This is a genomic window from Pollutimonas bauzanensis, from assembly GCF_900129885.1.
Taxonomy (GTDB): domain Bacteria; phylum Pseudomonadota; class Gammaproteobacteria; order Burkholderiales; family Burkholderiaceae_B; genus Pollutimonas; species Pollutimonas bauzanensis.
Genome location: NZ_FQXE01000017.1, coordinates 57,672 through 111,557 on the forward strand (window position 1 = coordinate 57,672; position 53,886 = coordinate 111,557).

Consider the following 53,886-nt stretch of genomic DNA (forward strand, 5'->3'; position numbering starts at 1 on the left):
GGATAATAAAATTCGACAATATTCACGGTTTCCTGGGGGCTTACCGGATGCAGCGTCGACAGCACCACCACATGGGGGTAGAGTTCTATCATGTGCGTGGGAAAGTAGGTCACCCACACCGCGCCGAAGTCCGGCGCCGCGCCGGCGCGGTAGTCCATCAGGCGGTCGTGCCATTGCCGGTAGGTTTCGGTGCCGGGCTGGCCCAGGGCATTGTGCACCCCTACGCGCTGCGAGCTGTAGCTGTCGGAAAATTCCCAGCTCAGGTCATCGCAGGTGACGAATTTTCCGAGGCCGGGGTGGAAGGGCCCGACGTGGTAGTCTTCAAGATAGACTTCAATAAAGGTTTTCCAGTTGTAGCGGCACTGGTGCACCTCGACATGGTCCAGCACATATTCCGAAAAGTCGAATTCGGGCCGCTGGAACAGCGCCGCCATATCGTGGGCGGGGTCGCGCGGGCCCTCGAACAGCAGGCCGTGGCAGTTTTTCAGCGTAAACTTTTGCAAATTCATGCAAGGGGTTTCCGGGAACTGCGGCGCGCCCAGCAGTTTTCCCTGCTGGCTGTAGGTCCAGCGGTGCACCGGGCAAACGATATTGCCGCCCGTGCTGCGCAGGTTGCCGTTCGAGCGCAAGGGGTTGCCGACATCGCCGGCGTCGCCGCCCAGCATGATGGCCTGCCGATGGCGGCAGACATTGGATATCAGTTCCACGCCGTGGGGGTTGCGCACCAGCACACGGCCGGCATTTTCCTGCGGCAGCGTGCGCCAATCGCCGACTTCGGGCACCAGCTTCTCATGCCCCACATACAAGGCTGAGTTCTTGAAAATGAGTTCTTGCTCTTGGACAAAAATCGCTTCGTCAAAGTAGCTGCTGACTGACAGTTGAGTTTGCGCCGGCGCAATATGCGCTTCCCGACCGATGTCGGTCATAGTTCGCCCCCCGCGGTAACAAAACCAGGAGGATGGTGGTCCTGGTGCGAAGAAAAAAAGGCCTGGCCGATGTAATTTGAAAGAGGGGGGATTGTACCCCAAATCAATTCTTCGAAAACAAGGCCGATCGGCGCGGTTTCGGCAAATTTCCGGGCTTCTCGTACAATTTGGACAGGATCAAAACCGCTGCGGCGTTACGGCGCATTTATCTTCTGGAATAGAATCATGGTTGAAAAGAACACGGGCGGACAGTCCCAGGCCGACACACCGGCTGACAGCAAAACGGCATTGCCCCAGGATTTCGAGACGGCCCTGGCCCAGCTCGAGGCGCTGGTGGCGCAGATGGAAAACGGCTCGCTGGCGCTGGACCAGTCCCTGGCGGCATACGAGCAGGGCGTCGAACTGGCCAAGATCTGCCAAAAGCGGCTCGACCTGGCCGAGCAGCAGGTCAAGGTATTGCAGGGCAATCTGCTCAAGCCCTTGGCCGATACGCCTGCCGGCGACGAGGAATAAGCATGGGGCGTAAACCAGTCGATTTTCCTGAATGGCTGAGCGAGCGGGTGGAGCATATCGAAAGCGTGCTCGATCAGCTATTGCCGCCGGCCCCGACCGCGCCGCGGAGCCTGCATGAAGCCATGCGCTATGCGGTGCTGGGCGGCGGCAAGCGGGTGCGCGCCGCCCTGGTCTACGCGGCGGGCGAGGCCTCATTGCAGTCCGGCAGCGAAGCTTTGGCCCAAAGGATAGCCCTGGACCACGCCGCCGCGGCGGTCGAGCTGATCCACGCCTATTCGCTGGTCCACGACGACCTGCCTTGCATGGATGACGACTCCCTGCGCCGCGGCCGGCCCACGGTGCACGTGCAGTTCAATGAAGCCACCGCCATGCTGGCCGGCGACGCATTGCAGCCGCTGGCCTTCGAACTGCTGGGCCTGATGCCCATCGCGCCGGCCCTGACGGTCCAGGCCACCCAGTTGCTGGCCCGTTCGGCGGGCAGCCTGGGGATGGTGGGCGGACAGGCCATAGACTGCGACAGCGTGGGCCAGGCCCTTACCGGCGAGCAATTGCAGCAAATGCACAGCATGAAAACCGGCGCGCTGCTGGAAGCCAGCGTGCTGCTCGGGGGCATCGTCGCCGGCGCCGGCTCGGCCACGCGCGCCGGGCTGGAAAGCTATGCGGCGGCCATAGGCCTGGCCTTCCAGGTGGTCGACGACATCCTCGATGTCACTTCCGACACCGCCACCCTGGGCAAGACCGCCGGCAAGGACGCCGCGGGCAACAAGCCGACCTATGTATCCATCATGGGCCTGGACGGGTCGCGCGACCTGCTGCAGGCGCTGCGCGAGCAGGCCCATGCCGCCTTGCTGCCTTTGGGGCCATCGGCGGCCCACCTGGCCAGCATTGCCGACTATATCGTGGGGCGCGACCGTTGACCACGAGCCCAAGCGCAAGCCTCGCCCATCAGGGCGAGGTCAAGCGAGGCAAGGCCAATGCGGCGCCGAAGGCGCCCCCGCATTGTGGCGAAGAAGCGCCGGCCGACAGGCCGGAGTTCTTCACCGGCTTTCGTCCCGCCGCGCTTGCTGTTATCGTTCACAGTCTAAAATGCTGTCTGGACACAACTCTATAACTTGTATGACCAACGTCTCTCTTGAACAAATTCAATCTCCAGCCGATCTGCGCCTGCTGGATCGACGCGAACTCAAAGAGATCGCGGCGCAACTGCGCGAGTTTGTCCTGCAGTCCGTCTCGAAAACCGGCGGCCACCTGTCGTCCAACCTGGGCACGGTGGAGCTTACCATCGCCCTGCACAGCGTGTTCGATACGCCCGACGACCGCATAGTCTGGGATGTGGGGCACCAGTCCTACCCTCACAAAATCCTTACCGGCAGGCGCGAGCAGATGGCCCATTTGCGCCAGAAGGGCGGCATTTCCGGCTTCCCGAAACGCAGCGAATCCGAATACGACGCCTTCGGCACCGCGCATTCATCGACCTCCATTTCGGCCGTCCTCGGCATGGCGGTGGCCTCGCGCAACGCCGGGCTGGCCCATCGCCAGCATATCGCCGTCATCGGCGATGGCGCCATGACCGCCGGCATGGCCTTCGAAGCCCTGAACAACGCCGGCGTGACGCCGGACGTCAATGTGCTGGTCGTGCTCAATGACAACGATATGTCGATCTCGCCGCCCGTCGGGGCGCTGAACCATTATCTGGCGCGCCTGCTGTCGGGCCGTTTCTATGCCACGGCCAAGAATGTCGGGCGCGCGGTGCTGCAGCATGTGCCGCCCGTGCTCGAACTGGCGCGGCGCTTCGAGGGGCATGCCAAGGGCATGGTGTCGCCGGCCACCCTGTTCGAAGAATTGGGCTTCAACTATGTCGGGCCTATCGACGGCCACGACCTGGATGCCCTGATCCCCACTCTGGAAAACCTGCGCGCCCTGGGCGGCTTGCAATTCCTGCATGTCGTGACCAAAAAAGGCCAGGGCTACAAGCTGGCCGAAGCCGATCCGGTGCTGTATCACGGCCCCGGCAAATTCGATCCCGACGTCGGCATTCTGAAGCCCAAGGCGCCGGCCAGGCAGACCTTCACGCAGGTGTTCGGGCGCTGGCTGTGCGACATGGCCGAGGCCGACAGCCGCCTGTACGGCATCACTCCCGCCATGCGCGAAGGCAGCGGCATGGTCGAGTTCGAACAGCGTTTCCCGCTGCGCTATATCGACGCCGGCATCGCCGAGCAGCACGCCGTGACTTTCGCCGCCGGATTGGCGTGCGAAGGCGAAAAACCCGTCGTGGCGATATATTCCACCTTCCTGCAGCGCGGCTACGATCAGCTGATCCATGACGTCGCCCTGCAGAATCTCGACGTGACTTTCGCCCTGGACAGGGCGGGGATAGTCGGCGCCGACGGCGCGACCCATGCGGGCAATTACGATATCGCGTTCCTGCGCTGCGTGCCCAATATGGTGGTGGCCGCCCCGTCCGACGAAAACGAAGCCCGGCTGCTGCTGAGCACCTGTTACCAGCATCCCGGCCCGGCATCGGTGCGCTATCCGCGCGGCGCGGGCTGCGGCGCCGAGGTTCAGGCCGGCCTGGACACCGTGGAAATCGGCAAGGCGGTGGTCAGGCGGCAGGGCAAGAAGATCGCCATCCTGGCGTTCGGCACCTTGCTGGGCGCGGCGCTGCAGGCCGCCGACGCCATCGATGCCACCGTGGTCGACATGCGCTTCGTAAAGCCGCTGGACGGCGCGCTGCTGCAGAGCCTGGCCGACACCCACGCCGCCTTTGTGACCGTCGAAGAAGCGGCCATCATGGGGGGCGCCGGCAGCGCCGTGCTGGAATTCCTCAGCCAGCAGGGCATAGAGCGGCCTGTGCTTCAATTGGGGCTGCCCGACCGGTTCATCGACCACGGCGAACAGGCGGCTATACTGAGCGAGCTGGGGCTGGACGGGCCGGGCCTGGCCCATTCCATCCGGCAACGATACGCGGCCTTGCTGCCGCCGCGCCTTGCGGCGGTCGTCAAGCAGAGCACCTAGGGTCATTCCCTAATACCATTATGGTTATGGGGTTATGCGCGCCATATGTGTCGCATAATGAATGGTTCTGCGAACTGGCGCCCGCCTCCGGCGGGTGTTCTATAGGTTTTTATCATGAATATACTGATTGATTCTGCTGTTGCCATGCCTGACGTGCAGAGCAGCGTCGATACCCGCCACATTGCCATCGAACGCGTCGGCGTGCGCGGCGTGCGCCATCCCATGCTGATCGCCGCGGCCGATGGCGCGGCGCCGCTGCCGACCGTCGCCACCTGGGAACTCACGGTTGCGCTGCCGGCCCGGGAAAAGGGCACGCACATGTCGCGTTTCGTCGCCCTGCTCGAGGAACATCGCCGGATCCCCATGACGCCTGTGCTGTTTTGCGGGATGGCGGACGCCATGCTGGCTCTGCTGAACGCGGAAAAGGGCGATATCGCCGCCTCGTTTCCCTATTTCATGAGCAAGGTGGCGCCGGTTTCCGGGGTGACCAGCCTGATGGACTACGAAGTCAAGTGGATAGCGCGGGCGCAAAGCGATGCGGCCGAATTCGAGCTTTCCGTGCTGGTGCCGGTTACCAGCCTGTGCCCATGCTCCAAGGCCATCTCCGACTATGGCGCCCATAACCAGCGCTCGCATATCACGGTCAATGCGGTATTCAGCAACCCGGCCAGCGTCGATATCGATGCGCTGATCCGCGCCATCGAACAGCAGGCGTCCTGCGAACTGTGGGGCCTGCTCAAGCGCGGCGACGAAAAATTCGTCACCGAGCGCGCCTATGAAAACCCGAAATTCGTCGAAGACCTGGTGCGCGACGTGGCCGTGCAGCTCAAGAGCCTGGCCGGTGTGCGGCGCTTCCGGGTCGAGGCCGAAAACTTCGAATCCATACACAATCATTCCGCCTACGCCGTCGTCGAGGGCTGACGCCGCCGTCCCGCGCCACATCCGGTCCGATGGCGGCGCGGCGATGGTTACAGCCCTGGCCTTGCCGGATTGGCTACAGTAATGGTAGAATGCTTGGTTGTTTCTTGCTCGACTCATCTTGCCAGGCGGATGGTGTTTCATCCATCGCGGCCTTGGTTCATGGGCGGGCTGTCCCTTTCGGCGGCGGCCATGTTTTTGGCTGGCATCGAAAGATATCCACAAGGAGTGTAGTTTATGCGTCACTACGAAGTAGTGTTTATCGTGCATCCCGATCAAAGCGAGCAAGTGCCCGCCATGATCGAGCGTTATTCGGCGGTGGTTACCAGCAACGGTGGCCAGATTCATCGCCTCGAAGACTGGGGGCGCCGCCAGTTGGCCTATCCCATCCAGAAGCTGGTCAAGGCTCACTACGTTTGCTTCAACATCGAATGCGGCCAGACCGTGCTCGACGAACTGGACCATTCGTTCCGTTACAACGACGCCATTCTGCGTCATTTGCTCATCAAGACCAAGAAAGCGCACACCGCGCCGTCACTGATGATGAAGTCGGTCGAACGCGAAGAGGCCCGCAAGGCCAGCGCTGAAGTCGCTGCTCCGGCAACGCAATCGGAATAAGGGCCTGTGTCTCGAGCCACAGCGTGAATCAGCTTCTTTTGACTGCCACAGCCCTGGAGGTCCAGCCGTTGCGGTATACCCCGGCAGGCTTGCCGGCAGTCGAAATGATGTTGAGCCACGAATCGGAAGTCCAGGAAGCCGGCCATATGCGCCGGATCGAATTGGTTCTTTCCGCCGTTGCTCTGGGAGACATTGCCTTGTTGTTGGCGGACACCCCTTTGGGCGCGTCTTTGTCGATAGAGGGTTTTCTGGCCCCCGCGCGCAAAGGCTCGAATAAAGTAGTCTTGCACATACAGCAGGCAAATCGGGTTTTTGCCGGCGGCGCAAGCGCCGTTGTGTAGCAGGAATTCATGGCAAATCGCTGCGCGAGCGAATAAACGCTCGATGCATGAAACATACAGCTTGGGCTAAGCCCAAACATTGAGATTGAGGCACATTATGGCTTTCTTCAAAAAAGGCAAAGAAAAACGCAAATTCACGCAACAAAATCCGCTGTTCAAACGTCGCAAGTTCTGCCGTTTCACAGCCGCCAATGTTGACGAGATCGATTACAAGGATCTGGATACCCTGCGTGATTTCATCCAGGAAAACGGCAAGATCATTCCTGCGCGTTTGACCGGCACCAAGGCACACTACCAGCGCCAGCTGGACACCGCCATCAAGCGCTCGCGCTTCCTGGCCTTGTTGCCTTACACCGATAACCACAATTAATCCGGGGCCTATCGTCATGCAAATCATCCTGCTCGAAAAAGTCGTCAACCTGGGCAACCTCGGCGAAGTCGTCCGCGTACGCGACGGTTATGCCCGCAATTATCTGATTCCCCAGAAAATCGCCCGCCGCGCCACCGAATCCGCCCTGAAAGAATTCGAAGCGCGCCGCGCCGAACTCGAAAAAGTCCAGGCGGAAAAACATGCCGCCGCGCAAGCCACTGGCGAGAAACTGGCCAATCTGACTATCGTCATTTCGCAAAAGGCCGGCGTCGACGGCCGTTTGTTCGGCTCGGTCACCAGCATGGACATCGCTGCCGCGCTGGTCAAGGAAGGTTTTTCCTCGGTCGAGAAATCGCAAGTGCGCTTGCCCGACGGCGCGCTCAAGGCTGTCGGCGAGTTTCCCGTCACGGTCGCCCTGCACGCCGATGTGGTAGTCGAAATCACGGTTCGCGTACAAGGCGAAATGGCCTGATCCCGCATCAGCCGCGTGGTACATTCCTTTCTTCTGGAATGTACACTTCGCCCGCATGAAGCAAAAAGCCGGTGTACACCGGCTTTTTGTATTTTTAGATCCAATTTGTTCCGGAGTTTCGATTTGGACAGCAAGAAAAAAAACAGCGACCCGCAGTTGGACTATCTGCGCGTGCCCCCGCATTCGGTCGAGGCCGAACAGTCTGTGCTGGGCGGCTTGTTGCTGGATAACGCTGCCTGGGACCGGATCACCGATGTATTGAACGAAGACGATTTCTATCGCTTCGACCATAAAATCATCTGGCAGCACATGACGCGCCTCATCGGCCTGGCACGGCCGGCCGACGTGGTGACGGTCAACGAGTCGCTGGCCAGCGCGGGCAAGTCCGACGAAGTCGGCGGCCTGGCCTATTTGAACGCCCTGGCGCACAACACGCCCTCGGCGGCCAACATCCGGCGCTATGCCGAGATCGTCCGCGAGCGCTCCATGCTGCGCAAGCTGGTTTCCGTGGCCGACGAAATCGCCGCGGCCGCATTCAACCCGCAAGGCAAGGAAGCGCGGCAATTGCTCGACGAGGCCGAGTCCCGGGTATTCCAGATCGCCCAGGAGGGTTCGCGCGGCACGACCGGCTTCCAGGAAATCCAGCCGCTGCTCACGCAGGTGGTCGAACGCATCGACGAGCTCTACCACCGCGAAGGCGATTCCGACATCACGGGCGTGCCTACCGGCTTTACCGATCTGGATCGCATGACTTCCGGTTTGCAGGCGGGCGACCTGGTCATCGTGGCGGGTCGTCCTTCCATGGGCAAGACCTCGTTCTCGATGAATATCGGCGAACATGTGGCGATCGAGCAGGGGCTGCCGGTGGCGGTGTTCTCGATGGAAATGGGCGCCGTGCAACTGGCCATGCGGATGGTGGGTTCGGTGGGGATGCTGGACCAGCACCGCATGCGCACCGGCAAGCTGACGGCCGACGACTGGCCCAGGCTGACTCACGCGGTGCAGCAGGTGCAGGAGGCGCAGATATATATCGACGAGACGCCGGCCTTGACGTCGATGGAGGTCCGCGCGCGCTCGCGCCGCCTGGCGCGCCAGTGCGGGCAGCTCGGCTTGATCATTATCGATTATATGCAGTTGATGTCGGCCAATTCTTCGGGCGAAAACCGCGCCACCGAGATTTCCGAAATCAGCCGGTCGCTGAAGGGGCTGGCCAAGGAGCTGCAGTGCCCGCTGATCGCTTTGTCGCAGTTGAACCGCAGCCTTGAGCAGCGCCCCAACAAGCGCCCCGTGATGAGCGATTTGCGCGAATCCGGCGCTATCGAGCAGGACGCCGATTTGATTCTGTTCATTTACCGCGATGAAGTCTACAACCCGGATTCGCCCGACAAGGGCACGGCGGAAATCATCGTGGGCAAGCAGCGTAACGGCCCTATCGGCAGCGTGCGCCTGACGTTCCAGGGCGCCAGCACCCGGTTCCTGAACTTTACGTCCGGAATGGGCTAGGCGCCTGCCCGTCCGGGCCTGCGCGCTCCCCGACGAAAACGCTAGCGGCGGCGCGCGTAGGCGCCGGCTATCATCGCGCAGACGATCAACTGTATCTGGTGGAAAATCATCAAAGGCAGAACCACCGCCCCCACCGAACCGCCGGCAAACAGAATATTCGCGATCGGAATGCCGCTGGTCAGGCTTTTCTTCGAGCCGCAAAACAGCAGCGTGATGCGGTCCGCCACATCGAACTTCAGCAGGCGCCCCAGCAGCAGCGCTATGCCCAGCACCGCTCCCAGCAATACCAGCGAAACAATCACCAGCGCCACCAGCGCCGACAAAGGCGTGTTCGCCCACAGCCCGCCGATGACCGCCTCCGAAAACGCCGTATATACCACCAGCAATATCGAACCCTGATCCACCACCTTCAGCATGCGATTGCGCTTGATCACCCAGGCGCCTATCCAAGGCCTGGCGACCTGTCCCAGCACAAAAGGCAGCAGCAATTGCAGCATGATCTTGCCTACCGCATCGAACGACAGCGGCATGCTGCCCGCGCTGCTTCCCGCCAGGACCAGGCCCACCAGCACCGGTGTGAGGAACACCCCCAGCAGGCTCGACGCCGAAGCGCTGCAAACCGCGGCCGGCACATTGCCGCGGGCGATCGAAGTAAAGGCGATCGCCGATTGCACCGTTGCCGGCAGGCAGCAAAGAAACAGCACCCCGGTATGCAGGTCGGGCGTGAGAAAGGGATCGAGCAAAGGCCCCGACAGCAGCCCGAGTATCGGAAAGACGATGAAAGTCACCGCGAAAATGCAGCCATGCAGGCGCCAGTGCGATGCGCCGGCGACTATCGCCTCGCGCGACAGGCGCGCGCCGTGCAGGAAGAACAGCAGCGCAATGGCCAGGTTGGTGATCCAGCCGAAAACAGGCGCGCCTATGCCGCGCGCCGGTATAAAGCTGGCCAATAAGATGGCCAGGAACAGTTTGATCAGGAAGGGATCGATGGAAAAGCGCAGCTTCATCAGGGGAATAATTACAGAAAGAAAATTAGGAGAAAGGCAATGGGGATGAAGGGCCGGAGACGGCCCTGGATGGCAAGCCGGTTGGATGGTTTGATCGTTGCCGCCAGGAAAAAATCAGCGGCATGATGCCCGGGCGGTTGCGGCGCGGCGCATCGGGCGGCCGCGCTCACGCGGCATCGCCGCCGGCGGTCATCGCCAGCGCCAGGTCGTAGGCGGCGCGCAGGGAGGAAGGGTCGGCGATGCCCTGGCCGGCAATGTCGAAGGCGGTGCCGTGGTCGACGCTGGTGCGCACGAAGGGCAGCCCCACCGTTACGTTCACCCCCTGGTCCACGCCCAGGTACTTGACCGGTATCAGCCCCTGGTCATGGTATTGCGCCACGACGATATCGAATTCGCCCTGGCGCGCGCGCATGAAGACCGTGTCGCCAGGCCATGGCCCGCTGGCGTCTATGCCTTCGGCCCGGGCCTGCTCGATGGCCGGAGCTATCGCCTGGATTTCTTCCTGCCCGAAACGGCCGTCTTCGCCGGCATGAGGATTCAGGCCGGCGACGGCGACGCGCGGCCGTTCGATGCCGGCCTGCAGACAGGCCCGCTGCGCCAGGCGTATGGTGTCCAGTTCGGCGTCGTAGCTGATGAGCGGGCTCACCTGGCTCAAGGGGACATGTATCGTCACCAGGATGACGCGCAGCTCGGGGTTCGCGAGCATCATGGCGTAGCGCGGCGTCCCGGTCCTTTCGGCCAGGATCTCGGTGTGGCCGGGATAATCGATGCCGCCGGCCTGCATGGCTTTTTTATTGAGCGGGGCAGTCACTATCGCGCGCAGATGGCCGGCCTGCGCGTCATCGATGGCATGGCAGAGGTATTCATAGGCGCCGCGGCCGGCGGCGGCGCTGAGCTGCCCGGCGGGCAGGTCGGCGGGCAGGGCCTGCCAGCGATTGAGCACCGGGATTATCCCCGCGCCGCCGGGCGCCAGCCCGGCTTCGCTGATGATCTCCACGCGCAGGGCATCGGCCAGTTCCAGCTGGTCTATCGTAGCCTGCATAATCCCCGCGTCGCCATACACCAGCGCGGCGTGAGGCAAACCGGCAGCGAACAGTTTGACGATGATTTCGGGGCCGATGCCGGCGGCATCCCCCATGGTGAATCCTACCGGCAGCGGCGTAGTCTGGCTCATGGACGCTACAGGGCTTCGCTGGCGTAATCGGCCAGGCGCGAGCGTTCGCCGCGCTGCAGCGTAATATGCCCGGCATGCGGCCAGCCCTTGAAGCGGTCCACCACATAAGTCAGGCCGGAGCTGCCCTCGGTCAGGTAGGGGGTGTCGATCTGGGCGATATTCCCCAGGCAGATGATTTTCGTTCCGGGCCCCGCCCGCGTGACCAGGGTTTTCATTTGCTTGGGCGTCAGGTTCTGGGCCTCGTCTATGATCAGTATCTTGTTCAGGAAAGTGCGTCCCCGCATGAAATTCAGCGACTTGACCTTGATGCGCGAGCGTATCAGTTCCATGGTCGAGCTCTTGGTCCAGTCCTGGCCGCTGGCGCTGGGCGCGATGTCGCCATTGCCCGGGCCCAGGTGCAGCACTTCGAGGTTGTCTTCCAGGGCGCCCATCCAGGGCAGCATTTTCTCTTCCTCGGTGCCGGGCAGGAAGCCGATGTCGTCGCCCACGGGAACCGTTGCCCGGGTGATGATGATCTCGTTGTAGCGCTTGGTTTCGAGCGTTTGCGTCAGGGCGGCGGCCAGGGCCAGCAGCGTCTTGCCGGTTCCCGCCTGTCCGAGCAGCGAAACGAAATCGCAGTCGGGGTTCATCAGCAGGTTCAGGGCGAAGTTCTGTTCGCGGTTGCGCGCGGTAATGCCCCACACATTGTTCTTGCCATGGCTGTAGTCGCGCAGCGTCGCCAGCACGGCGCTTTTGCCGCTGACCTCCTTGACCTGCGCCTGCAGCGGAAGCTCGCCATCGAAATACACGAATTCATTGACGATGAATTCCGAACACAAGGGCCCCTTGATGCGGTAGTAGGTGGTGCCGCCTTGCTGCCAGGATTCGACATCCTTGCCGTGCTTGAGCCAGAAATTTTCCGGCAGGGGCATGACGCCGTCGTACAGCAGATCGGAATCGTCCAGGACATGGTCGTTCAGGTAGTCCTCGGCGGGCAGCCCCAGCGAACGCGCCTTCAGGCGCATGTTGATATCCTTGGATACCAGCACCACGGCGCGCTTGGGGTACACGGCCTGCAAGGCATGCACCACATTCAGGATGACATTGTCGGCCTTGCCTATGGGCAATTCGATAGGCAGTTCGGAATGCATGGCCGTGGTCTGGAAATGCAGCTTGCCCAGGGCCTCCACATTGCCCAGGGCGTCCAGTTCGACGCCTTTGTCGAGCTCGGTCGAACTGCCCACCAGGCCGTCGAGGAAGCGGCTGACCTGGCGGGCGTTGCGCGCCACCTCGGACATGCCTTTTTTCTGGTGATCGAGCTCTTCGAGCACGATCATGGGCAGGAAGATATCGTGTTCCTCGAACTTGAACAGGGAATTCGAATCGTGCAGCAGCACATTGGTGTCGAGCACGAACAATTTGCGCTTGGCCACGGGCAGGCGGGTTTTTTTGGCGGGACGCGATGCCACCACCGCCAAGGCCGGCGCCTCGGGCGCGGGCAACACGAGGGGGGCGCCTGACGGCTTGGCCGGCGCCTGGCGCCTTGCCTGCGGGGCGGGGGCCTCGGTGGTGACTGGAGCTTCTGCAAGCGCTGGCGCAGCGGTCGCCTCACGGTAAGCAACAGGGGAAATCATGGCTCCCATGCGGGTCGGCAACTTTGGTAGCGGCATAAGGTGTGTGCTCCTGGGCGTTCTGGAATGTAAAGGGCTTGCGGGATCGTTTAAGAAGTATGGGGGCCGGCGCCGCGTCAGGCCTGCTCCTGGACGGCCTGCAAGACCTCGTCGACATGGCCCGCAACCCGCAAGCCACGCCATTCGCGGATCAGCACGCCTTGTCCGTCGAGCAGGAATGTGCTGCGTTCGACCCCCCTTACCTGTTTACCGTACATGTTTTTCATTTTCATGACGCCGAACAATTGACACATGGTTTCATCGGGGTCCGCAATCAGGGGAAACGGCAGGTTCTGCTTTTCGGCGAAGCTGGCATGCGATTTCAGGGAGTCGCGCGATATGCCCACGATCTGGCAGCCGGCGTCGATGAAGTCTTGGTAGCGGTCGCGGAAGCCCTGGGCTTCGGTGGTGCAGCCGGGCGTGCTGTCCTTGGGGTAGAAGTACAGCACGGCGCAATGGCCGCGCAGGCTGTCCAGGCTTATTTCGCCCTGGGTGCTGGCGGCGGTGAAGGGCGGAACGGCCAGTCCAACTGCTATGTCGCTCATGCGGCTTCCTCGAGGGGTAACAGGGCGGCGATAACGCGGCGCCCTTCGGACATCAGGATATTGTAGGTGCGCGCGGCGGCCTGGGTGCTCATGGCCTCTATGCCTATGCCTATTTCGAGCAGAGGGCGCGTGACATGGGCAGGCAGCAGATGCTGCCTGAGCCCGGTGCCTATCAGCAGGACCTCCGGGGCATCCGCCGGCTTTTGCGGCGCGCCGCCATCCAGGAAGGCCATGGGGTCGGCCTTGACGTCGCCCAGCCCGGCGACGGCGCGCAGCGCATCGGCGGTGATGTCGCCCACGACTTTCACCTGCCAGGTATTGATGTCGCCTTCGGGCCCGAAATACACGGCGTGCCCGTACGACACTTCATTGATTTCTATGTAGTCATGCCCGTACGCGGTCACCGTGTTGAGCGCCGGGTTGGATTCGCTTTGCAATTGCACGAAAAAACTCCCAAAGTCTTGAAGATCATAGCGCAAAGCGGCGCCCCGGATGACGATTCCCGGTTTTTTTTGGATCGTTTAAACTACTGGACCGTCCCGTAACCATTTGCCCTGCGCGCCGGCTTAGGCTAGATTATCGAAGTTGTTGCGCTGCACCCATCGATACGTTTTCCCTCCCGTTTTGTCACCCAAGGACCATCATGACCAGCTTTCCGCGTATAGAGCGTTTACCGCCCTATGTTTTCAACATTACCGGCGAATTGAAAATGGCGGCGCGACGACGGGGGGAAGACATCATCGACATGTCCATGGGCAATCCCGATGGCCCCACACCCAAGCATATCGTGGACAAGCTGGTCGAGGCCGCCTCGCGGCCCGACACCCACGGCTATTCGGTGTCCAAAGGGATACCGCGCCTGCGCAAGGCGATTTCCGGCTGGTACGAGCGCCGCTACGGCGTGCAGATCGACCCTGACACCGAAGCGATCGTCACCATAGGCTCCAAGGAAGGCCTGGCCCATTTGATGCTGGCCACGCTGGACCGCGGCGATACCGTGCTGGTGCCCAATCCCAGCTATCCCATACATATCTACGGCGCCGTCATCGCCGGGGCCAATATCCGCTCGGTGCCCATGACGCCGGGCCTGGATTTCTTCGAGGAAATCGACAGGGCCGTGCGCGAAAGCATACCCAAGCCCAAGATGATGATACTGGGTTTCCCCAGCAATCCCACCGCCCAGTGCGTGGACCTGTCGTTCTTCGAGCGGGTGATCGCCCTGGCCAAGGAGCACAATATCCTGGTGGTTCACGACCTGGCCTACGCGGACATCACCTTCGACGGCTATGTGGCGCCGTCCATCATGCAGGTCGAAGGCGCGCGCGATGTGGCCGTCGAGTTCTTCACCATGAGCAAAAGCTACAACATGGCCGGCTGGCGCGTGGGCTTCATGGTGGGCAACCAGGAACTGGTCAATGCCCTGGCGCGCATCAAAAGCTATCACGACTACGGCACTTTCACCCCTATCCAGGTGGCTTCGATCGCCGCGCTCGAAGGGCCCCAGGAGGGCGTGGCGCAGGTGGTCGAGCAATACCGCAACCGCCGCGACGTGCTGGCCAAAGGCCTGCACGAGGCCGGCTGGATGGTCGATATCCCCAAGGCTTCCATGTATATCTGGGCCAAGATTCCCGATTTCTACCAGAAGCTCGGCTCGCTCGAATTCGCCAAGCGCCTGCTGGCCGACGCCAAGGTGGCGGTGTCGCCCGGCATAGGGTTTGGCGAATACGGCGATGAATATGTGCGTTTCGCCCTGATCGAAAACGAGCAGCGCACCCGCCAGGCGGTGCGCGGCATTAAAGAAATGTTCCGCAAGGACGGATTAGGCAAGTAAATGAGTCCTATCAAAGTTGGTTTATTGGGCCTGGGCGTCGTTGGCGGCGGCACCTGGAAAGTATTGACGCGCAACGCGGAAGAAATCGCCCGCCGCGCGGGCCGGCGCATCGAAGTGGCCGCCGTGGCGGTGCGCGATACCGGCAAGGCCAGGCGCCTGGTGGGGAACGACGTCCTGGTCACGCAGGACGGCATGGACGTCGTGCGGCATCCCGATATCGACATCGTCGTCGAGCTGATCGGCGGCGATACGCTGGCGCGCGAACTCATCATGGAAGCCATCAGCCAGGGCAAGCACGTGGTTACCGCCAACAAGGCCCTGCTGGCCATGCATGGCAATGAAATCTTCGCCGCGGCGCACGCCAAGGGCGTCATGGTGGCCTTCGAAGCGGCCGTCGCCGGCGGCATACCCATCATCAAGGCGATACGCGAGGGCCTTACCGCCAATCGCATCCAGTGGCTGGCGGGCATTATCAACGGCACGACCAATTTCATCCTGTCGGAAATGCGCACGCGCGGCCTGCCTTTTCACGAGGTGCTGGCCGAGGCGCAGCGGCTGGGCTACGCCGAGACCGATCCGACTTTCGACATCGAAGGCGTGGATGCCGCGCACAAGCTGACGCTGCTGGCTTCGCTGGCTTTCGGCATACCGGTGCAGTTCGGCAAGGCGCATATCGAAGGGATATCCTCGCTGGCTCCGGAAGACATCGCCCATGCCGAACGCCTGGGTTACCGCATCAAGCTGCTGGGCATTACGCGCCGGCGCGACGACGGCATCGAACTGCGTGTGCACCCCACGCTGGTGCCCATGGAATGCCTGCTTGCCAATGTCGAGGGCGCCATGAATGCCGTGCTGGTGCATGGCGATGTGGTGGGCGCCACGCTCTATTACGGCCAGGGAGCCGGCGAGCAGCCCACCGCCTCGGCGGTGGTGGCCGACCTGGTCGATGTCACCCGGCTGCAGGCGGCCGACCCGGAGCACCGGGTGCCGCATCTGGCTTTTCAGCCCGACGCGATGGACGATATCGCCATCCTGCCGATTGCCGAGGTGCAGTCGTCCTACTACCTGCGCCTGCGCGTGGAGGATCGCCCCGGCGTGCTGGCCGACCTGGCGCGCATACTGTCGGACTCCGGCATTTCCATAGGCTCCATGTTCCAGGAACCGCATGGCGCCACCGAGGCCGATATCATTTTCCTGTCGCACTCGGCGCGCGAAGGCGATGTCGACGCGGCGCTGGAACGCATCCAGGGCCTGCCCTTTGTCCGGTCCGAAGTCACGCGTCTGCGTGTGGAGAGCCTGTTATGAAGTACCGCTCGACTCGCGGCGCCATGGCGCCCTTATCCTTTTCCGATATCCTGCTCGAGGGGCTGGCGCCCGACGGCGGCCTGGCCCTGCCGGAAAGCCTGCCGACGGTCGACGCGGCCACGCTGGAATCATGGCGCGGCCTGGGCTATGCCGATCTGGCCACTGAAATACTGAGCCTGTTCATTGATGACATACCCAAGGCGGACCTGGCCCGGCTGACCCGCGCGGCCTACGGCCCCGCGGTGTTTCCCGGGGAGCAAATGGTGCCGCTCAAGCCGCTGGAAAAGGGCGTGAGCCTGCTGGGCCTGTCCGAAGGGCCGACCCTGGCGTTCAAGGACATGGCCATGCAGTTCCTGGGCCAGGTCTTCGAGTACGTGCTGGCCAAGCGCGGCGCCACCCTGAACATTCTGGGCGCCACCTCGGGCGACACCGGCTCGGCGGCGGAATATGCCTTGCGCGGCAAGCGCGGCGTATCGGTCTTCATGCTGTCGCCGCATGGCCGCATGAGCGAGTTTCAGCGCGCGCAAATGTATTCCCTGCAAGACGCCAATATCCACAATATTGCGCTCAAGGGCGTGTTCGACGAATGCCAGGATATCGTCAAGGCGCTGGCCGGCGACCTGGAATTCAAGTCCAGCTATCACCTGGGCGCCGTCAACTCGATCAACTGGGCCCGCATCGCGGCCCAGATCGTGTATTACTTCTGGGGCTGGCTGCGCGCCACTTCGGCGCCGGGCCAGCAGGTTTCCTTCGCCGTGCCTTCGGGCAACTTTGGCAACATCCTGGCCGGCCACATTGCCCGCCAGATGGGCCTGCCGGTGCGCCGCCTGGTCCTGGCGACCAATGAAAACAATGTGCTGGAGGAATTCTTCCGCACCGGCATCTACCGGCCCCGCTCCGCGGCGCAAACCCATGCGACATCCAGCCCTTCCATGGATATTTCCCGCGCTTCGAATTTCGAACGGTTTGTATTCGATCTGCTCGACCAGGATGCCGCCCAGGTGAGCGCATGCTGGCGGCAACTCGAGCAAAAAGGCGAATTCGACCTGAGCCATCTTCTGCCCTTGTTCGAGTCGCGCTACGGTTTCGTGGCCGGCGTCAGCAGCCACCAGGATCGCCTGGACACGATCAAGGCGGTGTACGACAAGGCCGGCCTGCTGATAGACCCCCATACCGCCGACGCCGTCAAGGTGGCGGCGCCTTACGTCGAGGAAGGCATTCCCATGCTGGTGCTGGAGACCGCCTTGCCGGCCAAGTTCGGCGAGACCATACAGGAAGCCATCGGCAGGCCAGCGCCGGTGCCGGAGCACCTGCGTGAACTGGCCGCGCTTCCGCAGCGCGTGCATGTCATGGATTGCAAGGCCGATCTGGTGCGGGAATATATCAAGCAGCATGCGCCGGCGTGACGGCGCCGCCGCAAAATACCAGCATGCTGCAATGAACCGTTGCACTACTCTGGATTTCGGTTTGTTACACTGACTGGGCACCTTCTAAGGAGCTCGATATGCCAAATCAAAACCACGCAGAAACGCAAGTCCTTGAAATCCACCCTGACGGCCGCCGCGCGGTCGTCGTCATCAAGGGCAACGGTAAGTCGTATTACCATGCCTTCGGGCCCGACGGTTTATCGGTGGGCGTCTACGATGTCGGCGACGAAGCGAAGTCGGCGGCCCAATGGGCCTGGGACTTCCAGGAAGAAGATCCCGCGATCAGGCGGCTGACGCTCATGCAGCTTATCGTCGACAAGCTGGTCCTCCAATATCCGCTGGACGCGGCGGATGTGACTCTGGCGCCCAAGGCCTAGGGTCCGGCCGCCGCTCGAACCCATGCTGACATTCAGCCATTTTCTTGCAGTTGGAATCGGCGCCGCGGCGGGCGCGATAAGCCGCTGGCTGCTGGGATTATGGCTGAATCAGCCGCATGTGCTCCTGCCCTGGGGGACGCTGGCGGCCAATCTTTCCGGCGGCTATCTGGTGGGGCTGCTGCTGGGGGTTCTGGCCATGTATCCCGAGGCGCCGACCTGGCTCAGGCTGATGCTGATCACCGGCTTCCTGGGCGGCCTGACGACATTCTCGACGTTTTCGGGCGAAACCGTGGGCCTGCTCGAGCGCGGCGATTACCTGGCCGCGCTCGGTTATATCGGGCTGAGCCTGCTGGGCAGCCTGGCACTGACGGTCCTGGGCCTGGCCACCGTCAACCTTTGGCGTTGAATGCACGGCGCTGACGCCGGGCCGATGCCGGTCTCATGCCGGTCTCATGCCGGCGCGGGTTGGCGCGACGCCCGCTGTATCGCCCTTGCCGCGTCGCGGCCGCTGCGCACCGCGCCTTCCAGCACGGCGGGATAGCCGGTGTCGGTCCAGTCGCCCGCCGCCCAAACGCGCGGCCATGGCGTGCCGTTCGCGGGCCGCTGCAAGCCCGGCACCGCGGCGAAGGTGGCGCGCTTTTCCACGATGATGTCCTGGTTCAGCACGCGCGGCATGGCGCCCAGGCGCCGGCTTTGCTCGCGCGCTTGCGCTATCGTGGCGGCGATGGCGTCCTCCCGCGGCAGCGCCATCATGGCGCGCGCGTCGCTGATCACGATATGGACCAGGCAATCGGGCGCGCCGGGCGGCAAGGCGCTGCGGTCGAACAGCCATTGGCCGAATTGCATGCGCCCGGGATCGTCGCGCAATAACAGCATGGGCTGCGGCAGCCGCCAGGGCCGCTCCAGCTGCAAGGTAAGGGTGGCGATGGGCAGGTATTCGAACGCGGCCAGCATGGCCAGATAGCGCGCGCCGGCCTCGGACGGCGGCAATTGCCGCAGCAATCGGTGCGCGGCCGGAGCGTTGCCCGCCACGACGACGGCATCGAAGGCCTTGCCATCCAGTTCGACCCCCGACGATGTCGCAGCCAGATGCCTCACGGCGTGCCCGCGCCGCAAGCAAAGCCGGCCCGCCGCATGGGCCGGGGCGTAGCGCTCGACCTGGTCGGGCCACAGCTGCGACAAATCGACGCGCGGTATCAGCACATCGCAGGCGTCTCGCGGGCCGCCCAGGCTGTCCCGCAGGACGCCGGCGAACAGCTGGGCGCAGGCCTGGTCCGGGGGGGTATTCAGCGCGGCCAGGCACAGGGGCTGCCAGAACATCCGGACCGCCAGGGGCGATTGCCGGCCTTGCGCCAGCCATTGCGCCACCGTCAGCCCCGGCGCCGTCAGCCATTTGCGGCGCTTCAGGCCTTGGGTGATGGCGATCATCCGCAGCCGTTCGGCGATGCCCAGGCCGCGCGCGCCCACGATGGCGCCCAGCAGATGCAGGGGGGCGGGCAGGGCGCAGGCGCGCAGGTCAAAGCCGCCGTCGGCGGATTGCATGGCCAGGCGCTGCCGGTGCAGCAAGGCGGCCGTATCCAGGCCCAGTTCCCGCATCAGCGCCAGGGTTTCGGTATAGGCGCCCAGCAGAATGTGCTGGCCATTGTCCATGGCGGCGCCCAGCGCCGGCGACTCCACGCGCCGCGCGCGCCCGCCCAGCGTGCGCGCGGCTTCGAACACCGTGACCGAAAACCCGTATTGCCGCAAGCGGACCGCCGCGCTCAAGCCGGCCCAGCCGCCGCCTATGACGGCAATATTCATCGGCTCAGGCGCTTGACCAGGCCGCGGCCGCCGCCGACCCAGATTTTCCAGGCCAGCCAGAATTTCCGTATCGGGGTCAGGGAAATGCGCTGATCCAGCACCTGCCAATTGTCGCGTTCGATTTCATGCAGCAGGGCGTGGTAGATGGCGGCCATCATCAGGCCGGGCCGCTGGGCGCGGCGGTCCGCCTCGGGCAGGGCCTGCATGGCCTCGCGGTAGCACTGCCTCGCCCTTTCCGTCTGGAAGCGCATCAGCGCGACGAAGCGATCCGAATGCTGCCTGTCGATGATTTCCGAAGCCTTGACGTTGAATTGCTGCATGTCGTCGACGGGCAGGTAGATGCGGCCCCGCCGGGCATCGTCGCCCACGTCGCGGATGATATTGGTCAGCTGGAAGGCCAGGCCGAGCTTTTCCGCATAGACCAGCGTCTCCGGCCGGGTATAGCCGAAGATGCTGGCCGACAGCTCGCCCACCACGCCGGCGGCGTGCCAGCAGTACTTGCGCAGTCCGGGCCAGTCCAGGTAGCGGGTCTGGTCCAGGTCCATTTCCATGCCCTGCACCACGGCATGCAGGCGATCGGACCCGAGGTTGTAGGTGTGGATATGGGGCGCCAGCGCCTGCATGACGGGATGTTCGGCATGCCCTTCGTACAGGCGCTCTATTTGAGTGCGCCACCATGCCAGCTTCATGCGCGCGACCGATGGTTCGTTGCACTCGTCGACGACATCGTCGACTTCGCGGCAAAAGGCGTACAGGGCGGTAATGGCCTTGCGGCGCTCCGGCGGCAAAAACAGGAAGGCGTAGTAGAAGCTGGAGCCGCTTTGGGCGGCTTTGTTCTGGCAGTATTCGTCGGGGCTCATGCGTCAGGGTAGCGGGGCTCGGGTAAGGCGTTGGGGGGGAGCGGTCTTGCGCGGGCTGCGTCAGCCCAGCGCGCGCCAGAACAGCAGCATCCAATCGCGTTTCTGCAGCGTTGGGCGTTGAAAGAACATGTCATAGTGTAATTGGTCGAGGCGCTCAAGGATACGCAATCCCCCTTGGACTACAAGCTTTAATTCGAAGCCGATGCGCCCGGGCAGCCGCCGCGTCAATGGCAGGCCCGCCGCCAGCAGCCCGCGCGCCTGCTGCACTTGGGCCTGCATGAGCGCCTGCCACGCCGCGTCAGCGTGCAGCCGCTGGCTGATATGCCGTTCATCGACGCCATACTGCGCCAGCTTGCTTTGCGGCAGGTAGATGCGTTCTTTTTGCCAATCGACGGCGATGTCCTGCCAGAAATTGGTCAGTTGCAGGCCAGTGCAGATGGCGTCGGCATCGGCCAGATTGCGCGGCGTCGCGGCCTGGTACAAGTGCAGCATCAGCCGGCCCACCGGGTTGGCCGAGCGCCGGCAATAATCCAGCAGTTCGGCGTCGCTGCCGTAGCGGGTGGTCGTCACGTCCTGCTCGAAGGCCGAGATCAGGTCGAAGAAGGGCTCCATGGGCAGCGCGTGGCGCCCGATCGAGTCGGCCAGCGGCTCGAAAACCGGCTTGCGGGGATCGCCCGCCGGCAGGTCCAGCGCGCCCGCCTCGATCTGCCGCAAGGCGGCGCGATAGCCGGCCAACTGCTCCAGGCGCTGCGCCGCCGTGGCCGCGCCTTCATCGGCGATATCGTCGGCGCTGCGCGCATAGCGGTATATATTCCGCACGGGAATGCGCAAGCGGCGGGGCAGCAGCAAAGACGCCACAGGGAAATTTTCATAATGATCGACGGCCATAGGCGGTGAGTATAAGACATGGCCGCGGGCGATCTTGGCGCGGCGGCCGCAAGTGGTTTAGACTGCGCTATCTACTGGGGAGAGCCATGCCGCGTCCAATTTCGGCGACGATTTCGTTGCCGTCCTTAAGCCACAATTTGCGTACCGTTGCACAACAGCTGGACCGGGCCGGCGTAGCGGCCGGCCGGCCACGGCCGAATATCTGGGCGGTGATCAAGGCCGACGCCTACGGGCACGGAATAAACAATGCAGTGCGGGCCTTCGGCCAGGCCGAAGGCCTGGCCATGCTGGATCTCGATGAAGCCGTCCGTTGCCGCGAAGCCGGCTGGACGGGGCCCATCCTGTTGCTGGAGGGGTTTTTCGAGCCCGCCGATATCGCCATCCTCGACCGCTACCGCCTGACCACGACCCTGCACTGCCAGGAGCAGCTCGACATGCTGCGCTCGGCCCGCGTGGCCGACCCTATCGATGCTTTCGTAAAGCTCGATACCGGCATGAGCCGGCTGGGGTTTGGCGCCGCCGATTACCGCGCGGCCTATGAGCAGGCGCAGGCAGCCCAGGCGCGCGGGGTCCTGAATGCGCTGGGCAAGATGACGCACTTGGCGCGCGCCGATGACGATCCCCTTGCGACGCAGCATCAATTGCAGGTATTCAATCAGGTCACGCAGGGCCTGCCCGGCAAAGTCAGCCTGTGCAATTCGGCCGCCACCCTGACGCCGGGTTTATGGGCGTCCATCCCGGATTCCCAGGAGCAATGGGTCAGGCCAGGCATCTGCCTGTACGGCTCGTCGCCTTTCGCCGGCCTGTCGGCGAGCGAGCTGGGCCTGCGCCCGGCGATGACCCTGTCGGCCCGCCTGATCAGCGTGCGCAGCATACCGGCCGGGGCCGCCGTCGGATACGGCCACCTTTTCACGGCGGCGCAGCCCATGCGCATAGGCGTGGTGGCATGCGGCTATGCCGACGGCTATCCCCGCCACGCGGCGACCGGCACGCCGATTGCCGTGGGCGGGGTGCGCACGCGCGTGCTGGGCCGCGTATCCATGGATATGCTGGTGGCTGACCTTACCCCGGTGCCGCAGGCGCAAGTGGGTACTCCCGTCGTGCTCTGGGGCGAGGGCGGCCCTTCGGTCGACGAGGTGGCCCTTGCGGCAGGCACGATAGGCTATGAGCTGCTTTGCGCCGTGGCCGCCCGCGTGCCCAAAATTGTCATTTGATCAAGGCAGGCAAACCCAAATTGGAGTTTAATCGCTGGATTCGGGTTGTCGCCCGATGCACGGGGAAGGCTGTTTCGACGAACCCTCAAAAGGAAATCGCGTGAAGAATAAATGTGTACTGGTGACCGGCGCCACGAAAGGAATAGGATGGGCGATCAGCCGGCGCCTGGCCGATCTGGGCTGTCATGTGGTGGGCTTGGCCCGCCATACCCAGGATATCGATTTTCCGGGCTATCTTTACTCCTGTGATTTGCACAATGCGGGCGAAACCGAGGACATGCTGCGCGTCATACGCGAAAAGTATCCGGTCGACGCCGTGGTGAACAATGTCGGCCTGGTCCTGCCCGAGCCGCTGGGGGAAATCGACCTGGCCTCGCTCTACCAGGTGTTCGACCTGAACGTGCGCGTCGCGGTGCAGGTGAGCCAGACCTTCATTCCCTCCATGAAGGCGCGCAAGGAAGGGCGCATCGTCAATATATGCAGCCGCGCGACGCACGGCGCGCTCAATCGCACCAGCTATTCCGCGGCCAAAAGCGCCCTGATAGGCTGCACCAGGACCTGGGCGCTGGAGCTCGCTCCCTACGGCATCACGGTCAACGCCGTATCCCCCGGGCCGGTGGAGACCGAATTATTCCGCGCTGGCCACCCCGCGGGCAGCGACAGCGAAAAGCGGGCCCTGGCATCCATACCGATGGGCCGCTTCGGCCAGCCGGCCGACGTAGCCGTGGCGGTGACCTTCCTGCTGAGCGACGAGGCGGGCTTCATTACCGGCCAGGTCCTGGGCGTGGACGGCGGCGGCAGCCTCGCCGGCCGCTAGAAAATCCGCGGCCGGTTAAACTTGCCGCATGGCCAAGTCAAAAACTTTATTCATCTGCAGCGAATGCGGGGGCAGCTGCCCCAAATGGGAGGGCAAGTGCCCTCATTGCAACGCCTGGAATACCCTGCAGGAGTCGCGCGATCCGGGCGTGGCGACGCACCGGTACGCGCCGCTGGCGGGCGCCAGCCCGATACGCAGCCTGGCCGAAATCGAGGCGCGCGAGCTGCCGCGCCAGCCTACGGGCATTGCCGAGTTCGACCGCGTTTTGGGCGGCGGGCTGGTTACCGGCGCGGTGGTGCTGATCGGCGGCGATCCGGGCATAGGCAAGTCGACCTTGCTGCTGCAGGCACTGGTGTCGCTGTCGCACGCGGTCAAAGTGCTGTATGTCACGGGCGAGGAATCGGCCGAGCAGGTCGCCTTGCGCGCCAGGCGCCTGGAACTGGCCAGCGGCGACGTCGACCTGCTGGCCGAGATCCGCCTTGAAGCCATCATGGACGCCCTGGTCCAGCAGCGCCCCAGCGTGGCGGTCATAGACTCGATACAAACGCTTTATTCCAGCGAACTGAGCGCCGCGCCCGGTTCAGTGTCGCAGGTGCGCGAGTGCGCGGCGCAGCTCACGCGCATGGCCAAGCAGACCGGCATCACCATAGTCCTGATCGGGCACGTCACCAAGGACGGCTCGCTGGCGGGGCCGCGGGTGCTGGAACATATCGTCGACACCGTGCTGTATTTCGAGGGCGACACGCATTCCTCCTTCCGGCTGGTGCGGGCTTTCAAGAATCGTTTCGGCGCGGTCAACGAGCTGGGCGTCTTCGCCATGACCGACCGCGGCCTGCGCGGCGTGGCCAATCCCTCGGCCTTGTTCCTGTCGCAGCACGCCCAGGATGTCGCGGGCTCCTGCGTGATGGCGACCCAGGAGGGCACGCGGCCGCTGCTGGTGGAGATCCAGGCCCTGGTCGACTGCGCCCACGTGCCCAACCCGCGCCGCCTGTCCGTCGGGCTGGAGGGCACCCGCCTGGCCATGCTGCTGGCGGTCCTGCACCGGCACGCCGGCGTGGTGACCTTCGACCAGGATGTGTTCGTCAATGCGGTCGGCGGCGTCAAGATCACCGAACCCGCCGCGGACCTGGCCGTTTTGCTGGCCATCATGTCCTCGCTGCGCGACAAGCCCTTGCCCAAGGGCCTGGTGGTGTTCGGCGAAGTCGGGCTGGCCGGGGAAATCCGTCCGGCTCCGCGCGGGCAGGAGCGCCTCAAGGAAGCGGCCAAGCTGGGCTTCAGCGTGGCCCTCATCCCGAAAGCCAATGCGCCGCGGCAGGCGATAGAAGGTCTGGAAATATGGGCCGTGGACCGCGTGGAAGCGGCCATAGAGCGTTTGCGCTAGGTAATCTGGGGATATGTGTTGGAATGGTTTGGAGTAATACTGGGGTGTTTGTTGTCGGGCGCCCTGATCGGCTTTGCGGGCGGCGTGCTGGGCATAGGGGGCGGATTGCTGGCCATACCCTTGCTGGGCCTGGTGCTGAACATGGACCAGCAGGCGGCGCAAGGCACGGCGCTGATCATGGTGCTTCCGGCCGTGCTCATGACGGTGCGCAAGTACAACCAGAAAGCCAGGATCAATTTCCGGGCGGCCGCCGCCGGGGCGGCGGGCTCCATCGTCTTCACCTGGATAGGCGCGCAGATCGCCCTGGGCATAGACCCCGCGCTGCTGCGGCGCGTCTACGCCATATTCGTCCTGTGCATCGCGCTGTTCTATTTCTATCAGAGCAGGCGTTCCGGGCAGGCGGGCAAGCCCCAGAAGCCCCGGCGCGCCGTCGAGGATTTCCATAAAGGCTGGTTTGCCCTCATAGGCACTATCGCGGGCCTGGCCGGCGGGATTTTCGGCGTGGGCGGCTCGGTGCTGGTGGTGCCCATCCTGACCACGGTTTTTCGCCTGACGCAAACCGGCGCGCAGGCGCTGGCCCTCACCATGGTCATACCCGGCACCTTCGTGGCCCTGTTTGCCTATGCCGCGCACGGCCAGGCCGACTGGGTGGTCGGCGTGCCCATGGCCCTGGGCAGCATCTTCTTCGTGCCTTACGGCGTCAGGCTGGCCTATGCCTTGCCCGAGCCGCGGCTAAAGCTGGCCTTTGCCTGTATGCTTCTGGTTATCATGGTTCTGTTGCTGATTAAGGCCTGACTTCATGCGCTCGAGCAGACTTTCTAATATCTGGCTGGGGGTGCGCGCGCTGCGGCGCGACTGGCATTCGGGGGAAATACGCCTGCTGGCGCTGGCGCTGGTCATCGCGGTGGCGGCGGTGACCAGCGTCGGCTTTCTGTCCGACCGGGTAGGGCGCGCCCTGGAGCGCGACTCCGCGCAAATGCTGGGCGGCGATCTCGCTTTGCAGGCCGACGAGCCCATTCCCGCCGACTTCATCGAGCGGGCCCGGGCCTTGCGCCTGGATACCGCGCGGACGCTGCAATTTCCCTCCATGGTGAGCAGCGGCGAGCAATCCCAGCTGGTGTCGCTCAAAGCCGTATCGGAAGGCTATCCGCTGCGCGGGGAATTGCGCCTGTCGGATACGGCGGCGGGCAAGGGGGAGCCGCTGCGGCTGCTGCCGCAGCCGGGAACGGTATGGGTCGACGCCCAGGTGCTGGGCCTGCTCGGCATCCCGGTGGGCGGCACGATGGCCGTGGGCGATGCGACCATGAAGGTGGCTCGCGTCATCGCCTATGAACCGGATCGCGGCATGCAGTTCGTCAATGTGGCGCCGCGCGTGATGCTGGCCCTCGACGACCTGCCCGCAACCGGGCTGCTGGCCCCGGGCAGCCGGGTGAGCTACCAGTTGCTGGTGGCGGGCGCCCCCGATGCCGTCGGCGCCTACAAACGCTGGCTCGATGCGCACATGAAGCGGGGCCAGAAGCTGAGTTCGCTGGAAACCAACCGGCCGGAAGTCCAGCGCGCGCTGGACCGCGCCCACCAGTTCCTGGTTCTGGTCGCCTTGCTGACCGTGATGATAGCCGCGGTGGCCGTCGCCCTGGCGGCGCGGCGCTTCAGCCTGCGCCATCAGGACGGCATCGCCATCATGCGCTGCCTCGGGGCCGGCAAGTCGCAGCTGACTATCATGCTATGGCTGGAATTCCTGCTGCTGGCGCTGATTGCTTCAGCGGCGGGTGCGCTGGCGGGCTTTGCGGTGCATCAGGGCCTGGTGGCCGTGGTGGCGGCCTGGCTGGACACCAGCCTGCCGGCGGCCTCCTGGCAGCCGGCATTGCAGGGCCTGGTCGCGGGTTTGCTGCTGCTGTTGGGGTTCGCCTTGCCGCCGCTGGCGGCTTTGCGCCAGGTTCCCCCCGCCCGCGTGTTGCGGCGCGACGCCTCCATGACGCTGGCGCGGCGCTGGCCCGCCTACGGCCTGGGCGTGGCCGCATTCTTCCTGCTCATCGTGTGGATTTCCGGCGATATGCGCCTGAGCCTCGTGATATCGGCGGGCTTTCTGGGCGCCTTTTTTATCTTTGCCGCCCTGGCCTATCTGCTGGTGAGGGCGCTGGGCTTCATGCGCTATCGGGTCAACGGCCATCCGGCCCTGCGTTTCGCCCTGGCGGGCATGGCGCGCCGCCGCGGCCTGACCGTGACCCAGCTCTGCTCACTGGCAATGGGGCTGATGATATTGCTGTTGCTGGCCATTACCCGCAGCGATCTGCTGCAGAGCTGGCAAAGCACTTTGCCGCCGGACGCGCCCAACACTTTCCTGATCAATATCCAGCCCGACCAGCGGCAGGCGGTCGCGGCGCGGCTCGAGCGGGCCGGCATCCGCGATCCCTTGCTCTCGCCCATGGTGCGCGGCCGCCTGCTGGCCATCAATCAGCAGGCGGTGAATCCGGACAGCTATACCGAGGACCGCGCCCGGCGGCTGGTCGACCGGGAATTCAATCTTTCCTATACGGACACCCTGCCGGCGAGCAATGAAATCGCCCAAGGGCGCTGGCTGGACCCGGCCAAGGCCGAGGTATCCCTGGAAAGCGGGCTGGCCAAGGCGCTGGGCATTCATTTGCGGGACCGGCTCACCTTCGATGTGGCGGGGCGCGCCGTCGAGGTCGTGGTAAGCAGTGTGCGCGCGGTAAAATGGGATTCCTTCCAGGCCAATTTCTTCGCCATCATGAGCCCCATAGCGCTGAAAGACGCGCCCGCGACATTCATCACCTCCATGCATGTGCCGGCGGCCGGCCATGCGCTTACCCAGGACCTGGTCCGGGCTTTTCCGAACCTGACGGTTTTCGACGTGGGGTCCATATTGGGCCAGGTGCAGCGCGTGCTGGATCAGGTCGTGCAGGCCGTGCAGCTGCTGTTTTTGTTTACGGTGGCGGCGGGCATCCTGGTGCTGGGCGCGGCCTTGTTCTCGACCCGCGACGAGCGCATGCACGAAGTCGCCGTCTTGCGCGCCCTGGGCGCCAGCGGCCGGCAGCTCGCGGCGGCCATGCGCATCGAACTGCTCGTTCTGGGCGCGATGGCCGGCCTGCTGGCGGCCTTCGGAGCGGTCGCCATCGCCTGGGTGCTGGCGGACCAGGTTTTCGATTTCACCCTGGCTCTATCCTGGTGGCCCTGGCTGGTGGGCGTGGCCGCCGGCATGCTGGCCTCGGCGGCCGGCGGCCACATGGCGCTGGCCGGGGTCTTGAAGACGCCGCCGCTGGTTTCCTTGCGGGAGGCCGCATGAATGCCCCCATCCGTCCCCTGGATCTCGCCGATGGCCCTGGCGTCATGCGCTACGACGCCAGCCGCGTCGCGGCGCCCGGGATGTTCCTGTTCGACCCGGCCGCGGCGCAGTTGCAGGCCAGCGCCGTCGGCCAGGGCGGCCGCCAGGCGGCCTGGTTCGTAAAAGGCGATTTCGGCGAGGGCGTGCTGCGCCATTACCGGCGCGGCGGACTGATGGCCAGGGTGAGCGCCGACCGCTATGTCTGGACGGGCGCGTCGGCCACCCGCTCGTTTGCCGAATTCGATCTCCTGCAGTTCATGTCCGGCCTGGGGCTGGCCGTGCCCCGGCCGATTGCCGCGGCATACTGGCGCCACGGCCTGACCTACCGCGCCGCCATCCTGGTCGAAAGAATAGCCGGGGCGCGGCCCTTGGCGCGGGCGCTGGACGCGGGCAACCAGGAAGCCGTGGCCGAGGCGATTTTCGCCATGCACGAAGCGGGGGTGTGGCATTCCGACCTGAATGCGTACAATATTCTGCTCGACGGGCCGGGCCGGGTCTGGCTGATCGATTTCGACAAATGCCGCAGGCGGGACCTGTCGCTGGAGCGCCGGCAGGCCAACCTCTTGCGCTTGCGCCGTTCGCTGGCGAAGGTGGCCGATGCCGCAGGGCTTTTGTGGTGGGACGAACTGAATCGCGCCTATGCGATCCTCATGCGGACCAAAGGTCTCCTTTAGCTGGAAAAAGCATTATCATCACGCCTTTTGGCTTTTGTATTGTCTGGGGAGGCTCGCAATGAAATTCAGCATGGCGAAACGACTGCTGCTGGGCACGGCGCTTATGGCCGCCATGCCGTCCGTCTGGGCGCAGGGCAAGGTGGTGAATGTCTACAACTGGGCGGAATATACCGCTCCCGACACGATTTCGGGCTTCCAGGAAACCACCGGCATCAAGGTGCGCTATGACGTCTACGACAGCAACGATACCTTGCAGGCCAAGCTGCTGACCGGAAAATCCGGCTATGACGTGGTGGTCCCTTCCACCCACTACGCCGCGCGCCAGATCGAAGGCGGCCTGTTCCAGAAGCTGGACAAGTCGAAAATCCCCAATTGGAAGTATCTGGACCAGGACATCATGGACCTGGTCGCGGCCGTCGACCCCGGCAATGAATACCTGGTGCCCTGGGGATACGGCACCAACGGGCTGGGCTATAACGTCAGCAAAGTCCGGGAAATCATGGGCGAAGACGCGCCGCTCGATAGCTGGGACATGCTGCTCAAGCCCGAAAACGCCGCGAAACTGAAGGCTTGCGGCATCTCCGTGCTGGACGAGGCGACGCAGGTGTTTCCGGCTGTCCTGCATTACCTGGGCAAGGACCCCAACAGCAGCCAGCCCGATGACTACAAGCAGGCGCTGGATCTGCTGAAAACCATACGCCCTTATATCAGGCAGTTCAGTTCATCGGGCTATATCGATGAATTGGCGGGGGGCGACTTATGCATGGTTTACGGGTTTTCGGGCGATGTGATGATTGCCCGTCATCGCGCCGCCGAAGCCAAAAAAGGCTACGCCATCGATTACTACATTCCCCGGGGCGGCGCCCCGGCATGGTTCGACACCATGGCGATACCCAAGGGCGCGGCCCATCCCGACGAAGCTCTGGCTTTCATCAATTACATTGAGACCCCGCAAGTGCATGCGGCGATCACCAACACCATGTTCTACCCCAACGCCAACAAGGAAGCGCGCAAGTATGTCAGAAAGGATGTCGCCGACAATCCCATGATCTACCCGCCGGCCGATGTCGCCAAGACCCTGTATGTGATCAAGCCGCAGCCCTTGCCCATCCAGCGCCTGCAGACGCGCATGTGGGCCGAACTCAAGTCGGGGCGGTAGTTCTCATGGCCGATATCCGCCCTGTCGCCGCTTCCTGGTCGGGGGATGCCGACGAATTCGTGCGCGTCGAGGAAGTCGTCAAGATATTCGGCGACACCGTGGCGGTGCAGTCCGTCAACCTGTCGGTGCGCCGCCATGAAGTCTTCGCCCTGCTGGGCAGTTCGGGCTGCGGCAAATCGACGCTGCTGCGCATGCTCGCCGGCTTCGAGGAAGCGACCTCGGGCCGCATTTACCTCGATAACGAAGACATCACCAGCCTGCCGCCGTACCGCCGGCCGGTGAACATGATGTTCCAGTCCTATGCCTTGTTTCCGCACATGACGGTGGAGGCCAACGTGGCCTTCGGCCTGAAGCAGGAAGGCGTGCCCAGGAACGAAATCCACGAGCGCGTTTTCGAGGCGCTGGACCTCGTGCAGATGGGAGGCTACGCCCGACGCAAGCCGCAGCAGTTGTCCGGCGGCCAGCAGCAGCGGGTGGCCCTGGCGCGCAGCCTGGTCAAGCGTCCCAAACTGCTGCTGCTGGACGAGCCCATGTCGGCGCTCGACAAGCAAATCCGCCAGAAAACCCAGATCGAGCTTGCCAGGATACTGGACCAGGTCGGGGTTACCTGCATCATGGTCACGCACGACCAGGAAGAGGCCATGACCATGGCGCATCGCCTGGCCGTCATGTCGGAAGGGCAGATCATCCAGTACGGCACGCCGCGGGATGTCTACACCTTTCCCAATTCGCGTTTCGTCGCGGGCTTCATCGGCTCGACCAATCTGTTCACGGGAACCATCGTGGTGGACGAGCCCGATCACGTCCTGATAGAAAGCGGCGACCTGATGCGCCCCTTGTACGTCAATCACGGCATCAGCGAGCCGCTGGGGATGGAAGTCCATGTGTCGATACGCCCCGAACACATCCGGGTGCTGCGCGCCCAGCCCGAATCGGACTCCAACTGGGGGCATGGCATGGTCAGCCATGTGGCCTGGATGGGCAGCTATGCCCGCTACCAGGTCCGCCTCGATTCGGGGATGGTGATAGAGGCCATGGTTCCCAGTCTGGCGCTGGCGCAAGCCGATGCGCCTGGCCTGGACGACGAGGTCTTTGCCAGCTGGTCCAGCGACAGCGCCACCGTGCTGCCATCATGAGCAAACTGTCCTGGCGGCGGGCCTGGCCCGCGACGAGAACCTGGGCGATCGTGCCGCCATTCCTGTGGCTGCTGCTGTTCCTGCTCGTGCCGTTCATCCTGGTGCTGAAGATCAGCTTCGCCGACCTGAAATTCGGCATCCCGCCTTATACCTCCCTGGCCGAAGTCAAGGACCAGACCCTCTCGCTGGTGCTGAACCTGCGCGGCTACGCATTGCTGTTCAGCGATAGCCTGTACATCGCCACGTATCTCAATTCGGTCAAGATGGCGCTCGTCACCACGGTGTGCTGCGCGCTGATAGGCTATCCGATGGCCTACTACATTGCGCGTTCGCGTCCGGCGATACGCAATGTCCTGCTGCTGGGCGTCATATTGCCGTTCTGGACTTCCCTGTTGTTGCGCGTGTATGCGTGGGTGGGCATCCTGCGCAACGACGGCCTGCTCAACAAGCTGCTGCAGTGGCTGGGCGTCATTGGCGCGCCGCTGGAAATCTATCGCACCGACATGGCGGTGTATATCGGCCTGGTCTATGCCTACCTGCCTTTTTTCATCCTGCCGCTGTACGCCAATCTGGTCAAGCTGGACGCGCGCCTGCTGGAGGCGGCCTACGACCTCGGCGCCCGGCCGTGGCGCGCCTTTCTCTGCGTGACCCTGCCCCTGTCCATGCCGGGAGTGATCGCCGGGGCGATGCTGGTGTTCATCCCCACGGTCGGCGAGTATGTCATTCCTGAAATGCTGGGCGGCGCCAATACCCTCATGATGGGGCGCGTGATGTGGACCGAATTCTTCAATAACGCCGACTGGCCTATGGCCGCGGCGGTCACCTGCGTGATGGTGATGCTGCTGCTGGTGCCGCTGGTGGTGTTCCAGTACAACCAGGTCAAGCAGCTTGAAACCCAGAAGCGGAGGCGCCATGACCAGGCCTGATCCCGTGCTGCGCGCCGTCGTGCTGGCGGCGGGGTATGCATTCCTGTATCTGCCCATCCTGTGCCTGATGGCCTTTTCGTTCAACGATTCGGCCATGATGACGTCCTGGAGCGGCTTTTCGCTGAAATGGTATGCAGAGCTCTTCAATGACCAGGCGCTGCTTTCCGCCGCCAGGCTGTCGCTGCTGATCGCCACGCTCACCGCCACGGCGGCCGTGGTCATCGGCACATGGGCCGGCTATGTGCTGGCCCGCATGGGGCGCTTCCGCGGCTTCGCCTTGTATATCGGCATGCTCAGCGCGCCGCTGGTCATGCCCGAAGTGGTGCTAGGCATTTCGCTGCTGCTGATGTTCGTCGAAGTCAGCGATCTGTTCGGATGGCCGGCGGGCAATGGCGTATTCACCATCTGGGTGGGGCACGTCACGCTGTGCATGGCCTATGTGGCGGTCATCATCCAGTCGCGCATCCGCGATCTGGACCGTTCCCTGGAAGAGGCCGCTCTGGACCTGGGCGCCACCCCCCTGAAGGTTTTCTTCGTGATCACTTTGCCCTTGATCGTCCCGGCCATCCTGGCGGCGTGGCTGCTGGCGTTTACCCTGTCCCTGGACGATGTGGTCATCGCCTCCTTCCTGTCGGGGCCGGGCTACACTACTCTGCCGCTCGAAGTCTTTTCGCGGGTGCGCCTGGGCCTGAAGCCGGAAATCAATGCGCTCGCCACCTTGTTCATGCTTGCCGTCGGCATTATCGTGGTGGTGGCCAACCGCATGCAGTGGCGCAGGCAATCTCAGTAAAGGAAACAAACCATGGACGCCGTACAACTTTATGGCTTGAAAAAATGCAGCACCTGCGCGAAGGCCACGAACTGGCTGCAAGAACACCAGCTGGCCTTTGTGTTTACCGACTATCGCGATCATCCCATTGCGGCGCAGCGCTTGAAAGCCTGGGCCGCCGCGCTTGGCGGCTGGGAAAAGCTGGTCAACCGCGCTTCCATGACCTGGCGCAACCTTCCCGATGAGCGCAAGGCGCCATCCAGCGATCAGCAGTGGCTGGCCCTGGTCGCCGAGTTCCCGGCGCTGATCAGGCGGCCGCTGGCCGTGGCCCCCGGCGGTGGCGTCAGCGCGGGATTTTCCGAGAAAAAATACGCCGAGCTCTTCTTGTAGCCCGTGGCCTCCAGGCCGACACCGACAAGCAACAAATCATCAGGCGCCTTACTTCATGCTTACCCAGACCGAACTCAAACAGAATGTCGCCGACGCGGCTGTCGAATATATCCTTCCCCTGCTCAGGCCCGATGTGGTGCTGGGCGTGGGCACGGGCTCCACGGTGGACCTGTTCATCGATGCGCTGGCGCCCTACAAGAATCGCCTGCGCGGCGCGGTGTCGAGTTCCGAGCGCAGCACGGCGCGCCTGGAGGCGCAGGGCATACAGGTGTTCGACCTGAACCAGGTCCAGGGCATGCCCGTGTATGTGGATGGCGCCGACGAGATCGACCATGGGCTCAACATGATCAAAGGCGGCGGTGGAGCCCTGACCCGCGAAAAAATCGTCGCGTCGGTCGCCGATCAATTCCTGTGCATCGTCGACGAATCCAAGCTGGTGCAATGCCTGGGCGGCTTTCCGCTGCCTGTCGAAGTCATACCCATGGCGCGCGAAGCCGTGGCGCGCCGCCTCGCCCGGCTGGGCGGAAAGCCCGTGCTGCGGGCGGGCTTTGTCACCGACAATGCCTGCCAGATTCTCGATGTGGCGGGGCTGGCCATCGCCCGGCCCACCGAACTGGAGTCCGTCATCAACGGCATACCCGGCGTGGTGTCCTGCGGGCTCTTTGCCCATGCCGGCGCCGATGTGGTGCTGATATCGACGCAGGACGGGGTGCGCCGGCTGGACAAAAATTCGTCATAATTGCGTCATAATTGGCGTGTAGTCTTGCGGCATTGGCGATCAGGCCCTGATCGTGGCTTTGCCCTGCATTGCCTCTGGCACCGAGTAATCACACAGTAGTCGACTATGGTGCTACGCTATTTCCTTTATTGACTCCTGCGATGACCGAAGGCTGACATGTCCGAGCACACCAACAAGCAATTCACTTCCGACCTCGAGACCACTCGCTCCCTTTTCCTGCAAATGGGCGGCCTGGTGGAATCCATGGTCAAGGACGGCATGGAGGCCCTGGCCACCGGCGATCTCGCCCTGGTCGACCAGGTGCGCGAGCGCGAAAAGGATGTCAACCGCCTCGAAGTGGAAATCGACGAGCGCATAAGCCTGCTGATCGCCCGCAACCAGCCTACGGCCGGCGACCTGCGGCTATTGCTGTCGGTGTCCAAGATGCTTACCGATATGGAGCGCTGCGGCGACGAGGCCGAGAAAATCGCCAAGATGGCGCGCCGCCTGCATGAGTCGGACGACGTGCGCTACGAACCCGTGGTGGAGCTGCGCCACATGGCGAATTTCGTCACCGCCATGATCCGCGATTCCCTGGACGCCTTTGCCCGCCAGGACCCCGTCCATGCCGCCCAGGTGGTGCGCAACGACAAGGAAGTGGACAAGGAATGGAAGGGCTCGCTGCGCCACATCATTACCTACATGATCGAAGACCCGCGCACCATTTCGCGCTCGATCGACCTGATCTTCATCGCGCGCGCGCTCGAGCGCATCGGCGACCACGCCAAGAACATGTCTGAGCGGGTCATTTACATGGTGCGCGGCGATGACGTGCGCCACACGGGCATCAAGAACACCGAGCGCATGGCGCGCGGCGAGCCCGCCGGCGAAGAAAACGAAGTATAGAAAAACCCGGCGGGGCGGGCAGGGCTCAGGCCGGCGGCGGCACGTAGCCCTGCGCTTCGACGTCGGCGTCTTCGAACAGAAAGCTTTCCATTTGCTGCGCCAGGTATTTGCGCGCCCTGGCGTCGGCCAGGTTCAGGCGGTTTTCGTTCACCAGGCGGGTCTGCGTGTCCATCCATTGCGCCCAGGCGTCCTTGGATATGCTTTGCCAGATGCGCACGCCGAGGTCGCCGGGGTAGGGCGGGTAGTCCAGGCCTTCGGCCTCGCGCTTGAGCTTTACACATTGAACCATACGAGCCATGACAGTCTTGCCTTTAAAACGGGTTATCCAAGCCCCATATTGTACCCAGGGATAGACCGGAAGGCCTTGCGCGGCGCCGCGGGCGCCGTTACAGCTTTTTGATGAACACCAGGCTGTTGCGCGAGCGGTTGTAATGCGCCTGGCGTTCCTTGGGCAGGTCGGAGATCCCGCCCTGCACGAAACCGCGCTTGATGAACCAGTGCGAAGTGCGCGTGGTCAGCACGAACAGGCGCCGCACGCCCATGGCGCGGGCCTTGGATTCGGCGTGGCGCAGCAGGATTTCCCCTTCGCCGGAACCCTGCCACTCCGCCTGCACGATCAGGCAGGCCATTTCGGCCATGTTTTCTTCAAGATAAGGTATCAGGGCCACGCAGCCGTAGATGACGCCATCGTGTTCCAGCACGGTGAATTTTTCGACATCGCGCTCGATGACGGAACGCCCGCGCGGCACCAGGGTGCCGTCGGCCTCCAGCGGTTCGATGAGCTGCACAATGGCGCCCACGTCGTCGACCGACGCCGGGCGCAGGTCGTCCAGGGTGTCTTCGACCACCATGGTGCCCACGCCGTCATGGGTGAAGATCTCCAGCAGCACGCTGCCGTCGAGCGTATAGGGCACCAGGTGGGCCCGCGCCACGCCCCGTTTCACGGCGCGGGACGCGTGCCCCAGGAATGAGGCGGTATCATCATCGAGCATGCCGGCCGCCAGCAGTTTGTCCGCGTCTTCGCGGGCGAGCTCGGTGTCGACGGAGCCGTCATCGTCGAGAACCGTGCGGCCCTGGGTCAGGAAAATGAGCTTTTCGGCGCGCAGGGCGACCGCCGCGCTGGTCGCCAGGTCTTCCATGGCCAGGTTGAAGGCCTCGCCCGTGGGCGAAAACCCCAGCGGCGAAAGCAGTACTATGGCGCCTTGGTGTATGACCATCTTGATGGCATCGATGTCCAGCTTGCGGACTGCGCCGGTATGCTTGTAGTCGACGCCGTCGATGACGCCGACCGGGCGCGCCGTAACGAAGTTGCCCGATATGACGCGGATCTGCGCATGCGACATCGGCGTGTTGGGCAGGCCCTGGCTGAACGACGCCTCGATATCCAGCCGTATTTCGCCGGCCGCTTCCTTGGCGCATTCCAGGGCCTCGGCGCTGGTCGGCTCGGTGCCGCGCCCGAACTGGGTGTCGTAGCCCTTGAGCTTGAGCTGTTCATTGACCTGCGGGCGCGAGCCGTGCACCAGCACAAGCTTGACCCCGAGCGCCGACAATAGCGAGAGGTCTTGTATCAGGGTATTGAGCGCGCCGTCGCTGACCAGTTCCCCGCCGAAGGCAATGACGAAGGTCTTGCCGCGGAAGTCGTGCACATAGGGCGCCACTTCGCGAAACCATCGCACAAACTGGGCCGGAGCGAATTCGGGGGCGTCCTGCGCGGATAAGGTTGTGTCGATGTCGCTAGTGGTCATGTAGTGTAAGGTGTCGGCAAAATGAGTAGGCCCTGGGATGGTCCGGACAAGTCTGCGCGGGCTGCGCATCCCCAGAGCAAAATTATAATGATGGATCACCCACTTAAAAGAAGTTTCATGCAAGAGCCTGTCGATTTGTCGGAAAACGTACACAAAGACAAAGGCGCTCGGCCCGCCGGGGCCGCGCGGGCCGAGCGCCGTCCGCGGGCAGGGGCGGCGCTCAAGCGCGCCCTGCCGCCCGTGACCTACCCGGAGGATCTGCCGGTCAGCGCGCGGCGCGGCGACATCGCGGCCGCCATCCAAGCGCACCAGGTGGTGATCGTCTGCGGCGAAACCGGCTCCGGCAAGACCACCCAATTGCCCAAGATCTGCCTGGAGCTGGGCCGCGGGCAGGAAAAAATGATAGGCCACACCCAGCCGCGCAGGCTCGCGGCGACCTCGGTGGCGAAACGGATAGCCGAAGAGCTCAAAACCGAACTGGGCGACTGGGTGGGATACCAGATCCGTTTCAACGACCGCACAGGCCCCAATGCGGCCATCAAGCTGATGACGGATGGCATTCTGCTGGCCGAATCGCAGCGCGATCCCATGCTGCGCCGCTATGACACCATCATCATCGATGAGGCCCACGAGCGCAGCCTGAATATCGACTTCCTGCTGGGTTTCCTCAAGCAGCTGCTGCCCAGGCGGCGCGATCTGAAGCTCATCATTACGTCGGCGACCATAGACGCCGATCGCTTTTCCCGGCATTTCGCCCAGGATGGCCGGCCGGCCCCGGTCATCGAGGTGTCCGGCCGCCTGTATCCCGTGGATATCGTCTACCGGCCTGTCATGCAGGACAAGGATGCGGGCGCGGCCGAGCCCGACAGCCGGCGCGCCAGCGCCGACGAAGAGCGCGACCTGATCGATGCCGTGGTGGAAGGCGTGGCCGAATGCGCCCGCCATGGCGCGGGCGATGTCCTGGTGTTCCTGCCCGGCGAACGTGAAATCCGGGAAACAGTCGAAGCCTTGCGCAAGAGCCATCCGGCAAGCACCGAGGTGCTTCCCTTGTACGCCAGGCTGTCGCAGGCCGAGCAGGAGCGCATTTTCCGGCCGCAAAGCAACGCGCGGCGCATCGTGCTGGCCACCAACGTGGCCGAAACCTCTCTGACGGTGCCGGGCATCCGCTACGTCGTCGATAGCGGCCTGGCGCGCGTCAAGCGCTATTCCTGGCGCAACAAGGTCGAGCAATTGCGCATCGAGCCCATCAGCCAGGCGTCGGCCAACCAGCGGGCCGGCCGTTGCGGGCGTATCGGCCCGGGCGTGTGCATACGCTTGTACGACGAGGCCGATTTCAAGACCCGGGCGGCCTTCACCGATCCCGAAGTCCTGCGCTCCTCGCTCGCCTCGGTGATTCTGCGCATGAAGGCGCTCAAGCTCGACGATATCGAGACCTTCCCGTTCGTGGACGCCCCTACCGGCCGCGCCATCGCCGACGGCTATCACCTGCTGCAGGAACTGGGCGCGCTGGACGAGGACAACCGCCTGACCGAAACCGGGCAGGCGCTGGCGCGCCTGCCGGTCGACCCGCGCCTGGCGCGCATGATACTGGCGGCCAAGGACCAGGAATGCCTGGCGGAAATCCTCATCATCGCCTCGGCCCTGTCGGTGCAGGATCCGCGCGACCGCCCCATGCAGGAACGCGAAGCGTCCGAGGCGGCGCACGCCAAGTTCGGCGATGACAAGTCCGAGTTCGTTTCCTACCTGAAGCTGTGGCGCTGGTATGGCGAGCAGGTCGAGCACAAGGCGTCCCAACGCAAGCTGGTGGCCTTGCTGCGCCAGAATTTCCTGTCGCCCTTGCGCCTGCGCGAATGGCGCGATGTGCACAGCCAGCTGGCATCCATAGTGGGCGAGCAGGGCTGGCGCATGAACACCCTGGACGCCACCTACGAGCAGACGCATCTGGCGCTGCTCTCCGGGCTGCTGGGCAATATCGGCCTGAAAAGCGAAGAAAGCGCCGCCTACCAGGGGGCCCGCGACATCCGCTTCAATATCCATCCCGGCTCCCGGCTGGTCAAGAAGGCCGGACGCTGGATCGTGGCGGCCGAGCTGGTGGAGACCACCCGCCTGTACGCGCGCTGCGTGGCCAGGATAGACCCCGCATGGCTGGAAAAGGTCGGGGCGCATCTGATCCGCCGCAGCTGGTCGGACCCGCGCTGGGAAAAGAAGGCCGGGCAGGTGGTGGCCAACGAGCGCGCCACCCTGTACGGCCTGCCCATCTATACCGGGCGCCGGATTCATTTCGGCAAGGTCGATCCGGCGCAGGCGCGCGAACTGTTCATCCGGCAGGCCCTGGTCCCCGGCGAAATCGATACGGCCCTGCCTTTCCTCAAGCACAACCGGCAGTTGATCGCGGCCATAGAAAAGCTCGAGCACCAGACGCGGCGCCCGGACATCCTGGTCGACGACGCCCTGATCTACGCCTTCTACGATCAGCAGATACCGGCGGATATCTGTCAGGCCGCGACCCTGGAAAAATGGTGCAAGCGCCTGGGCAAAGAGCAGGCGCAGGGGCTGATGCTGACGCGCGACGCGCTGATGCGGCACGACGCGGCGGGCATCACCACCGATGTCTTCCCCAAGAAGGTCGAGTGGCAGGGCGTCCAGATGGCGCTCGATTACCACTTCGAGCCCGGTTCGGTGCGTGATGGCGTGACGCTGACCGTGCCCTTGTTCGCGCTGAATCAGATCGATCCCCTGCGCTGCGAATGGCTGGTGCCCGGCATGCTCAAGGAAAAGGTGCATTTGCTGCTCAAGTCCCTGCCGCAGAAAATCCGCCGCCATTGCGTGCCGCTGCCCGATTATGCCGCCGGCTTCGTGGACCGCTGGTTCGACCGGGCGGCCGATCCGGACGGCGGCCTGCTCGAAGCCATAGGCGCCGACATGTGGGAACAGTTGAAGGTGCGTCCCTTGCGCAGCGACTTCAAGGTGGAAACCCTGCCCGCCCATTTGTTCATGAACTTCAAGGTGGTCGACGAGCACGGCCGGATGTTGTCGGGCGGGCGCAATCTGGATCAGCTCAAGGCCGAGCATGGCAAGCAGGCCCAGGCGTCCTTCCAGAAATTCGCCGCGCGCGACGACCAGGTCGCCCAGGCGCTGGCTCACGAAAAACTGACCGACTGGACTTTCGGCCCCTTGCCCGAGATCCTGGAGATCCGCCGCAAAGGGCAGTCCTTCGTGGGCTACCCCGCCCTGGTCGATCGCCGGACATACTGCGATCTCGATGTCTACGACGACCCGGGCGAGGCGCGCTCGCAGCACCACGCCGGCCTGCTGCGGCTTTTCCGCCTGGCCCTGCGCGAACAGGTCAAGTTCCTGGAAAAGAACCTGGGCGACCTGACGCGCATGAGCATGTTGTACATGGGCCTGGGCAGCCAGGAAGAGCTGCGCGACCAGATCATCGACTGCGCGCTGGATCAGGCCTGCCTGGCCGAACCCTGGCCCCACGACAAGGAAAGTTTCGAGTCGCGCCGCAATGAGGGCAAGTCGCGCCTGGGCCTGCTGGCCCAGGAAATCGCCCGGCTGGCAGGCCAGATATTGGCTGAATGGGCGGCGCTGCAGAAAAAACTGCCGCAAGCCAAGCCGCAAGCCGCGGCCTATGCCGATTTGCAGAAGCAGCAAGGCGCGCTGATGACGAAATGGTTTTTGCGCGATACGCCGTATCGCCAGCTGACGCACTATCCGCGCTATCTCAAGGCCGCCCAGGTGCGCATCGACAAGCTGCGCGCCGATCCCGCCCGGGACGCCCGCCTGATGGCCGAGATGGCGCCCCTGGTGGCGCAGTACCAGCGCGCCGTCGCGGCCTTGAAGGGCGCGGCGGACGCCCAGCTGGACGAATTCCGCTGGCTGCTGGAGGAATTGCGCGTGGCCCTGTTCGCCCAGGAACTGCGCACGCCCATGCCGGTTTCGGCCAAGCGGCTGCAGAAAGCCTGGTCGTCCATGCAGCGCTAGGGCGCCGGGCCGGCGCCGCTCGACCCGGCGGGCCACGCCGCCGACCACATTGCGCGCTCACTAGGTACAATTCGATCATGACCGAAGCGAACTCATCCCCTCTATTTGTACACCTGCGCGTCCACTCCGAATTTTCGGTGGTCGATGGCATAGGCCGCATCCCCGATCTCGTGGCGAAAGCCGCGGAATACGGGCAGCCGGCCATGGCGCTGACCGATTTATGCAATCTGTTCGGCCTGATCAAGTTCTACAAGGCCGCCCGCAAGGCCGGGGTGAAGCCGATAGCCGGCAGCGATATCTGGCTGGAAAACGAGCAGGACCGCGAAAAGCCTTACCGGCTGCTGCTGCTGGTAAGGAACCAGGAAGGCTATCTGGCACTGTGCGAGATCCTCACGCGGGCCTGGCTGGAAAATCAGTACCGGGGGCGCGCCGAAGTGCGCCGCGAATGGCTGGTGGGCCGCAGCGGCCTGATCGTGCTTTCCGGCGGCCGGATGGGCGACGTGGGGCAAATGCTCGAGGCCGGCAAGCCGGACGAAGCCAGTGTCCTGGCGGCCGGCTGGGCCAGGGCCTTTCCGGGCAATTACTACATCGAACTGCAACGCAGCGGCATCGACGGCGATGAAACCTATGTGCAACAGGCCATGCGCCTGGCCGGAACGTTGAGCCTGCCGGTCGTCGCGACCCATCCGGTGCAGTTCGTCCAGCCCGGGGATTTCCGCGCCCATGAGGCCCGCGTATGCATAGCCGAAGGCGAGCAATTGGCCAACCCCAAGCGCGTGCGGCGCTACACCGCCGACCAGTACCTGCTAAGCAGCCAGGAAATGGCGCTGCGCTTCGCCGACGTGCCGTCGGCGCTGGCCAACTCGGTGGAGATCGCCAAGCGCTGCAATCTCACCCTGGTGCTGGGCAAGCCGCGCCTGCCCGATTTCCCGACGCCGGACGGGATAACGCTGGACGACTACATGACGCATCTGGCCGAAGAAGGCCTGGCGCTGCGCATGGCGCAGCTGTTTCCGCAAGAGGCCGAGCGCCGGGACAGATACCCGCAATACCTGGAACGCCTGCAATGGGAATGCAAGACCATCACCAGCATGGGTTTTTCGGGCTATTTCCTGATCGTCGCCGACTTCATCAACTGGGGCAAGAAGAACGGGGTGCCGGTGGGGCCGGGGCGCGGCTCGGGCGCGGGCTCGCTGGTGGCCTATTCCCTGGGCATCACCGACCTGGACCCGATCTGCTATGACTTGCTGTTCGAGCGTTTCCTGAACCCCGAGCGGGTTTCCATGCCCGACTTCGATATCGATTTCTGCCAGGACAACCGCGAGCGCGTGATTGACTACGTCAAGCAGAAATACGGCAAAGAGGCGGTGAGCCAGATTGCCACTTTCGGCACGCTGGGCGCCAAGGCAGTGGTGCGCGACGTCGGGCGGGTGCTGGAAATGCCCTATATGCTGTGCGACGGCCTGTCCAAGATGATACCGTTCAGCCCGGCCGATCCCTGGACTCTGGCGCGCACGCTCGCCGACGAACCGGCTTTCAAGGAACGCTACGAGCAGGACGAGGAAGTCCGGGCGCTGATCGACCTGGCGCGGCCCCTCGAAGGGCTGACCCGCAATATCGGCATGCATGCCGGCGGGGTGCTCATCGCCCCGGGCAAGCTGACTGATTTCTGCCCCCTGTATTGCCAGCCGGGCACGGACAGCAATGCGGTTTCCCAGTTCGACAAGGACGACGTCGAGGCCGCCGGCCTGGTCAAGTTCGACTTCCTGGGCCTGCGCAACCTGACTATCCTGGACTGGGCGGTGCGCTATGTGCGCCAGTTCAACGAGACCAAGCGCGATTTCGACATCATGGCGCTGACGCTGGACGACCTGCAGGCCTACAAGCTGCTCAGCGAGGGCAACACCACGGCGGTATTCCAGCTCGAGTCGCGCGGCATGAAAGAGCTGCTCAAGAACCTGCGGCCCAATACCTTCGAAGACATCATCGCCATGCTGGCGCTATACCGGCCCGGCCCGCTCGAATCCGGCATGGTGGTCGATTTCGTCAACCGCAAGCATGGCCGCGCCGAGGTGGATTACTTCCACAAGGATCTCGAACCGGTGCTCAAAAGCACTTATGGTGTGATTGTGTACCAAGAGCAGGTGATGCTCATTTCGCAGATCATAGGCGGATATTCCCTGGGCGGCGCGGATCTCCTGCGCCGGGCCATGGGCAAGAAGAAGGCCGAGGAAATGGCCGAGCACCGCGCCATTTTCGAAAAGGGCGCGGTCGAAAAAGGCTATGACGCCGACCTGGCCGTCAAGCTGTTCGACCTGATGGAAAAGTTCGCCGGCTATGGCTTCAACAAGAGCCATTCGGCCGCGTATGCGCTCATCGCCTACCAGACCGCATGGCTCAAGGCCTACCATCCCGCCGAGTTCCTGGCAGCCACCCTGTCGTCCGACATGGACGACACCGACAAGGTCCAGATTTTCTGGAAGGATGCGCTGGCCAACAACGTGCGCGTGCTCCCGCCGGACGTCAACGCCTCGGCCTATCGCTTCGAGCCCGTCATGGACGAGCACTCCGCCAAGGGCCTGCCGCCGCGCACCATGCGCTTCGGCCTGGGCGCGGTCAAGGGCACGGGCCAGGGCGCCGTGGAAGCGATCATCAAGGCGCGGGAAGAGGGCGGGCCCTTCGTCAGCCTGTTTGATTTCTGCCGCCGCATTGACCGGCATTCGGTGAATCGCCGCTCGATCGAAGCCTTGATACGCGCCGGCGCTTTCGACCAGATCGCGGAAAACCGCGCCGCCCTGCTGGCGACGGTCGGCAATGCCATGGACGCCGCCGAGCAGGCCGAGCGCAGCGCCAACCAGGTGTCCCTGTTCGCGGACGATGCCAACGATATCGTCGAGGGCGAGCTTGCCAAGGTGGCGCCCTGGGATCTGCAGACCCACTTCACGGAAGAAAAAGCGGCGCTGGGCTTTTTCTTCAGCGGCCATCTGTTCGACGCCTGGCGCGATGAGGTGCGGCGTTTCGCGCCGCAGCCGCTGGCCCGCCTCGAACCTTCGCGCGGCCTGCAGTGGTTCGCCGGGGTGCTGTCGTCCCTGCGGCCCAAAATGACCCGGCGCGGCAAGATGCTGTATGCCATGCTCGATGACGGCTCGGCCCAGGTCGAAGTGGCCATTTTCAACGAACTGTATGAGCAGCACCGCAATCGTCTGAAAGAAGACCGCCTCATCATCATTCAAGGCAAGGTCAGCAACGACGATTATTCGGGCGGCTTGCGCGTATCGGCCGAATCCGTATTCGACCTGCAGCTCGCCCGCGAGGCCAGGGCGCGCAGCTTGCGCATCACGCTCAACGGCAACGCCGATGCGGCGCGCCTGCGCCAGCTTCTGAACCCTTTCCGGGCGGAGCCGGAAAACGGCGTGCCCGGCGTTCCCGTCGAGCTGCGCCTGAAACGCAACGATTTCCTGTGCACCGTGAGGCTGGGGGAGGACTGGCGCGTCCGCATGGCCGACGCCATGCTCGAACAGCTGGGCGCCTGGGCCGAGCCCGACGGCGTGGAGATCAACTACTTATGACGCCTTTACGCATACTGCACTCCGAGGCCGCCACGGGCATGGGCGGGCAGGAGCAATACATCATCAGGATGATGCTCAGCATGCGCGCGCGCGGCCATCATCTGGAAGCCGTGTGCCAGCCCCACGCCAAGCTGACCCAGCGCCTGCGCGACGAAGGGTTCACGGTGCACACCACCGTCATGGGCGGGCCGCTCAATTTCGTGAAAGGCGTGGCCAGGATCCGGCGCGTGCTGCGGGAAGGCCACTTCGATGTCCTGAACACGCACAGCCGCCGCGACACCCTGATTGCCGGCTGCGCGGGCCGCCTGGCCGGCACGCCGCTCATCGTGCGCACCCGCCATCTGGCCAAGAGGGCGGGCTCGCTGCTGTCCTATACCATCATTCCACACCGGGTCACCACCCCCAGCGATTTCGTGCGCAATCATCTGATCGAGCGCGGCGTCAAGCCCGAATATGTGGCGACGGTCTATCCGGCGGTCGACCTGGCGCCGGCGCCGGAGCAATCCACCTTGCGCCAGGAACTGCGCCTGGCGCAGGACGATATCGTGGTGGGCTGCGTGGCGGTGATGCGGCTCCAGAAAGGGCACCGCGAGCTCATCGACGCCATGGAGCCGCTCGTCAAGGAAAGGCCCAATGTCCATTTGGTGCTGGTGGGCGGCGGTTCGCCCATACTCGAGCAGGTGCAGGCCTATGCGGCGGGCAAAGGCATGCAGGAGCGCGTGCATTTCCTCGGTACGCGCCGCGATGTGCCCAACCTGCTGGCGGGCTTCGATATATTCGCGCTGGCCACCCGGACCGAAGCCTCCGGCACGGTTTTCGTGGAAGCGGGCGCCGCCGGGCTGCCCGTCGTCGGCACCAAGGTCGACGGCGTGCCCGAAATGCTGCGGGATGGCGTCACGGGTTTGCTGGTGCCCCTGGACGACCGGCAGGCCCTCACGGACGCCTTGCGGCGGCTGGTGGACGATCCCGGCCTGCGCCGCCGGATGGGGCAGGCCGGCCTGAAATTCTGCCGGCTCGAAGGCCGCTTCACCCCCGAATCCATGGCGCGGCGCATCGAGGCCAATTATGTGCGCTGGCTTGCGGAGCGCCGCTCATGAAACCCGCCCGCGCCGTGCCGGTGCTGATGTACCACCATGTATCTCCCGTCGATGGCATGATCACCACATCGCCGGGCAACTTCGAAAGCCAGCTTGAATGGCTCAGGCGGCGCGGCTACCGGTCCTTGACGACCGCCGAATTCGCCGGCCACTTGAACGGCCAGGCCGTGCCGCGCAAGTCCGTGCTCATCACTTTTGACGACGGCTACCTGGATAACTGGGTATACGCCTATCCCTTGCTGAAAAAATACGGCTACACGGCCGCGATCTTCCTTGTGACATCATGGATCGCCGACGGGCCGCCGCGCAATCACCTGGGCCAGGGCGAATTGCCCGCGACGCCTTCCCACCAGGAGTGCGAAGCGCTCATCGGGCAGGGCCGCGGCGACAGCGTCGTCCTGCGCTGGAGCGAAATCGAGGCCATGCGGGCCGACGGCACCTGCGAATTCCATAGCCATACGCACACGCATACGCGCTGGGACAAGATCCAGCCCGAAGACAAGAACCTCCGCATGAGCGAAGAAATCGCCTTGTCGCGCGCCTGCCTGCAAACCAGGCTGGGCGGCGTTTCGGAGCATTTCTGCTGGCCGCAAGGCTATTTCGACGCCGACTACGTAAAGCTTGCGCAACAGGCCGGCTTCCGCTATTTGTACACCACCCAGGCCTTCGGCCAGAACCTGGCGCATACGGATCCCGCTTCCATTTACCGGTTCGCCGTGCGCAATACCTCCGGCAGCTCTGTCGGACGCCGCATCTGGATAGCGGCCCATCCGCTGATCGGTCCGGCCTTCAACCGCTGGAAACTCTGGAAACGGGCCCGCAGGCGGAAAGCATGACGCTATCGGTCATCATCATCACCAAGAACGAGGCCGGGCATATCGGCGACTGCATCGATTCGGTGGCCTTTGCCGATGAAATCATCGTGCTCGATTCCGGCAGCACCGATGCGACCCGCGAGATAGCCATGGCCAAGGGCGCCCTGGTCACGCTGGCGCCGGACTGGCCCGGCTTCGGCCCCCAGAAAAACCGGGCGCTGGACCTGGCCACCCAGGAATGGGTGCTGTCGATAGATGCCGATGAGCGCGTCACGCCCGAACTGGCCCGTGAAATCCAGCAGGCGCTTGCCCGCCCGCTGGCCGATGCGTACAAGATTGCGCGCCTGTCCAACCTTGGTGGGCGCTGGATACGCCACAGCGGCTGGTGGCCCGATCACGTATTGCGCCTGTTCAGGCGCGGCACCGCCCGGTTCAAGGACGTGGCGGTCCATGAAAGCGTGCAGGCCGCCGGGGCGGTCGCGGTGCTCGACGGCCACTTTCTGCATTATCCCTATGCGGATCTCGAAACCTTCATCGCCAAGATCAATCATTACTCGTCCGAAGCGGCGGCGATGATGCACGCCAGGGGCAGGAAAACCAGCGCGCTTGGCGCGGCGGGCCATGCCATCTGGACCTTCATCCGCATTTATCTGATCCGGCGCGGCTTCCTGGACGGCAAAGAAGGCTTCATTCTCGCCGCGATGGGCGCCGCAGGCAGCTTTTTCCGCTACAGCAAATTGCTTTTCCTGAATAAAGGCAAATGAAGCCGCTTTCCCGTTCTGCGGCGCGGGCGGGGTATATATAATCTGTCCATGATCCCTATACTTATGTACCACCGTGTGGGGGAGCCTACGCCCAAAGGCTTTCCCTATCGCGGGCTTACCGTCCGCCCGCCGGACTTCAAGCGCCAGATGACATGGCTGCGCCGTTTCGGCTACCGCGGCCTGGCCATGCGCGACCTGATGCCCTATATCAGGGGCGAGCGCCAGGGGAAAGTCGTCGGCATCACCTTCGACGACGGCTACCGCAATGTTTTCGAGAACGCCCTGCCCATCCTGAAAGCCGTCGGCTTCACCGCGACCAATTATTTCGTTGCCCGCCAGCTGGGCGGCGGCAACGCATGGGACTACGAAAAAGGCATACCGCATTCGGACCTGATGTCGATAGACGAAATGCGGGCCTGGGCCGCGGCCGGGCATGAGGTGGGCTCGCACACGCTGGATCATCCCTTTTTGCCCAAATTGTCGCCCGAAGTCGCCAATTACCAGGTCAGGCAATCCAAGGCGGAACTCGAACAGGCCTTGGGCGCGCCGGTCACGGCATTCTGTTATCCCTATGGCGGCGAGTCGCCGTCCATACGCGCCATGGTGCGAGCCGCGGGCTATGCCAGCGCCACCACCACCGCGCGCGGCCTGGCCAGGCATTCCGACGATATCTACGGCCTGCCGCGCATCGATGTCGATCGTTCGACCAATATCTTTGTTTTCCTGCGCAAGTGCATGACGCGCCTCGAAGAGCGCCGGCGCGCCGGCTGACGCCAGCGGGGCCTGTCGCCGCCGGTTCAGCTGGCGGCGAGCGCGGGCGCGGTGCTGCGTTCCAGTTCGCCCAGCCAGAGCAGGGCGTGGCGGCGGTCAGTGCCGCACATCTCGGCCGATGCGCTCAAGCCGCCGCAGCAGGCGGGCCGCTCGGGCTGGCCGAAAATGGCGCACAGGTTCTCCGGCGTCAGCTGCACACAGCGCACGCCGGCGGGCTTGCCCCGGGGCATGCCCGGGATAGGGCTGGAAATCGAGGGCGCGATACAACAGGCGCCACAGCCGCTGCGGCATTGCATGGTGTTAAATCCAGCCCCTGACCCAATACACCAGCAGCCCGACATACTCTTTGATGATGGAGCGGCTGGCTTCGAGCGCCCGCATATTGGGTTGCCAGAACGAGAACTCCTGTTCGCCGGGGACCACGATCTGCGGCGCGGATGGCGCGGCTATCGTCCCTATGCCCAGTTTCCTGAAGACGGCCATGGCCCGCGGCATATGCAGGGCCGAGGTGACCAGCAGCACCTGGCTGATATGCCTTTGCTTGAGCTCCCTGGTTGTGTAGAGCGCGTTTTCATAAGTGGTGTAGCTGCGGTTTTCCACCACCACGGCCTCCGGTGGAATGTCCCGTTGCGCAAGGGCGTTGGCCATCATCTGGGCCTCGCTGATCTTGCCTTCCAGGGCGGCGCCCGAAACGACGATAAGGGGCGCGCGCTGCGCCTTGTACAGGATAGCCGCGGTATCCACGCGCGACGTGGCCGTGGCGCTGTCATAGGGTTCGAACCAATTGAGCCGGTTATTGGCGGTGCTGCCCCCCAGGACGACGATAGCCTGCGCGGTAGGCAGGCTCATGGGCATCTGATGGGGATACAGCTGTTCGAGCCGGCCTCCCGCCCAAAGCGAGGATGCCGGCAGCGACCAGAACACGGCCCAGCCCAGTCCGGCGATGGCCACAAAAAAAGCGGTCTTGCGCTGCCGCAGCATGAACAGCACCGCGCCTATCACCAGCAAGGTGACGCACAGGTTCAGGGGGATCACTAGATTGGTTAAAAAACTCGATAGTGTCATTCGCTGCCGTTCAGTTTTTCATTGCAAAAGGGTGAGGACCTGCTGCTCCGTTTCCTGCAGCGAGGGCCAGGCATGCGCCGATCCCAGGCAACTGGCGTTGTCGGACCAGGGGCCGGTGCGTTCCCGCTGGGTTACGCCAAACAAAGAGAGCTGCCGCGCACCCGCCGCCGCGGCAAGATGGGAAACGCCCGAATCATTGCATACGACCAGCGAGGCGAGCCGGGTGAGTGTAGCAAACACGCCGAGGGACAGGGGCGGCAGGCAAATGGCAGTAGGGGCATTGGCCCGGGCGGCCTGGGCTTCGGATGCCGGCGGGCACATGGCCACCGTATAGCCGCTATCCTGCAGGCGCCGGGTCAGGGCATCGAAATGCGGCCATACCTTTACCTTGCCGCGATGCAGGCCGGTCGCCGTCGGCGCGATCAGCACGAACCGGCCGGGCTCGAGCCCTGCGGCCCCCAGCGCCCGCAGGGCCTCGGCATGATGCTTGTCCGATAATTGCAGGTCCAGCCGGGAGGAAGGGTGCGCGGGCGAGATCGGGTGGTTCCAGCGTTTGAGCGCCTGGCCGGTAATGTAATACCATGACTCCACGGCGTGCATGTGCGGCGAGGGCTTGTTGACGGGCCAGCGCAGGATAAGGCTGCGGCCGTCATCGCGATATCCGGCGCTGGGAATGCCGGCAAACTTGAACACCATGGCGCTGGACAGCGAATCCGGCAGCAAAAGCCCGCGGGGATGCGCATGCTGGGCTTTTTTCCTGAATGCATGGACCGTGGCGCGGTCTTCGCGCCAGCGGCCTTTCATCTCGATGAATCCCGCCAGCTTGTAGGCGGCCAGCAGGTCCCTGGCCCAGGGCCTGGCGCATACCACTATCGGTATGCGCGTATTCAACAGGGCGTGCAGGCTGGGCAAGCTCATGCAAACATCGCCAATCCAGTTGGGAAGACGTACATAAATGGCGGAAAGAGTAGGCATGAATAGGATGGCGGCGGCGGGGAAGTATGATGGCTGGGTTTCGTGCTTAACGATCTGTGCGAATGCGTGTCTTTGCAAGAACGCTAAAATGATCCACCCCAATAGTATATAAGCGAGTTTATTGTTGAAGTCTGCCCCTCAAGCTACATCGTCTCGTTCCGACCCTGTCAAATTCGATCTGTGGCGCCGTATCTACACTCGTGTGGGCGTTTACTGGAAGGCCGTGGCGCTTGCCGTGCTTCTGGTGAGCGGGGCGGCGGCGACCCAGCCCATGCTGGCCGTGATCATGAAGCCCTTGCTGGACGAGGGCTTTTCAGGGACCAAGCCGTCCTACATATGGTCCATCCCCATGGCGGTGGTGGGCTTGATGCTGCTGCGCGGCCTGTGCAGCTACGGCAGCACCTATTTGCTGGCCTGGGTCGCCAACAATATGCTGCTGGGCTTGCGCAAGGAGATGTTCCAGCGCTTGCTCGGGCTGTCGGATGAACATTTCAAGCGCGGCGACTCGGGCCGCCTGCTGAACCGCTTCACCATCGACGCCGGCACGGTGACCGGGCTGGCTACCGAGGTCATCACCGTGGTGGTGCGCGAGACCCTGGTGGTGGTGGCCATGCTGGCCGTGCTGCTGTACATGTCATGGCAGTTGACTTTGATCGTGCTGATCATGCTGCCGGTCTCTACCCTCATCGCGCGCGTCTTCATCAAGCGCCTGCGGCGCATCAACCGCGACACCATAGGCATGAATGCCGAACTGACGCGGGTCGTGCGCGAAGGCATCGATGGCCAGCGGGTCATCAAGCTGTTCGATGGCTACGAGCGCGAGGCCGGCCGCTTCGAGTACGTGAACGGCCGGCTGCGGCGCTTTGCGATGCGGGCCGCCAGCGCCGATGCCGCCCTGTCGCCCCTCACGCAGTTTGCGATAGGGCTGTCGGTGGCGGCGGTCATTGCCGTAGCCTTGTATCAGGCCAACACCGGCGGCCTCACGGTCGGCAGCTTTGCGGCCTTCATGGCCGCGCTCGGCCAGATCTTCGACCCCATGAAGCGCCTGACCAATATCGCCAGCGCGATGCAGCGCATGCTGGTCTCGGCCGAAAGCGTCTTCACTCTGATCGACGAAAAGCCGGAAGACGACAGCGGCACGCAATTGCTTGCGCAGCCTGTCAGGGGGCGCGTCGAATTCTGCAATATTTTCCACCGCTTCCCCAATGCCCAGGCCGATACGCTGGCGAATGTATCGTTCGTGGCCGAACCCGGCCAGACCGTCGCGCTGGTGGGGCGCTCGGGCAGCGGCAAGACCACCCTGGTCAACATGCTGCCGCGCTTCGTCTATCCGGTGGGCGGCGCCGTCCTGATCGACGGGCAGGATGTCAAGGATCTGGATTTGCGCGATTTGCGCTCCCACTTGTCGCTGGTGAGCCAGGACGTAGTCCTTTTCGAAGGCTCCATCGCCGAGAATGTGGGGTACGGCGCGCTGCACGAGGCCAGCCGCGACGAAATCCGCAAGGCGCTCGACGCCGCCAATCTGCTCGGCTTTGTCGAAGGGCTGCCGCAAGGCATGGATACGCCGGTCGGCGAAAACGCCAGCCAGTTGTCGGGCGGGCAGCGCCAGCGCCTGGCGATCGCGCGGGCCTTGATAAAAAACGCGCCCATTCTTATCCTGGATGAGGCCACCTCGGCCCTGGATAATGAATCTGAACGCCAGGTGCAGGCCTCGCTCGAACTCCTGATGGCTGGCCGCACCACCCTGGTCATCGCCCACCGGCTCTCGACCGTGCAGAGAGCGGACAGGATTGTGGTGCTGGACGCCGGAAAAGTTGTCGAACAGGGCCGCCACGAAGAACTGCTGCAGCTCAACGGCCTGTATGCTTCGCTTTACCGTATGCAATTCCGGGATGAAGGTTGATCATGAAGGGAAATGGAAAAATGAAAAAGATCGCGATGTGCATGGCATTGGCGGTATTGGCGGGATGCGCCGCGACGCCTCAGGGCCTGAGGGAGGTCGACTTGCGCGACCCGAAGTATTTCCGCGCCGAACACATCATCCCGTTGCCGTTTCCCAAGATACAAATGGCCTTGTTCAAGCACCAGGCGGCTTGCGGCAGCGCGCCCGAGTTTTTCATGGACCCGCGCCAGACCAATTACGCCACCATTATCCAGAAGCCGGCGGGCGCAAGCAGCTTCGAGCGCGCCGTTCTGGCTGACCTGGTCCAGCTGCAGGGCACCATGATGGCGGAGTCGCGGGTCCGCGCGCAGGTGTATACCTACTATACGGACGCGGCCGCCGAAAAGCAGATCAATGACTTTCTCGCCGCCATCGCCCATCCCGAGGTGTGCCCGGACGCTAAATAAGGACAATATCGTATTGTTCCTGTGAGTACTGGCTTTCCACTTCCAGCGATATCGGCTTGCCGATGAAGTCGCCCAGCATGGCCAGATGCTGGCTTTCCTCCTCCAGGAACAGGTCTACGATGGCCTGTGATGCCAATATGCGGAACTCCTTGGGGTTGAACTGGCGCGACTCGCGCAATATCTCCCGCAGTATTTCATAGCACAGGGTGCGCGGCGTGCGGACATTGCCGCGCGCCTGGCAAGTCGGGCAGGGCTCGCACAACTGGTGCGCCAGGGAGTCGCGGGTGCGCTTGCGCGTCATTTCCACCAGCCCCAGCTGGCTGAAACCGCTTACCGTCATGCGGGTGCGGTCTTTGGCCAGCGCCTTGTTGAGCTCGGCGAGCACCGCGCTGCGGTGCCCGGCATCGTCCATGTCGATGAAGTCGAGAATGATGATGCCGCCAAGATTGCGCAGGCGCAACTGCCGCGCGAGCGCCACCGCGGCTTCCAGATTGGTTTTGAATATCGTATCGTCAAAGTTGCGCCCGCCCACGAAGCCGCCGGTATTGACGTCGACGGTGGTCAGGGCTTCGGTCTGGTCGATGATGAGATACCCGCCCGATTTCAGGTCCACGCGCCGCGAAAGTGCCCGGGCGATTTCTTCGTCGACGTTGGCGGTATCGAACAAGGGGCGTTCGCCGCTGTAGTGCTTGATGCGGCTCAAGACGGAAGGGGTGTAGGTTTTGGCCCAGTCCAGCAGTTCCTGGGTGGTGCTGCGCGAATCCACCGTGATCATGCCGGTCGACGGGCCCACCATGTCGCGCAGTACGCGCTGGGCGAGTGTCAGGTCGGTATACAGGATGGAGGGCGTGGCCTGGCTTTTCGCCTTGGCCTGTATGCTGTTCCATATAGTGCGCAAGTAGGACTGATCGGCCCGCAGTTCTTCGTCCGTGGCTCCCTCCGCCTGGGTGCGGACGATAAAGCCGCCGTTTTCATCCTCGGGCATGAATGACAGCACCCGTTCGCGCAAGGACGTGCGGTCTTCTTCGGATTCGATTTTCTGGGATATGCCGACATGGGGGTCGTAAGGCAGGTAGACCAGCATGCGTCCGGCTATGCTGATCTGCGTGGAGAGCCGTGCGCCTTTGGTGCCCAATGGGTCCTTGATGACCTGCACCATCAGGGCCTGGCCCTCGAAGAGCAGTTTTTCGATGGGGGTGATGGCGGTGCCGTTGCTGCGTTCGGTCCGGTTTTGCCTGAGGTCGGCGACATGGATGAAGGCGGCGCGTTCCAGGCCGATATCGACGAAGGCGCTTTGCATGCCGGGCAGCACGCGCACCACTTTGCCCAGATAGAGGTTGCCGACATGGCCGCGCTGGATGCTGCGTTCTATATGGAGTTCCTGGACGGAGCCCTGTTCCACTAATGCGACACGGGTTTCGAATGGCGTTACGTTGATGAGGATGTCTTCAGTCATGTGCAGTTGGCGCCGATTGCTTGAATTGGATAAGTGTAGGGCCAATTGCGCCGGGGGTGTGGGTTGCGTTGTCCTTGTTCTAAACCCGTCGCCGTGGGCGGGTGTGGGTTGGGCTCAATATCGCTGCGGTCCCGGGCTTCGCCCGCGACTGCCCGCGCAGTCGACCTGTTTCCGGGCGCCCGCGAACTCGCGGAACGGACAGCCCCCGGCTGTCCGTAAGCGTCTCGCTCAGACAAGCGCGGGCTTGCCTCCCGGAAACAGGCCGCCTGCGCGGCTTGCTCAACATTTCGCCCAACCCACACCCGCCCACGGCGCCTG

Annotated in this window: 50 protein-coding genes (1 of these 50 cut by a window edge); 35 read left to right on the forward strand and 15 right to left on the reverse strand. The window is 63.7% G+C overall.

Features of this window, described 5'->3' with window-relative positions:
- Window positions 1-926 carry the 5' portion of an aromatic ring-hydroxylating oxygenase subunit alpha gene (locus tag BUB23_RS22600; protein WP_073108384.1) on the reverse strand. 226 nt of this gene lie to the left of the window's left edge, so 926 of the gene's 1,152 nt are visible here — the first part of the coding sequence; it begins with the start codon at window positions 924-926; the stop codon falls past the left edge of the window.
- Between the two features lie 225 nt (window positions 927-1,151).
- Between BUB23_RS22600 and BUB23_RS22605 the strand changes: the two genes are divergently transcribed.
- The 9 genes from BUB23_RS22605 to BUB23_RS22645 all read left to right on the forward strand — a co-directional run bounded on the left by BUB23_RS22605 (window position 1,152) and on the right by BUB23_RS22645 (window position 8,676).
- Window positions 1,152-1,439: an exodeoxyribonuclease VII small subunit gene (locus BUB23_RS22605; RefSeq protein ID WP_073108386.1), complete on the forward strand. Its 288-nt coding sequence runs from the start codon at window positions 1,152-1,154 to the stop codon at window positions 1,437-1,439.
- A 2-nt stretch (window positions 1,440-1,441) separates the two neighbouring features.
- The gene (locus BUB23_RS22610; RefSeq protein WP_073108389.1) at window positions 1,442-2,356 is read left to right on the forward strand and encodes a polyprenyl synthetase family protein; all 915 of its coding nucleotides are present in this window, start codon (window positions 1,442-1,444) and stop codon (window positions 2,354-2,356) included.
- A 199-nt stretch (window positions 2,357-2,555) separates the two neighbouring features.
- Entirely contained in the window at window positions 2,556-4,454 is a 1,899-nt protein-coding gene (dxs, locus tag BUB23_RS22615) for a 1-deoxy-D-xylulose-5-phosphate synthase (RefSeq protein WP_073108392.1), read from the forward strand.
- Between the two features lie 114 nt (window positions 4,455-4,568).
- Window positions 4,569-5,375 (forward strand): GTP cyclohydrolase FolE2, encoded by an 807-nt coding sequence (gene folE2, locus BUB23_RS22620; RefSeq protein WP_073108395.1) that lies wholly within the window; start codon window positions 4,569-4,571, stop codon window positions 5,373-5,375.
- 234 nt (window positions 5,376-5,609) lie between these two features.
- Window positions 5,610-5,990: a 30S ribosomal protein S6 gene (gene rpsF, locus BUB23_RS22625; protein WP_073108398.1), complete on the forward strand. Its 381-nt coding sequence runs from the start codon at window positions 5,610-5,612 to the stop codon at window positions 5,988-5,990.
- Between the two features lie 23 nt (window positions 5,991-6,013).
- Window positions 6,014-6,331 carry a primosomal replication protein N gene (priB, locus tag BUB23_RS22630; protein ID WP_073108401.1) on the forward strand — a complete coding sequence of 106 codons (318 nt, stop codon included), beginning with the start codon at window positions 6,014-6,016 and terminating at the stop codon, window positions 6,329-6,331.
- A 97-nt stretch (window positions 6,332-6,428) separates the two neighbouring features.
- A complete protein-coding gene (rpsR, locus tag BUB23_RS22635) occupies window positions 6,429-6,701 on the forward strand; it encodes a 30S ribosomal protein S18 (protein WP_073108404.1) in 273 nt (90 codons plus the stop codon).
- A 16-nt stretch (window positions 6,702-6,717) separates the two neighbouring features.
- Complete coding sequence (gene rplI, locus BUB23_RS22640; protein ID WP_073108407.1) at window positions 6,718-7,173, forward strand: 50S ribosomal protein L9; 456 nt, start codon at window positions 6,718-6,720, stop codon at window positions 7,171-7,173.
- Between the two features lie 123 nt (window positions 7,174-7,296).
- A complete protein-coding gene (locus BUB23_RS22645; RefSeq protein ID WP_073108410.1) occupies window positions 7,297-8,676 on the forward strand; it encodes a replicative DNA helicase in 1,380 nt (459 codons plus the stop codon).
- A gap of 41 nt (window positions 8,677-8,717) precedes the next feature.
- Here BUB23_RS22645 and BUB23_RS22650 read toward each other — a convergent pair whose 3' ends face one another.
- From BUB23_RS22650 to BUB23_RS22670, 5 genes are all read right to left on the reverse strand, one after another.
- Window positions 8,718-9,683, reverse strand: coding sequence for a bile acid:sodium symporter family protein (locus BUB23_RS22650; protein WP_143161098.1), 966 nt, complete (start codon window positions 9,681-9,683; stop codon window positions 8,718-8,720).
- Window positions 9,684-9,849: 166 nt separating this feature from the next.
- A complete protein-coding gene (gene pdxA, locus BUB23_RS22655; RefSeq protein WP_073108412.1) occupies window positions 9,850-10,857 on the reverse strand; it encodes a 4-hydroxythreonine-4-phosphate dehydrogenase PdxA in 1,008 nt (335 codons plus the stop codon).
- 5 nt (window positions 10,858-10,862) lie between these two features.
- Window positions 10,863-12,506 carry a PhoH family protein gene (locus tag BUB23_RS22660; RefSeq protein WP_073108415.1) on the reverse strand — a complete coding sequence of 548 codons (1,644 nt, stop codon included), beginning with the start codon at window positions 12,504-12,506 and terminating at the stop codon, window positions 10,863-10,865.
- 77 nt (window positions 12,507-12,583) lie between these two features.
- Window positions 12,584-13,051: a peroxiredoxin gene (locus tag BUB23_RS22665; RefSeq protein WP_073108417.1), complete on the reverse strand. Its 468-nt coding sequence runs from the start codon at window positions 13,049-13,051 to the stop codon at window positions 12,584-12,586.
- Entirely contained in the window at window positions 13,048-13,494 is a 447-nt protein-coding gene (locus BUB23_RS22670; RefSeq protein WP_073108528.1) for an Mth938-like domain-containing protein, read from the reverse strand. Before BUB23_RS22670 ends, BUB23_RS22665 begins: the two co-directional genes overlap by 4 nt.
- A gap of 200 nt (window positions 13,495-13,694) precedes the next feature.
- Here BUB23_RS22670 and alaC point away from each other — a divergent pair, with 200 nt between their 5' ends.
- From alaC to crcB, 5 genes are all read left to right on the forward strand, one after another.
- Window positions 13,695-14,882 (forward strand): alanine transaminase, encoded by a 1,188-nt coding sequence (alaC, locus tag BUB23_RS22675; RefSeq protein WP_073108420.1) that lies wholly within the window; start codon window positions 13,695-13,697, stop codon window positions 14,880-14,882.
- Window positions 14,883-16,187, forward strand: a complete 1,305-nt coding sequence (locus BUB23_RS22680) for a homoserine dehydrogenase (protein WP_073108423.1) — start codon at window positions 14,883-14,885, stop codon at window positions 16,185-16,187. It begins immediately after the preceding gene.
- Window positions 16,184-17,593 carry a threonine synthase gene (thrC, locus tag BUB23_RS22685; RefSeq protein WP_073108426.1) on the forward strand — a complete coding sequence of 470 codons (1,410 nt, stop codon included), beginning with the start codon at window positions 16,184-16,186 and terminating at the stop codon, window positions 17,591-17,593. The genes BUB23_RS22680 and thrC overlap by 4 nt, the downstream gene beginning before the upstream one ends.
- Window positions 17,594-17,691: 98 nt before the next feature.
- Entirely contained in the window at window positions 17,692-17,991 is a 300-nt protein-coding gene (locus tag BUB23_RS22690; protein WP_073108428.1) for a hypothetical protein, read from the forward strand.
- A 22-nt stretch (window positions 17,992-18,013) separates the two neighbouring features.
- Window positions 18,014-18,397, forward strand: a complete 384-nt coding sequence (gene crcB / locus BUB23_RS22695; protein ID WP_073108431.1) for a fluoride efflux transporter CrcB — start codon at window positions 18,014-18,016, stop codon at window positions 18,395-18,397.
- 44 nt (window positions 18,398-18,441) lie between these two features.
- On the opposite strand, the gene hpnE is transcribed toward crcB, so the two are convergent.
- Genes hpnE through hpnC form a run of 3 tightly spaced genes read right to left on the reverse strand, consistent with a single transcriptional unit; the run spans window position 18,442 to window position 21,539 of the window.
- Window positions 18,442-19,791: a hydroxysqualene dehydroxylase HpnE gene (gene hpnE, locus BUB23_RS22700; RefSeq protein WP_073108433.1), complete on the reverse strand. Its 1,350-nt coding sequence runs from the start codon at window positions 19,789-19,791 to the stop codon at window positions 18,442-18,444.
- The gene (gene hpnD / locus BUB23_RS22705; protein WP_073108435.1) at window positions 19,788-20,651 is read right to left on the reverse strand and encodes a presqualene diphosphate synthase HpnD; all 864 of its coding nucleotides are present in this window, start codon (window positions 20,649-20,651) and stop codon (window positions 19,788-19,790) included. Before hpnD ends, hpnE begins: the two co-directional genes overlap by 4 nt.
- Before the next feature lie 60 nt (window positions 20,652-20,711).
- Window positions 20,712-21,539: a squalene synthase HpnC gene (gene hpnC / locus BUB23_RS22710; protein WP_073108437.1), complete on the reverse strand. Its 828-nt coding sequence runs from the start codon at window positions 21,537-21,539 to the stop codon at window positions 20,712-20,714.
- Between the two features lie 86 nt (window positions 21,540-21,625).
- On the opposite strand from hpnC, the gene alr reads away from it, so the two are divergent.
- From alr to phoU, 13 genes are all read left to right on the forward strand, one after another.
- Complete coding sequence (gene alr, locus BUB23_RS22715) at window positions 21,626-22,753, forward strand: alanine racemase (protein WP_073108440.1); 1,128 nt, start codon at window positions 21,626-21,628, stop codon at window positions 22,751-22,753.
- 100 nt (window positions 22,754-22,853) lie between these two features.
- Window positions 22,854-23,570 (forward strand): SDR family oxidoreductase, encoded by a 717-nt coding sequence (locus BUB23_RS22720; RefSeq protein WP_073108443.1) that lies wholly within the window; start codon window positions 22,854-22,856, stop codon window positions 23,568-23,570.
- 28 nt (window positions 23,571-23,598) lie between these two features.
- The gene (gene radA / locus BUB23_RS22725; RefSeq protein WP_073108446.1) at window positions 23,599-24,951 is read left to right on the forward strand and encodes a DNA repair protein RadA; all 1,353 of its coding nucleotides are present in this window, start codon (window positions 23,599-23,601) and stop codon (window positions 24,949-24,951) included.
- Window positions 24,952-25,002: 51 nt separating this feature from the next.
- Window positions 25,003-25,746: a sulfite exporter TauE/SafE family protein gene (locus BUB23_RS22730; protein ID WP_425439584.1), complete on the forward strand. Its 744-nt coding sequence runs from the start codon at window positions 25,003-25,005 to the stop codon at window positions 25,744-25,746.
- Between the two features lie 4 nt (window positions 25,747-25,750).
- Entirely contained in the window at window positions 25,751-28,255 is a 2,505-nt protein-coding gene (locus BUB23_RS22735) for an ABC transporter permease (protein WP_073108450.1), read from the forward strand.
- Window positions 28,252-28,968, forward strand: a complete 717-nt coding sequence (locus tag BUB23_RS22740; RefSeq protein ID WP_073108452.1) for a 3-deoxy-D-manno-octulosonic acid kinase — start codon at window positions 28,252-28,254, stop codon at window positions 28,966-28,968. The genes BUB23_RS22735 and BUB23_RS22740 overlap by 4 nt, the downstream gene beginning before the upstream one ends.
- 58 nt (window positions 28,969-29,026) lie before the next feature.
- Entirely contained in the window at window positions 29,027-30,127 is a 1,101-nt protein-coding gene (locus BUB23_RS22745; RefSeq protein WP_073108455.1) for a polyamine ABC transporter substrate-binding protein, read from the forward strand.
- A gap of 5 nt (window positions 30,128-30,132) precedes the next feature.
- Window positions 30,133-31,263, forward strand: a complete 1,131-nt coding sequence (locus BUB23_RS22750) for an ABC transporter ATP-binding protein (protein WP_073108458.1) — start codon at window positions 30,133-30,135, stop codon at window positions 31,261-31,263.
- Window positions 31,260-32,189: an ABC transporter permease subunit gene (locus BUB23_RS22755; protein WP_073108463.1), complete on the forward strand. Its 930-nt coding sequence runs from the start codon at window positions 31,260-31,262 to the stop codon at window positions 32,187-32,189. Before BUB23_RS22750 ends, BUB23_RS22755 begins: the two co-directional genes overlap by 4 nt.
- Window positions 32,176-32,979, forward strand: a complete 804-nt coding sequence (locus BUB23_RS22760) for an ABC transporter permease subunit (protein ID WP_073108465.1) — start codon at window positions 32,176-32,178, stop codon at window positions 32,977-32,979. Before BUB23_RS22755 ends, BUB23_RS22760 begins: the two co-directional genes overlap by 14 nt.
- A 12-nt stretch (window positions 32,980-32,991) precedes the next feature.
- The gene (locus tag BUB23_RS22765) at window positions 32,992-33,348 is read left to right on the forward strand and encodes a Spx/MgsR family RNA polymerase-binding regulatory protein (protein WP_073108470.1); all 357 of its coding nucleotides are present in this window, start codon (window positions 32,992-32,994) and stop codon (window positions 33,346-33,348) included.
- A 55-nt stretch (window positions 33,349-33,403) separates the two neighbouring features.
- Window positions 33,404-34,087, forward strand: coding sequence for a ribose-5-phosphate isomerase RpiA (gene rpiA, locus BUB23_RS22770; protein ID WP_073108477.1), 684 nt, complete (start codon window positions 33,404-33,406; stop codon window positions 34,085-34,087).
- Window positions 34,088-34,243: 156 nt separating this feature from the next.
- Window positions 34,244-34,972, forward strand: a complete 729-nt coding sequence (gene phoU, locus BUB23_RS22775; protein ID WP_073108480.1) for a phosphate signaling complex protein PhoU — start codon at window positions 34,244-34,246, stop codon at window positions 34,970-34,972.
- A gap of 25 nt (window positions 34,973-34,997) precedes the next feature.
- Here phoU and BUB23_RS22780 read toward each other — a convergent pair whose 3' ends face one another.
- Window positions 34,998-35,270, reverse strand: coding sequence for an oxidative damage protection protein (locus BUB23_RS22780; RefSeq protein ID WP_073108481.1), 273 nt, complete (start codon window positions 35,268-35,270; stop codon window positions 34,998-35,000).
- 88 nt (window positions 35,271-35,358) lie between these two features.
- Window positions 35,359-36,717, reverse strand: coding sequence for an amino-acid N-acetyltransferase (gene argA, locus BUB23_RS22785; RefSeq protein WP_073108484.1), 1,359 nt, complete (start codon window positions 36,715-36,717; stop codon window positions 35,359-35,361).
- 117 nt (window positions 36,718-36,834) lie between these two features.
- Between argA and hrpA the strand changes: the two genes are divergently transcribed.
- The 6 genes from hrpA to BUB23_RS22815 all read left to right on the forward strand — a co-directional run bounded on the left by hrpA (window position 36,835) and on the right by BUB23_RS22815 (window position 47,723).
- The gene (hrpA, locus tag BUB23_RS22790) at window positions 36,835-40,707 is read left to right on the forward strand and encodes an ATP-dependent RNA helicase HrpA (protein ID WP_073108487.1); all 3,873 of its coding nucleotides are present in this window, start codon (window positions 36,835-36,837) and stop codon (window positions 40,705-40,707) included.
- A gap of 77 nt (window positions 40,708-40,784) precedes the next feature.
- Window positions 40,785-44,276 (forward strand): DNA polymerase III subunit alpha, encoded by a 3,492-nt coding sequence (dnaE, locus tag BUB23_RS22795; RefSeq protein WP_073108490.1) that lies wholly within the window; start codon window positions 40,785-40,787, stop codon window positions 44,274-44,276.
- Window positions 44,273-45,373: a glycosyltransferase family 4 protein gene (locus tag BUB23_RS22800; RefSeq protein ID WP_073108493.1), complete on the forward strand. Its 1,101-nt coding sequence runs from the start codon at window positions 44,273-44,275 to the stop codon at window positions 45,371-45,373. The genes dnaE and BUB23_RS22800 overlap by 4 nt, the downstream gene beginning before the upstream one ends.
- Window positions 45,370-46,209 (forward strand): polysaccharide deacetylase family protein, encoded by an 840-nt coding sequence (locus tag BUB23_RS22805; protein WP_073108496.1) that lies wholly within the window; start codon window positions 45,370-45,372, stop codon window positions 46,207-46,209. The genes BUB23_RS22800 and BUB23_RS22805 overlap by 4 nt, the downstream gene beginning before the upstream one ends.
- Window positions 46,206-46,952 carry a glycosyltransferase family 2 protein gene (locus BUB23_RS22810; protein ID WP_073108500.1) on the forward strand — a complete coding sequence of 249 codons (747 nt, stop codon included), beginning with the start codon at window positions 46,206-46,208 and terminating at the stop codon, window positions 46,950-46,952. Before BUB23_RS22805 ends, BUB23_RS22810 begins: the two co-directional genes overlap by 4 nt.
- 63 nt (window positions 46,953-47,015) lie before the next feature.
- Entirely contained in the window at window positions 47,016-47,723 is a 708-nt protein-coding gene (locus tag BUB23_RS22815; RefSeq protein ID WP_073108503.1) for a polysaccharide deacetylase family protein, read from the forward strand.
- Window positions 47,724-47,749: 26 nt separating this feature from the next.
- On the opposite strand, the gene BUB23_RS22820 is transcribed toward BUB23_RS22815, so the two are convergent.
- Genes BUB23_RS22820 through BUB23_RS22830 form a run of 3 tightly spaced genes read right to left on the reverse strand, consistent with a single transcriptional unit; the run spans window position 47,750 to window position 49,763 of the window.
- Window positions 47,750-48,019 carry a YkgJ family cysteine cluster protein gene (locus tag BUB23_RS22820; protein WP_073108505.1) on the reverse strand — a complete coding sequence of 90 codons (270 nt, stop codon included), beginning with the start codon at window positions 48,017-48,019 and terminating at the stop codon, window positions 47,750-47,752.
- Window positions 48,020-48,023: 4 nt separating this feature from the next.
- Window positions 48,024-48,788, reverse strand: coding sequence for a YdcF family protein (locus tag BUB23_RS22825; RefSeq protein ID WP_073108508.1), 765 nt, complete (start codon window positions 48,786-48,788; stop codon window positions 48,024-48,026).
- An 18-nt stretch (window positions 48,789-48,806) separates the two neighbouring features.
- A complete protein-coding gene (locus BUB23_RS22830; RefSeq protein ID WP_073108511.1) occupies window positions 48,807-49,763 on the reverse strand; it encodes a glycosyltransferase family 9 protein in 957 nt (318 codons plus the stop codon).
- Window positions 49,764-49,884: 121 nt separating this feature from the next.
- Between BUB23_RS22830 and msbA the strand changes: the two genes are divergently transcribed.
- Window positions 49,885-51,666 (forward strand): lipid A export permease/ATP-binding protein MsbA, encoded by a 1,782-nt coding sequence (msbA, locus tag BUB23_RS22835; RefSeq protein ID WP_143161099.1) that lies wholly within the window; start codon window positions 49,885-49,887, stop codon window positions 51,664-51,666.
- A gap of 20 nt (window positions 51,667-51,686) precedes the next feature.
- A complete protein-coding gene (locus BUB23_RS22840) occupies window positions 51,687-52,112 on the forward strand; it encodes a hypothetical protein (RefSeq protein ID WP_073108531.1) in 426 nt (141 codons plus the stop codon).
- Here the strand turns inward: BUB23_RS22840 and rng are convergent.
- Window positions 52,105-53,568, reverse strand: coding sequence for a ribonuclease G (gene rng / locus BUB23_RS22845; RefSeq protein ID WP_073108516.1), 1,464 nt, complete (start codon window positions 53,566-53,568; stop codon window positions 52,105-52,107). The genes BUB23_RS22840 and rng overlap by 8 nt on opposite strands.
- Between the last annotated feature and the right edge of the window lie 318 nt (window positions 53,569-53,886).

Coding starts and splice junctions, on each gene's coding strand:
- BUB23_RS22605 (WP_073108386.1), top strand. CDS start 1,152: ATGGTTGAAAAGAACACGGGCGGACAGTCCCAGGCCGACACACCGGCT.
- BUB23_RS22610 (WP_073108389.1), top strand. CDS start 1,442: ATGGGGCGTAAACCAGTCGATTTTCCTGAATGGCTGAGCGAGCGGGTG.
- dxs (WP_073108392.1), top strand. CDS start 2,556: ATGACCAACGTCTCTCTTGAACAAATTCAATCTCCAGCCGATCTGCGC.
- folE2 (WP_073108395.1), top strand. CDS start 4,569: ATGAATATACTGATTGATTCTGCTGTTGCCATGCCTGACGTGCAGAGC.
- rpsF (WP_073108398.1), top strand. CDS start 5,610: ATGCGTCACTACGAAGTAGTGTTTATCGTGCATCCCGATCAAAGCGAG.
- rpsR (WP_073108404.1), top strand. CDS start 6,429: ATGGCTTTCTTCAAAAAAGGCAAAGAAAAACGCAAATTCACGCAACAA.
- rplI (WP_073108407.1), top strand. CDS start 6,718: ATGCAAATCATCCTGCTCGAAAAAGTCGTCAACCTGGGCAACCTCGGC.
- BUB23_RS22650 (WP_143161098.1), bottom strand. CDS start 9,683: ATGAAGCTGCGCTTTTCCATCGATCCCTTCCTGATCAAACTGTTCCTG.
- pdxA (WP_073108412.1), bottom strand. CDS start 10,857: ATGAGCCAGACTACGCCGCTGCCGGTAGGATTCACCATGGGGGATGCC.
- BUB23_RS22660 (WP_073108415.1), bottom strand. CDS start 12,506: ATGCCGCTACCAAAGTTGCCGACCCGCATGGGAGCCATGATTTCCCCT.
- BUB23_RS22665 (WP_073108417.1), bottom strand. CDS start 13,051: ATGAGCGACATAGCAGTTGGACTGGCCGTTCCGCCCTTCACCGCCGCC.
- alaC (WP_073108420.1), top strand. CDS start 13,695: ATGACCAGCTTTCCGCGTATAGAGCGTTTACCGCCCTATGTTTTCAAC.
- BUB23_RS22680 (WP_073108423.1), top strand. CDS start 14,883: ATGAGTCCTATCAAAGTTGGTTTATTGGGCCTGGGCGTCGTTGGCGGC.
- thrC (WP_073108426.1), top strand. CDS start 16,184: ATGAAGTACCGCTCGACTCGCGGCGCCATGGCGCCCTTATCCTTTTCC.
- BUB23_RS22690 (WP_073108428.1), top strand. CDS start 17,692: ATGCCAAATCAAAACCACGCAGAAACGCAAGTCCTTGAAATCCACCCT.
- crcB (WP_073108431.1), top strand. CDS start 18,014: ATGCTGACATTCAGCCATTTTCTTGCAGTTGGAATCGGCGCCGCGGCG.
- hpnE (WP_073108433.1), bottom strand. CDS start 19,791: ATGAATATTGCCGTCATAGGCGGCGGCTGGGCCGGCTTGAGCGCGGCG.
- hpnD (WP_073108435.1), bottom strand. CDS start 20,651: ATGAGCCCCGACGAATACTGCCAGAACAAAGCCGCCCAAAGCGGCTCC.
- hpnC (WP_073108437.1), bottom strand. CDS start 21,539: ATGGCCGTCGATCATTATGAAAATTTCCCTGTGGCGTCTTTGCTGCTG.
- alr (WP_073108440.1), top strand. CDS start 21,626: ATGCCGCGTCCAATTTCGGCGACGATTTCGTTGCCGTCCTTAAGCCAC.
- radA (WP_073108446.1), top strand. CDS start 23,599: ATGGCCAAGTCAAAAACTTTATTCATCTGCAGCGAATGCGGGGGCAGC.
- BUB23_RS22735 (WP_073108450.1), top strand. CDS start 25,751: ATGCGCTCGAGCAGACTTTCTAATATCTGGCTGGGGGTGCGCGCGCTG.
- BUB23_RS22740 (WP_073108452.1), top strand. CDS start 28,252: ATGAATGCCCCCATCCGTCCCCTGGATCTCGCCGATGGCCCTGGCGTC.
- BUB23_RS22745 (WP_073108455.1), top strand. CDS start 29,027: ATGAAATTCAGCATGGCGAAACGACTGCTGCTGGGCACGGCGCTTATG.
- BUB23_RS22750 (WP_073108458.1), top strand. CDS start 30,133: ATGGCCGATATCCGCCCTGTCGCCGCTTCCTGGTCGGGGGATGCCGAC.
- BUB23_RS22755 (WP_073108463.1), top strand. CDS start 31,260: ATGAGCAAACTGTCCTGGCGGCGGGCCTGGCCCGCGACGAGAACCTGG.
- BUB23_RS22760 (WP_073108465.1), top strand. CDS start 32,176: ATGACCAGGCCTGATCCCGTGCTGCGCGCCGTCGTGCTGGCGGCGGGG.
- BUB23_RS22765 (WP_073108470.1), top strand. CDS start 32,992: ATGGACGCCGTACAACTTTATGGCTTGAAAAAATGCAGCACCTGCGCG.
- rpiA (WP_073108477.1), top strand. CDS start 33,404: ATGCTTACCCAGACCGAACTCAAACAGAATGTCGCCGACGCGGCTGTC.
- phoU (WP_073108480.1), top strand. CDS start 34,244: ATGTCCGAGCACACCAACAAGCAATTCACTTCCGACCTCGAGACCACT.
- BUB23_RS22780 (WP_073108481.1), bottom strand. CDS start 35,270: ATGGCTCGTATGGTTCAATGTGTAAAGCTCAAGCGCGAGGCCGAAGGC.
- argA (WP_073108484.1), bottom strand. CDS start 36,717: ATGACCACTAGCGACATCGACACAACCTTATCCGCGCAGGACGCCCCC.
- hrpA (WP_073108487.1), top strand. CDS start 36,835: ATGCAAGAGCCTGTCGATTTGTCGGAAAACGTACACAAAGACAAAGGC.
- dnaE (WP_073108490.1), top strand. CDS start 40,785: ATGACCGAAGCGAACTCATCCCCTCTATTTGTACACCTGCGCGTCCAC.
- BUB23_RS22800 (WP_073108493.1), top strand. CDS start 44,273: ATGACGCCTTTACGCATACTGCACTCCGAGGCCGCCACGGGCATGGGC.
- BUB23_RS22805 (WP_073108496.1), top strand. CDS start 45,370: ATGAAACCCGCCCGCGCCGTGCCGGTGCTGATGTACCACCATGTATCT.
- BUB23_RS22810 (WP_073108500.1), top strand. CDS start 46,206: ATGACGCTATCGGTCATCATCATCACCAAGAACGAGGCCGGGCATATC.
- BUB23_RS22815 (WP_073108503.1), top strand. CDS start 47,016: ATGTACCACCGTGTGGGGGAGCCTACGCCCAAAGGCTTTCCCTATCGC.
- BUB23_RS22820 (WP_073108505.1), bottom strand. CDS start 48,019: ATGCAATGCCGCAGCGGCTGTGGCGCCTGTTGTATCGCGCCCTCGATT.
- BUB23_RS22825 (WP_073108508.1), bottom strand. CDS start 48,788: ATGACACTATCGAGTTTTTTAACCAATCTAGTGATCCCCCTGAACCTG.
- BUB23_RS22830 (WP_073108511.1), bottom strand. CDS start 49,763: ATGCCTACTCTTTCCGCCATTTATGTACGTCTTCCCAACTGGATTGGC.
- BUB23_RS22840 (WP_073108531.1), top strand. CDS start 51,687: ATGAAAAAGATCGCGATGTGCATGGCATTGGCGGTATTGGCGGGATGC.
- rng (WP_073108516.1), bottom strand. CDS start 53,568: ATGACTGAAGACATCCTCATCAACGTAACGCCATTCGAAACCCGTGTC.